Genomic DNA, 55561 nt, shown 5'->3' on the forward strand with positions numbered 1-55561 from the left:
GCTGCATGGGGCGTGATCCGGCCGTGCCGGATCGGCCGCAAGATCGGCCCGCTCGTCGCCGACGACCGCGCGGCGGCGGAAGCGATCGTGCAGGCCTTGCTGGAAAGCGCAAACGGCGGCGAGATCTTCCTCGACGTCCCCGCCGTCAATCGCGAGGCGATTGCGCTTGTGGAATCACTCGGGCTGAAGCCGGTGTTCGAGACGGCGCGGATGTACACGGGGCCGATCGCGCCGCTGCGGACCGACCGCGTCTTCGGCGTGACCAGTTTTGAGCTGGGCTAGCTGAGCCGAACTCGCTGCTCAGTAGCAGCGCATGATGTTGACGGTGTGCTCGCCGCCGCCGCGGCCGGGCACAGTGACCTGCTCCGTCGGACAGCTCGGCACGTAGGGCCGGTCTGACGGCACCACGTTGGGCGGGAAGCGATGCGTCCAGTCCCAGGGAACGTCGTACGTATAGGTGTAGCGCACGTCGCTGGAGACGGGTTGGGCGGTCTCGGCGAAAGGCTGGCCGTAGCCAGCATTGTCATAGTAGAACCCGCCGCCGCCCGGCCAGTAGACCCAGGGCGTGTTGCGGCCACGGAACCTGGCGCCCGGCGCAATCGGCGGACGCGCCGCCGGACCGGAAGGCGTGGCGGCATGCGCGACGGTGCCACCGGGCCTGGCAAAACCGACGCTGGGGGCAAGGAGCAGCGCGGCTGCGCTGAGCGAGGCGAGCAACGCCCCAAATGATCTCGACATCATGATACGCACCAACTCGTTTGGCTTCGCGAATAGCGGCTCCCCACCGCACGCTAGGCCGGGCTGTCGCCCACCCGCAAACGTATAATTAATTATTGGTTAAGGCACGGGATGAACAGGGAACAAGCTGCGGCAAGACGCCCGGGATTCCGGCTGATGTCGCTCGTGTTCCCGGGAAACGGACTTCATAACCAGTTGATCGGAGTTGATCGCTTCGGCCGACAACACCCGGAACGCTCCCGCACTGCGGTCGTTGGCTCCCGACACCAGCAAGGAGCATCTCCAATGCAGAACAAATCGAAACTCCTCTGCCTGATCACGGCTTCCCTCGTCGCGGGCACGACGGCCGCCTCGGCCCAGGGCTATGATTGGAACGGATCCCGCGCGGGTTGGGATCGCACCGCCCCCGCTTACCAACCGGTTCAGCCACGCGCGTACTATCCTGATGTGGCCGGACCTTACAGTGCGCTCAACGGCACCAACCATCCCGCGCCGAGCTCGACGCAGGGCGATGTCGGCCCGGAGGGCAACAACAACGGCACCCTGACCGGCGTCTATCGCAGCTGGTAACGCCCGCTCACGATGAGCCCATCGTCCATCACGGACGATGGGCCTTCGTGCGTCAGCGGCCCTGCTGCTTGCGTAGCCAGTCCAGCATGTCCTGTGGATTTCCGGTGCTCTGCGTCACAATGGCGGTGTTGCCGCCGCTGCGACGATAGACCATCGTGCGCCCAGGCTCCTTCTCGATCTTGACCTCAGCCTGCGCCGGATCGCCGCTCTGGGTGATGACGGATGTGCCATTCTCGTCCTGAACCATTGTGGTATGGCCGTCACCTGACTCGCCAGCTCCGGCCGGCCCGGCTGTCATCGCCGTCATGATGCTCATTCCTGCTGCAAGTACGATGAACCTCATGTTGCACCTCACCTTCTGATCACCGGCTGAACTGAAATATCGACAGCCAGTTGAAGCGCCCGAATTGTCGCACCGTTCCCGTGTTCATATCGCCGATCTGGAGCAGGAGGGCATTGGTGGAATTGCCGACCTGAGTGATATCGGCGATGTTGCTCACGCCCGACTGACCGATCGCCAAATTGGTGGTGCCACCCACCTGGATCACATCGACATAATTTCGCGTGCCGTTCTGGATGATCGTCGCATCGACCGTTCCCGTGCCACCGATCTGGATGACACGCGCAATATTGATGCTGCTGTTCTCCTCGATCGTGACCGGCTGGACGTCGTTGCCGAATTGCACGATCGTTTCGATGCTCACGTTGCGGTTCGTCACGCCGCGCTGGACGGATCCGGCGGATGCCTCGGACGCGACGCTGACGGCGGCGAGCAATGCCGCCAATGCCAGGAGCAGTCTACCGCATATCATTGCCTTGCCCCCATTGCATTTCTGACGACGCTGAGGTCGCGCCAAACTCAATGGCTATTCTGGACAACAGTCGCCGAGTTGAACGCACCGAACTGGGACAGGAAACTGCTGGTCGACTGGCCGGCCTGGCCGACAAACGCGACATTGTTCACGCCCGCCTGCCCGACCGATGCCGACGTCGTCCCGCCGAATTGCAGGATTCCGGTCGCGTTGTTCGTGCCGTTTTGAGTGACAGTCGCGCTGGTGCTGCCGCCTATCATGAACACGCCGGCCATGTTGAGTTGACTGTTCTGGTTCAGCACGACCGGCGGGCCGCCGAGCGACACGATGGTCTTGATGTCGGCGGTCTGGGCACCGGCCGATCCGGCGCCTATGCAACACAAGGTGAGAAACGCGCCGCAGGCGGCGCCGGAAAAATGTCTCATGACATGCCTCGCGACTGAAAATGGATTTGCGATCAAGGAGTCTGCTGCAAAATCGCCGAGCCGTTCAGGATTCCGAGCTGTCCGACGGCCGCCGCGTTGTTCGCGCCGATCTGGCCGATCAGGCTCGAATTGGAGCCACCGGCCTGGCCGAGTAACGCGGTGTTGGACGCCGTCGCGGTGGTGCCGCCCTGCCCGATCACTGAGGTGTTGACGGTCAGGAGCGAGCCCGTCTGCAGGGTGGTCGCAGTATTGGTGGCGCCGAACTGCATCGTGGTGGCGCTGTTGTTGGTGCCGCCACTCTGCGAGATGAAGGAGTTGTTGGTGGTGCCGAATTGCAGCACGGTGGCCGAGTTGCCGGCCTGGGCATCGACAGCGGTCAGCAAGCCGAACGCGACGATCGTGGCAACGAGATATTTTTGATGCATGACATTTCCTCCGCGAAAGTCGGCGGACAAGCTCTCACCGAGTCGTCCCGCCCGAGGCGGTGCTTTCAAGGATGGCGCGGACGCGCCGCAGATGACGCGTCCGGCCAAACGGGGCTGGCTTAGTGCGCCGTCTGCGAGACGGTGCTGCTGTTGACGCCGAACACGCTGAGTTGTCCGACGGCGGCGGCGTTGTTCTGAAGCGCGGCAGGCCCGAACGAGTTCTGGGTAATCGCGCTGCCGTTGTTGCCGAACGCCACCTGGCCGGTCGTCGCCGAGTTCTGCACGCCGACCTGGTTGACCGTGCTGCCGTTGTTGAGGGAGGCCGCGCTGGTGCCCTGCATCGTGGTCGCGCTGTTGATGATGCCGAGCTGGCTGGTTGACGAGCTGTCGTTGGTGAGGCCCTGCTGCGAGACGCTGGAACCATTCACGACGCCCACTTGCACCGTGGTCGCAGTGTTGGCGGCCTGCGCGGCGGAGGAGAGGGCGAGCACGGCAACGGAAGCAAAAAACAATTTGCGCATGGAATATCCTTTCTGGCTAAGATCTCTGACTGGGTTCGGATGCCGTCTTGGAGGAGGCCGACATCGCAGGACCGACTTTGAACCGATCGTGCTGCGTGCGACAGACTGCAGTTCATGCTAATCGGTACGGACTAGACGTTGCGCGGCGCCTTGGTGCCTGCGGCACTAGCTGTACGGTTGTCCCGTGCCGGTTCGTGTCGTCTCTTCTTCGCGTCCCATGCTGTCGACCAACCGCACCACCTCGATCGGCGAGCGAAGCTCCAGCTTTCGCATCATCCTGGTGCGATGGACCTTGGCCGTCACTTCGCTCACCCCGAGCCTCGCCGCGATCTGCTTGGCGACGAGACCTTCGGCCATCAACAGCATGATCTCCCGCTCCCTCGCCGTCAGCGTCTCGACGCGCTGGCGCGCTTCGCGCACGCTATCTTCGCGTTCGAGCCGCCTGCGGTCGCGCTCGATGCCGTGCCTGATCGCGTCGAGGATCTCCTGTTCGCGAAAGGGTTTTGGAAGAAACTCGACTGCGCCGCGCTTCATGGCCTCGACCGAGACGCGGACGTCGGAATGGCCGCTGATGAAGACGATCGGGATAAGCACGCCCGTCTCGGCGAGCCGGCGCTGAAGCTCGAGGCCGGTCGGCGCCGTGCCGGGAAAGCGGACGTCGAGCACAAGGCATGAAGGCCCGCCGGAAATAGTCTCCCCGAGAAACTCGTCGGTCGACGCAAACAATTTCACCTGATGCCCGGTCTCCTCACAGAGACTTCCTATCGCGGTTCGAATCTGGATCTCGTCGTCAATGACATAAACTGTGGCTTGGCCTGAACTCATGGAAACGCGCTCCCGGATTGGGGCTCGATGAACAAGCAACGAGCCATCCATTCTTCTTGCAAGCGAGATCAAGGTGCTTGGATGAATTCGCGGGGATCGAGCGAGTCGCTCCGATCCGCCGCTTCGACGTCTTAGGCCCAACACCCGTTCAATACGAGTGAAGGTGTTCACACATCGGGTTTCGTGATTGCGGGGATGCGCCCTCGCGACCTGCGGCATCATGGCGAGGCGCGAAATCGGCAATGCTGCGATTGGGAATGCGACGACCGGAAACGCGACGATCTGGCGTGGGAACTTCGGCATCGCCGAGTGCGTCATGGCGTCGCCACCCACGTGCCGACTTGAACGCCGGGCGCTGGCCGCTTCGGCCAGAGCAGACGAGACGTTCAGTCAGCTTGTCGAGTTCGATACCGCGCGCGTCATATCGATACGCTCCGTATGCATTTCGGGCAAGTCGTGAAAAATAGCACCCGCGGACTTTACTTCTGGATCATCAAGCGCACCCGACCGTCGCCCCGGCAGCGGCGACACACTGACGATCGCCTGCGTTTTTCAAGATTTACAACCATAGCGGGTTTACAACCATAGCGCGATCTTTGCCTTTGCCGCCAACGATGCCATTTCAAGAGGCGGGTTTTTGATATGCGATTTGTGCCAGTTATTGCTTTGCTCGGAACTGCATGTGGCCTCGCCGCGGTCTACGCCGCGGGGCCGGCCGTCATCACCGACGCGGCCGGGGCCGCGGCGCAGAAGGCGGCCCTCGCCTACGCATCGAGCCAACGGCTGCTCAGACCCGTGGGGCTGGAAGCACGGAGCTTCGGATCGGACGCCCCCGTATTCCGCTTTGCCTCAATCCAGCGCGGCAGCATCGAGCAGACCATCACCGTCACCGGAGCCCTGCAGCCGGTCAAGACGATCGAGGTGGGTTCCCAGCTGTCCGGGCAGCTCGCCCGGGTCTATGTCGATTTCAACGACACGGTCAGCAAGGATCAGCCGCTCGCCCTGATCGATCCGCGCAGCTTTGCGGCCAAGGTCGACGAAGCCCGGGCCTCTCTGGCCGTTGCCAATTCTCTGGTCGACGTCGCACGGGCCAAGCTCGATCGCACCAGGATCGATCTGCAAAACGCAAGGGGTAGCCGGGACGTGCTCGCTGCCAAGCTCGAGAGCGCCCAGGCGGTCAAGAGCTCGGCGCAAAAGACCTTGCAGCGGAAGCAAGCGCTCCAGTCGCAAAACGTGGTGGCCACGACGACGGTCGACGACGCGCAGACGGAGTTCACCGCACGTCTGGCCCAGGAACGCGAGGCCGAGGTTCTGATGTCCCTCAACTCCTATGCGGTGGATGGGGCGCAGGCCGACGTCCGCCGGATCGAGGCTGAATTGCAGCAGGCACGCATGGCCGTGCCGGAAAAGGCGGCCGTTCTCGCTGCGGCCCAGGCCGATCTCGACCGCACCGTGATCCGCTCGCCCATCGATGGCGTCGTCGTCGGCAGGTTCGTCAACGAGGGCCAGACCCTCGCGGTCGGACTGGAATCGCGCACCACGTTTGTGGTCGCGCATCGACTGGAGGACATGGAAATCCACGCGCAGGTCGACGAAGCCGATATCGGGCGCATCGCCCCCGACCAGCGCGCGCATTTCACGGTGGATGCCTACCCGGACCGTCGCTTCGAGGCGGTGGTGCGGCAGGTGCGCAAGGCACCGCAGAACCAGCAGCACGTCGTGACCTACACCGTCGTCCTGGCCACCTCCAATCTCGACGGCGCGTTGCTGCCCGGCATGACGGCGCTGGTGAAAATCGTGATCGAGCGGCAGGACGACGTGCTGAAAGTGCCGCTTGCCGCGTTGCGCTTCCAGCCCTCCGGCACGCGGCCGGACGCCGCGGCGCGCAGCGCCGTGTGGGCACGCACCGCAAGCGGCTCGCTCCGGCGTATTCCCGTGACTGTCGGCGCGTCCGGCACCGAACAGGTCGCACTCAGGAGCGGAGACCTCGTCGAGGGCAGCCAGGTCGCCGTGGGTCAGGCCATCCGGCCGGCGGGCATGGACTTTCTCGGCATCAGGTTCGGATCATGACGGCCCTCCCGCCCCTCATCAGCCTGCAGTCGGTCTCCAGGACCTATCGCGCCGACGGAGTAGCGGTGACTGCGGTGCGCAATGTCAGCTTCGACATCGAACGAGGCGAGATCGTCGCCGTGATGGGACCCTCGGGCTCCGGAAAATCGACGCTGATGAACATGATCGGGCTGCTCGACCTGCCGAGCGAGGGCGCGCTCTATCTCGAGGGAGCCGACGTCGCCGATCTCTCGGAAAACCACCGGTCGTCCCTGCGCGCCCGCAGCATCGGCTTCGTGTTCCAGTCCTACAATCTGCTCGCTCGCCACAATGCGATTGAGAACGTCGCGCTGCCGCTGGTCTATTGCGGCATCAGCCGCAAGGAGCGTCTGGCCCGCGCCGAGCAGAGCCTGGAGGCCGTCGGCATGGTGCACCGGGCCCACCACTTCCCGCGACAGCTTTCGGGCGGTGAGCAGCAGCGCGTCGCGATCGCGCGCGCCCTGATCGCCTCCCCGCTGATCGTGCTCGCCGACGAGCCGACTGGCGCGCTCGATAGCCGTACCGGCGCCGAGATACTGGCCCTGTTCGCCGCGCTGAACCGGACCGGCCAGACCATCGTGATGATCACGCATGACCCCGGCATCGCGACCCAGTGCCGGCGCACGATCCGCCTGCACGACGGCGAGCTCGTCGCGGACGAAACGCTGGTCCCGATCCTGCCGAAACGGAACGCTGCGCCATGACCATGCTCCAGGGCTTTCAGATCGCTTTGCACGCCTTGCGCCTGAATCCGTTGCGCAGCATCCTCACCATGCTCGGCATCGTGATCGGCGTCGCCTCGATCGTGACGGTGTTTGCGATCGGATCCGGCGCGCAGCTTCGCCTGCAGGAGCAGATCCGGTCAATCGGCGCCAACGTGCTGATGATCAACCCCGGCGCGGTCTACCAGGGCGGCGTGCGTCTCAAGGATGGCAGCAAGCTGACCATGACCGAGAGCGACGTGCAGGCGATCCTCGAGCAGATCCCCGAGATCCAGGCCGCGGCCGGCTCGATTGCAGGAACGGCCCAGGTCATTCACGAGAGCAAGAACTGGAACACGACCATCAACGGGACGACGACCGGGCACTTCATGGTGCGCGACTGGCAGCTTGCGAGCGGGCGCTATTTTTCCGGTAGCGAGGAGGCAGGCGCCGGCAAGGTCGTGATCCTCGGCAGCACGGTCGCGCATGAGCTGTTCGCGCCCGGCGAGGACCCGATCGGCGCACAGATCAGGATCATGAAGGTGCCGCTCGAAGTGGTCGGCGTTCTCGATCGCAAGGGACCGGCGCAGGACGACGTCGCCTTCGTGCCGCTCACCACGGCCAAGCTGCGCTTCCTCGGCAGCGCAAGCAACATCAACCGGGATTCGGTCGCCTATATTATCGCCAAGGTGGCCGCCGACGGACAGATGGCGGGGGCGCGAACGGAGATCGAAAACCTGCTGCGGCAGCGCCACCGTATTCCCGCTGGGCAGGAGGACGACTTCAAGGTCCAGGATCCGGCCGCCGCCATGGAAGCGCAGCAGGGAGCGATCCGCACCGTCGCGCTCCTGCTCGTCGCTATCGCCTCGGTCTCGCTGCTCGTTGGCGGCATCAGCATCATGAATGTCATGATCGTTTCGGTCACCGAGCGCACACGCGAGATCGGAATCCGCCGCGCGCTTGGCGGGCGGATGCGGGACATCCGTCTTCAGTTTCTCTGCGAGGCCCTCGTGCTCTGCCTGCTCGGCGGCGCGATCGGCGTCGGTGCCGGCGTCACGCTCTCGATGACGGTCGCTCGCATGGCAGGATGGATCACCTCGATCGACGGTCAGGCGATCGGCCTTGCCCTCGCCTTCTCGATCGCGACCGGCCTGATCTTCGGCTTTTATCCCGCCCACAAGGCATCCAAGCTCAGCCCGATCGAGGCACTCAAGACGGAGTGAGAATATGCTGGAGTGTTCGCATCGACCAATGGCCACGGAGGAGCAGTTATGAGTCCGGATCCGAAATATTCGATCACACCAACGCCACGCGAGCGGGACCTGATGACGCTGATCGCCCGCGGAATGCAGAACAAGAACATCGCGTACGAGCTCAAGATCTCGGAGAACACGGTGCGGGCGCATATCGGCAACATCATGCGCAAATACCGCCTTCAGAACCGGACCCAGATCGCGATCATCTTTGCCCTGCAGGCGGCGCCGCCATCGCTTCGCCGCAACCTGGCCAATGGCGGCCGCAATTCCACGACGGCCGCGCCGGTCAAGGCGGTCGCTCAGAATACGCCGGTGCCGACGGCACCGGATTGACCGCTCGGCCACAATCCCTTGCGTCATTTCGGGCGAAACACCCAAGTCCGGGGTCAACGCAACGGCGACAAAATATTTCTCTTTATTAGAATTCGGATTTTTGTTAAGAATTTCTCAACCCGGCCCAAGGAAGAGGGGCGTATCGCGATCGTCACGAACGCGGGCCGGACGGCGGTGGACGTTAGTCACATCGGCGCGAAGGCTTCGCAGGGCGGCTAACCGTGAGCGAAGGCGTCGCGCACACGACCGGTGCGATCGGCGTACGGCAAAATCGTGTGGTCCTGACGCCCGGGGTCTGTGCGTCAAGCTTGCGGTGATGTGGGTTGCCCAACCGGGCACACGCATCAGCCATCCGCAAGGCGACGGGGCAATAGTGCATCGCTCCCCGGGGAGAGCACGACATAAGCCGTAAAACCACTGCGCAGGGAAGGCCGGATGTTTTGGCTTCACCTGTATGCTGCTGTGCAATTTTGTTCGACAATCTCGCACAGTGGACCGCGGGTGCCAGCCGGCACCCGGTCTTCCCTGCGCCCTCTTTCATTTTGAGGGTGAGGCGACCAAGCAAAGCTCGGGCGAAATGCGCCGCGAGAGGGCGAAGGTGTGTCTGCCACTCGGAATGCGAATCGAAGCGCGACGCTGCCAGCCACTCACTCCGTCATTGCGAGCGCAGCGAAGCAATCCAGTCTGCCGCCGGGGAAAGATTCTGGATTGCTTCGCTGCGCTCGCAATAACGATGCTGAAGCAGCGCGTGCCGACACCGCGATCTCGTGCCGCCGGACGCCGCGCAGAGCGGGGCCCCTGTCCTTCTTTACATGGCGCTCCGCTCTTGTAACAAAACCGTCATGCAGCGAAACTAAATGAAGCCGGGGGCCGCGGTTGGCGGCCAAGCCGCCTCGCAGGGAGAGATTTTGATGCGCCGTTCGCTGGTGTTGCTGTCAGCCGGACTGACAGTGTTGTCCGCAGGATTTTCGACCGGACCTGCCTCCGCAGAGAACAACACGCCCCGTAACCTGATCCTGTTCATTCCGGACGGTCTGCGGGCGCTGAAGGTCACGCCTGAGACCGCCCCCGCAATGGCCGAAATCCGCGACAAGGGCGTCAACTTCAAGAATTCGCATTCGCTGTTCCCGACCTTCACCATGGCCAACGGCTCGGCGATGTCGACCGGCCATTATCTCGGCGATACCGGCGTGTTCTCCAATACGATCTGGACCAACTACACTTCGGTACCCGCCGGCGACACCGTGGTCCCCTTCATCGAGAACGACGCCGTGCTTGGCGACATCGACGAGCATTTCAAGGGCGACTACCTCAACGAGGACACGATCCTGAAATTGGCCCGCGACAAGGGCTACAGCACCGCCGCGCTCGGCAAGCATGGTCCGACCTATCAGTTCGACCACACCGACAAGCCCGAAAAGGCCGGCCTGCATTCGGTCGTGTTCGACGATGCGACCGGCGGCAAGAACGGCGTGGCGCTGTCGGACGAGGTCAAGGCCGCTCTCACCAAGGCCGGCCTGCCCCTCGCCACGCCGCCGCGCGGCGACAACTCCAAGGCGGGCGATGCCAAGACGCCCGGCACCACGGCGGCCAACGTCGCGCAGCAGGCCTATTTCGCCGACGTCGCGGCCAAGGTCGTGCTGCCGATGTTCAAGGCGCGCAACAAGCCGTTCGTGCTGGTGTTCTGGTCGCGCGACCCCGATGGCAGTCAGCACAACACCGGCGACAGCCTCAACCAGATCATGCCCGGCATCAACGGGCCGACCTCGATGGCCGGCATCAAGAATGCCGACAACAACCTCGCCCAGCTCCGCAAGGCGCTGGACGAGCTCGGCCTTGCCGCCACCACCAACATCATGGTCCAGGCCGACCACGGCTTCTCGACCATCTCCAAGGAAAGCAAGACCAGCTCCTCGGCCAAGGTCAGTTATGACGACACGCCGAAGGACTTTTTGCCGATGGGTTTTCTGGCGCTCGATCTGGCGAAGGCGCTCGACCTGCCGCTGTTCGATCCCAACGACAAGAACGCCAAGGTCGAGGGCAACAAGCATCCCAAGGCCGGCAACGGCGTGCTCGGCAAGGATCCGGAAAAGCCCGATCTCGTCGTCGCCACCAATGGCGGCTCTGACCTGATCTATTTGCCGACCAAAGACAAGAAGCTGGCGGCCAAGACCGTCAAGCTGCTGCTTGAGCAGGATTACGTCTCCGGCCTGTTCGTCGATGACTCGCTCGGCCGCTTCCCCGGCACGCTGCCGCTGTCGAGCATCAATCTGCGCGGCAAGGCGGCGACGCCGACGCCGGCGATCGTGGTCAACTTCCGCTCCTATGCCAGCGATTGCGGCGAGGCGCCGACCAACTGCTCGGTGCAGGTCGCCGACACCGTGCTGCGCCAGGGCCAGGGCATGCATGGCAGCTTCAGCCGCGGCGACACCATGAACTTCATGGCCGCGATCGGTCCGGACTTCAAAGCCGGGTATGTCAGCGAGATCCCGGTCAGCAATGCCGACGTCGGCATGACGGCCGCTCAGCTCCTCGGTCTGCGCGCTTCGCAGAACGGCGGCCTCGTCGGCCGCGTGATGTCGGAGGCGTTGCCCAACGGCATCGTGCCGAAGGCGTACAAGGGGGTCGAGAAGTCGAAGAAGTCCGAGAACGGCCTGCAGACCGTGCTGAATTTCCAGCGCGTCGGCAGCCAGCGCTATTTCGACGCCGCCGGTTTCCCGGGCCGCACCCTCGGGCTGGAGCCGGACGCCGGCAAACAAAAAACGGCGGGGAAATAACCCCGCCGTTCAAATGCGTCCTTCGTGAAAGGCCAGAATTTTACATGCCCAAAATCTTACATGCCGATGTCGAACACGTTCGGCAATTGGCCCGCCAGGGGCAGCGCGGTGGCGCCCAGGAAGGTCGCCACCATCGCCATCAGGCGACGGTTGTTGTGGCGCTTGCCGCGCATCTGGCCGGCGATCCACTCGAGCATTTCGCTGTTGACCTTGGAGGCATAGGACGGCGCCCAGCCTTCGATATCGGACTCGGCCGACAGCGCGACGCTGCGCGGCGGCACCTTCAGGCCGGAGGCGCTCGCCGCATAATGGGCCACCGCCTTGGCGAGCAGGTCGTCGAACCGGCCGCCATCGGTCCGTTCGGTCGCTGCTTCGTTGATCTCGAACAGCACTTCGGCCTCGGCGCGGCTGACGGGCTGGTCGTTGACGGCCGTGGCGGTCAGAATGCGGGCGCACCAGGCGGTGTCATCGGCATCGAGCGAGCGGGAGAAGTGCACCCTTCCCTTGGTGGTCGGGCCTTCGCCCGTGATCACGCCGTCGCGCACGATGGTCAGTGCATGGGCCGCGGTATCGCGGCAAGACGGTTCGAGGGACGGCGACTCAACAGACTTATGCGCAGCGGCAGACATAGTTCACTTCCAGATTTCTTCTGATCGGCCAGCAATTTCATGCCGGCGTAAAGGGGTGGTTAATGATTCGGTACCGGGATCGCGACTCTTTGAGATAGTTGCCAATTGGTCGCTGTCAGGACCATTTTGGTTCTGGCAAGCGCCGGGCGAGCGTGATGGAAGTCATAAAAGGCTTTCTCGGGGCAATCACGCCCGTATAGCCCCGGTGGAGATGTTTCGCCGCGGGCGCGGCTGTAACAAAAAGGTGCTAGGAAATCAGGCCTTCAAAGAAGGAATTCACATTTTACTTGAAGCGGTTCAGTTAGCGTTCACTTGGGATCGCGGAGACCCTATAATGGCCGCGACGGTCAAAGATGAATTCGCAAGTAAATTCAATAACATGAGGTAGAACCATGACACTTCCGATTGGCACCACCGCCCCCGACTTCGAAGCCGAGACCACCGAAGGGAAGATCAAGTTCCACGACTGGATCGGCAATAGCTGGGCGCTGCTGTTCTCGCACCCGAAGGACTTCACACCGGTTTGCACGACCGAGCTCGGCGCGCTGGCCAAGCTGAAGCCGGAATTCGACAAGCGCGGCGTCAAGCTGATGGGCCTCTCGGTTGATCCGGTCGACCGCCATTCCAAATGGTCGGAGGACATCAAGGAGACGCAAGGCGCGGCCCCGAACTATCCGATGATCGGCGACACCGATTACAACGTCTCCAAGCTCTACGGCATGCTGCCGGCCGCGATTTCGGGCGATCCCCTCACCCGCACGGCCGCCGACAACCAGACGGTCCGCAACGTCTTCATCATCGGGCCGGACAAGAAGATCAAGCTGGTGCTGGTCTATCCGATGACGACGGGTCGGAACTTCCAGGAGATCCTCCGCGTGATCGACTCGCTCCAGCTCACCGCCAAGCACCGCGTCGCGACCCCGGCCGACTGGTCGCAGGGTGACGACGTCATCATCGCGGGCTCGGTCTCCAACGACGAGGCCAAGACGATCTACCCGCAAGGCTGGAAGGAGCCGAAGCCCTACATCCGGATCGTGCCGCAGCCGAAATAACGGAACTGTCATTCCGGGCGATGCGTCAGCGCCGCCCGGGACGACGATGTTAGCTCTTACGCCGCGCGCACGCGTTCGAGGAAGCCCTCGACCTCGGCCTTCAGGTGCAGGCTCTCGCCCGACAACGCCTGGGCGGAGGCAAACATCCGGCTGGACGTCTCACCGGTCTCGTTCGCACCCTCGGCGGCCTGACGGACGTTGACGGCGACATCGGCCGTGCCCGATACCGCCGCGCGAACGCTGGCGACGATGTTTTGGGTCGCGCTCTTCTGCTGCTCGACCGCCGCCGAGATCGAGCCCGCGATGCCGCTGATGCGCTCGATGGTCTGGCTGATCGCCTTGATGGCGACAACCGATTCCTCGGTCGCAAGCTGCATGCTGGCGATCTGGTTCGAGATCTCGTCGGTCGCCTTGGCAGTCTGGCCGGCGAGCGTCTTGACCTCCTGGGCCACCACCGCAAAACCGCGGCCGGCATCGCCCGCGCGCGCGGCCTCGATGGTCGCGTTCAGTGCCAGCAGGTTGGTCTGCTCGGCGATCGAGGTGATCAGCTTGACGACATCGCCGATGCGCGCGCCCGCCTCGGAGAGCTGCGCGATGCGCTGATCGGTCGCCTCGGCCTGCCGCACGGCCTCAGCGGAAATGACGTTCGATTCCTGCACCCGCCGGGTGATTTCGGAGATCGATTGAGACAGCTCGTCCGAGGCCGACGCCGCCGAACGCACGTGCTCGGAGGCGCTTTCGGAAGCTCCGGCCGACCGCGCCGACAGATCGGCGGTGGAGCGCGCAGTGTCGGTGAGCTGCCGCGCCGTCCGCTCGAATTCGCCTGACGATGTCAGCACCTTGTCGAGAATGCCGCCGACACCGCCCCGGAACTCCTCGACGAAATTGCGCAGCTCGGATTTGCGCTGCTCGGCGGCCGCAGCCGAAGCGGCCGCCTGCTCGCTGCGCATCCGCGCCCGCTCCTGCGAATTGCTCCTGAACACCGCGACCGTGCGGGCGATCTCGCCGATCTCGTCGGCGCGATTCTCGCAATCGATCTCGACGTCGCTCTGGCCTTCGGCGAGCGCGGTCAGCGAGCGCGTCACTGAGGTGAGCGGCTTGGTGACGCGGCGGACGACCAGCAAGGTCAGAACCAGCACCAGCAGCGCCGCGAGCCCGGCGGCGATCGCCATGCTTTCGATGGTGTGGGCCAGCATGCTCTCGAATTGGGCCATCGGGATGCCGACATAGAGGATGCCGGCGACCTTGCCGCTGGCGTCGGCGATCGGGAAATAGGCGGTCATGAAGGACTTGCCGAACAGGGTGGCCGGGCCCTTGTAGGCCTCCCCACGACGCAGCAGCGCCTGCGCCGGATGATCGGCGGCAAGCTGGGTCCCGACGGCGCGGTCGCCATTTTCCTTCTTCACGTTGGTCGACCGCCGCACGAACTGCCCGCTCGCATCGTCGAACACGAACAGGGTCGCGTTGCCGCCGACATAGGACACCGCGCGATCGACGATGGCGTGATCCCTGAAGTCCGGCATCTTGGGAATCTCGGCGCGCGCCACCGCGCCATCCCGCATCGTGATCTTCGCATCGGGAACGATTTCGGCAAAGGCCAGGGCCAGCGTCCGCAGGCTAACCTCGATGTCGCGGAGCGCACGATCGTTGAAAGCGGAGCTGAGCGACCAATAGCCGGCGCCAACCACGAGCGCCGTATTCATGGCGATCAGCAACACCGCGCACAGGAGCGCCTTGGTGCCAAGTTTGAATTGCGGCAGAAACTTCGCCGTTGCTCGTCCGTACATGAATGAAATCACCTCCGTAATTCCTGCATACTCGTGCAATCGGCTTACGGTCGCATTAATGACGGTTCCATCGCAGCACGCGACATGCTTTCCAAATCGTTAATGAGGCCACCCTGACCACGCCCAGAACTACGCTAAGCACTACGCCAAGCGCTCCGCCTATCATCGTCTGGCTTCGCGACGACCTCCGCCTGTCCGACCACCCCGCCCTCCACGCTGCCGCCAAGGCGGCTGCGAAGACCGGCGCGCCGGTGATCTGCCTCTATGTGCTGGACGATTCGGCCGGGCGAGCGCCGGGCGCCGCGGCGCGCTGGTGGCTGGCGCAGTCGCTGCGGGCGCTCGGCGCCGACATTGCCACGCGCGGCGGATCGCTGATCCTGCGCAAGGGGCCGGCAGCCAGGGTGATCGCGGAGGTGGCGCGTGAGAGCGGAGCCCGCACGGTCCACTGGAACGGGATCGCACAGGCGCCGCATCAGGCGATTGAGCGGCAGCTCGAATCCGCGCTGGCAAAGATCGGCGTGGACTCGCAATGTTTCCCCGGCGACCTGCTCGTTCCGCCCGCGGTAATCCGCAACAAGGAAGGCCGCGGCTTGCGCGTGTTCACGCCATTCTGGCGGCGCGTGCTGGCGCTCGGCGATCCGCCAAAGCCCCTGCCGGCGCCGAAGGACCTGCGTCCTGCGCCGACGGTCGCCAGTGACACGCTGGAGACCTGGAAGCTCGAGCCTGGCAAGCCAGATTGGGCCGGCGGCCTGCGCGAGACATGGACCCCGGGCGAAGCTTCCGCCCGCGCTCGCCTGCGCGACTTCCTCAAGCACACCGCACAAGGCTATGTCGGCGATCGCGACCGCCCGGACCGCGAGGGCACCTCACATCTGTCACCGCATTTGAGATTCGGCGAGCTCAGCCCGCGCCAGGTCTGGCACGCCGCGCGGTTCGCCGCGGCGGAAAATCCCGCGATCGGACCCGGCGTCGACAAGTTCCTGAGCGAGCTCGGCTGGCGTGAGTTCTGCCGGCACCTGCTGCACGACCATCCCAACCTTGCCTCCGAAAACCTGCAAGCGAATTTCGACGGCTTCCCATGGAAGCCCGACGCCAAGGCGCTCGCCGCCTGGCAGCGCGGCCGCACCGGCTATCCCATCGTCGACGCCGGCCTGCGCGAACTCTGGCACACTGGCGTGATGCACAACCGGGTCCGAATGGTGGTCGCCTCGTTCCTGGTCAAGCACCTCCTGATCGACTGGCGCGCCGGCGAAAGCTGGTTCTGGGACACGCTGGTCGATGCGGATGCCGGCATCAATCCCGCCAACTGGCAGTGGGTCGCGGGCTGCGGCGCCGACGCGGCGCCCTATTTCCGCGTGTTCAATCCGGTGCTCCAGGGCGAGAAGTTCGACCCGGATGGAGCCTATGTGCGACGCTGGGTGCCCGAGTTGAAGGATGTGCCACCCGAGCTGATCCATCAGCCCTGGCAGGCGACACCGATCGAGCTTGCGAGCGCCGGCGTCACGCTCGGCAAGAGCTATCCGCATCCGATCGTCGATCATGCCAAGGGACGAGAGCGCGCGCTCGCCGCCTACGCAAAGATCCGCAAAGGTTGAGCGTTGCTTTGACACAATTATGAAACGCGCTATCGTCACCGCTCCATGCAAACCGTGGGGGACGATATGGACGACGACAAGCCGATCACCGAACAGGCGATGGACACGATCACCACCGCCGTGGAAGCGACCAAGGACGCCGCTGTCACTGCGGTGAAGCAGGTCAGGAAAGCCGCCAAGAAGGCTGCGAAGAAGGTAGCGCCGAAGAAGGCGTCCAAGAAGAAAGCCAAGAAGGCTCCGAAGAAAACTTCGAAGGCCACCAAGAAGACTTCGAAGAAAGCTGCAAAGAAGTCGTCGAAGAAGGCGGCCAAGAAAACAGCAAAGAAGGCCACCAAGAAAGCTGCCAAGTCGAAAAAGAAGTCCACGAAGGCCAAGCGCTGATCGCAACGCTCAAGTCTCCGGGGGCGGACGCGCCCGGAGACGGCTCCAGCGATATCCTACCCTCACCGCTTGGCTGCGCGCCGGCCCGGGTGATGTTTGCCTTGCGGATCGCGAAATTCGCTGCGATGGCCGCGCCGGTCCTCGGCGTTGAAGCGCCGGCGCTTCTCGGGCGAGCCGAACTGCTTGATCAATCTCCTGCCGTTCACCTTTTTGATGACGTAGCCGCCCTCGGTCATCGAGAACGGCTCCTTGAGCAATCCCATGTGGTCGAACTTCGTGCCGCGGGGATGCTTGAAGGGTTCGAACCAGGACGGATAAACGAAGTTCGACATCGGGAGATCGTTGACGACGAAGGCGTCCTCTTCCACTGCGTCGCAGACCTCGTAGGCGTATTGGGTGTGCCGGGTCTTGTCGGCCCACAGATTGGCCATAGGGTCGAGCACCATCTCGAACAGCTCATGCGAGGCTGCCAGACTGACCGGATCGTCCTTGGACAGCGCCTTGAGGAAGATCTTCGAGATCGGCTGTCCCCGATGCGTCAATTCATGCCGCCCGAGGAAATTCTTGTGGGTCGCATCGTCGAAATAGACCAACTGCCAGTCAGTGGGCTTCGGCTTGCGGGTAACGTCGAGATCGACGGGGTAGCCCCAGACCGGCAGGAAGTGCTCGTCATAGCATTTCTGCAGCGCGGCCGTGAGCCGCGCCATCACCTGCTCGCTCATCATCTCCTCTGCATAATTAATGCAGGCAATCCGGACTGGCTTCAGGGACCTGCCAAGCAATGCGCGTCTCGCCTTCTTCATGGAAAATCACCTGTGAAAGGGGCACTGAAATGCGCCGACCCTAGCACGAACGCGCCGCGCACGTCAGGGATGTATTCGAGCGGCTTGGCCCGCCGGCCCTAGAAGCGTCGGTTGACCACGAACACCGCGGCCGCGCACATCACCATGCCCGCGATCGCCAGCGCATCGAGCTTTTCTCCGAACAGCAGATAAGCCATCAGCGCCGTCACGGCGGGCACCAGATAGAACAGGCTTGCAACAGACGTGGCGGCGGCGTGGCGGATCAGCCAGTACAGCAGCCCGATCGACCCGATCGAGAGCGCCACGGCGAGCCAGGCCAGCGCGAGCATGAACTCGCGCGTCCAGTGCACCACGCGGTCCTCGAACAGGAACGCGCCGATCGCGAAGAAGATCGTGACGGACACGTACTGCACGAGATTGCCGGCGCGCCAGTCGATGTGGTTGCAGTAGCGGCGCTGATAGAGCGTGCCGAGCGTGATGCTGATCAGCGAGACCACCGAGGCGAGCCAGCCGAGCCCGGCTTCGCCGGTCATGGGACGGCCGTGCAGGATCAGCACCACGCCGCCGAGGCCAAGCACGAGCCCCGCCCATTGCACCGGCGTCACCTTCTCCCCGAGCCAGCGGTTGGCGATGGTCGAGGTCAGGATCGGCTGAAGGCCCGGAATGAGCGCGGAGAGCCCGGCCGGAATCGAGTGCGCGATCGCGATCGCGGTGCCGCCGAGATAGAAGCCATGGACGAGAATGCCCGCGACTGCGCTGTGCGCGATGCCGATACGATCCGGCCATTTCGGTCGCGCGATCGCGACGATGATCGCCATCAGACCGACCACGAACGCCATGCGGATCGCGAGGTAGGTCAAGGGATCGGCATTGTTGACGACGTATTTGGTGCCGATGAAGCCCGTGCTCCAGAGCAGGACGAACAGGATCGGCGCGGCGCGGGCGGCCAGGGCTTCTTGATTGTGGTTCATTGCCGCCCTCATTGCCTCACAGGGGGCCGATGCGGCAATGCGAATTTCGGCCAATTTCGTCCGGGCGATGCTGCGCTGCGACGGACCGGACGGCTCAGCGGCTCACCATTCGTCCGGACAGGGATCGATGATCTTCCAGAGCTCGACGCCGTTCTTGATCTTTTTCATGTCGGTGGTGAGCCCGCCATTGCGGCGAATCCAGTCCTTCACCGTGTCGGGGTAGTAGGCCATCAGGTCGGACGTCCCCTCCGCGCTGGTGACCTTGATGCCGAAAGTGAAGGCCTTGTCGTAGTAAGCCTGGTGGAAGCCGAGGCTGGCGCGCGGCGTCACGCAGATCTTGTTCATCGGCACGATGCCGAGCACCAGGGTGCAGGCCGAGTTGCAGATGCCGTCGATGATGACGCGTTCGCCCTTCTCGCGGACGCGCTTGTACTTGGCCTTGTACTCCTCGACATAGCCGCCGTGGTCGCGGGTAATATGCAGCTCGGCCCGCGCCGGCGTGGCGGCGACGACCGAGAGCAACAGCAGGCTCAGAAGCGTGATGCGCATGGCGAGGTGACGGCGAAAGCCTTCAGGAATGGACCGGTCTATGAACCCCGAGAAGCCGGCAACAGGAGTCTTGAGCTAATTCTCTTTGGTCATACTTGTGTGGGGAATTCGTTAAGCATCTCGAAAAGGCCAAAAATGGGCAAGTCCGGACCACAGAACCGGCAATTCTGTCACACCCACCCCGGAATCTGCGGGATTGGCGTCGATTTCCGGGCTGCAGACGGGTGTTCCGGCCGCCCGAACTGGCTATAAACGGCTGACCTATTCGTGCGGGTTCCGGAGATTCGAGATGAGCAAGTTGAAGCTTGTAGCCGCGGTTGCTGTCCTGTCGGCCGCAATCCTTGCCCCTGGCCTCGCAGAGGCGCGGGGATACCACCGGTACCATCGCCACTACACGAACCCGCTGCCCTACCCGATCAGCTATCTGCACAATTACGGGCCCGGCATCACGCCCGGGACGTTCGCCTTTTACGACGGCCCGTCGACCAACCATTGCTACCAGAGCGCAGCCGCCTATGTCGGCCAGGACCGCCGTCGGCACCCCTGCTTCTGAGGGGTGCAGGCGGGTCCTCTGCGGGGGCCGCTATTTGGCGGCGCGGACAGCAGTAATTGCTTCTCGATCTCGTAGACCGGCAGTTTGACGAGGTCCTTGCCGACCTCGCCCTGGAGTGCCTTGCGCACCACATCCGAATAATCGGCGCGAATCATCCCAAGCGCACGCGGCGAGGCCACCATGGTCAAGGCCGAGGTTCTCGCCTGAGCTGACGGCGGCATCGAGCCGTCCGGCCAGGCCGCGCAGGAAGGCGCGCTCGGCCTCGTCGTGCCAATCAGTCTGCTCCACCGAGCTGCGCGTGCTACCGGCCGCGCCGTGGAGCCTGCCCGGCGCGTCGGTCCCTTGCGCACCGGTCGAGGGATTGGGCTGTTCGTGCACCTCCCTGGTGTGGAGGTTCGGAAACATCTCGTCGCCGAGGTTTTCCAGAATAAGCGCCTTGCGCCCGTCGCACACGACCAGCCAGTCACCCTTGTCGATTCTCATTTGGTCCATTGCACAGCTCCAAAGCCACCTCGCTAGCCAGCTCATCGAAATGCTCGAAAGCTGGCCACGACGCCAAGCTTAGGGACGAAGCTGCACCGACGAATTGCGCGGGATCAAGGATGGCGGCGATGTCCTGCGGAGCGCAACGCAAGCGCAGCATTGGTCAAGAGCGCGAACCTGGGATAGTCTGGCGGAGCTAAAGGTCAGGCCTGCGGCGGGCTGGGCTGAAGACCTGTTCATCAGCATTACATTTCGGTCCCGCCACAATTTGATCAGAACAAACTTCGATATCCCTGTATTGCGTAAGCGGAGAAAGACATCATGAAGCTGAGAATTGGCCTCGTCGCCGCGTCCCTGTTCGGTGCGTTGGTCGCATCATCGGCGGCGTCTGCCATGCCCATCGCGCCTGCTCCTGCGACGCCGCAGGTCTCCGACGTCGAACAGGTCCGCATGGTCTGTGACGCCTGGGGACGCTGCTTCTGGCGCCCGAACTACTATGGATACTACGCCCCGCGGCCCTATTACGGTCCCCGATATGCACCGCGCTTTTACGGTGGCCCTCGCTATTACGAACCACGCTATCGCCGCTGGTGATTCTAAAGGGGCCCTTCGGGGCCCCTTCGCTTTTGCGAGATCAAGGATGTTGGTCTGGAGTCATTCCAAAACTGATCTAGATCAAAGACGCAATCCGCCACGCCGTCATTCTCCGACGATGGTCGATTTGATCGTTTTTCGATGTCCCCAGACGGGCATGAATGTGCAGACACATCTGGAGAAGCAACTGAGACAGGAGGCACAGAGCTTTGCCTCCTTCGCCTGTCCCGCCTGCACGCGGCTGCATTTCATCGACCTCGCCTCCGGCCAGCCGATGACTCGAGATCGTTGACGACGACACCGATCCGCCAAGCTTCATGCCATGATGTCCGCAATACTACGGCCCGGAATCCGGTTTACTGAAGCGCGATGTTTCGCCATTGATGGCGATGTTCCGACGTTCATTTGATTGTCATATTGCAGCAGCCGGTCGCACGCATGTTGTTCGACGCCCTCGCCCCATCCTCGGCGCTTCAATTGATCGGCTTTGCCGACGTCGATGCGTTTCGGCCCATCGAGTCGATGGAAGATGCGAGAAGCATTCCGCTCGACGTTCGGAATTTCGCGGCGGCTCGTGCTGTCGTCTCCCTGCCCGGCTGCCGCATCGTCATGATGCGCTCGTTCGCGCGCATCCTCGACGCCGCCTATCGGATGCCCGGGGGGATGGTGATCCTGCCCATGACGGACGACCTTCAGGTCAATTCCAAGGGCATGGATCTGGACACGCGCTTCTTCATCGCGCTCCGCGGCAGCGATGAATGCCATTTCGTCGAGCGCCGGACCAATCATCATGCGATGATCATCTTCTCACCCGGCATGAGCGACCGGGGCTGGTTCGATCAGGCGGACGACTTGCGGGCCTATGTCGCGAACCGCCCCGCTTTGCTCCACATTCGGCAGCTCCTGCTCGACATTCTGCGAACCGCGTCGGTGCAGCCGGCCCTGTTCGAAACGACCGAGGTCGCCGCCCATCTCCAGGAAGGCCTGCTGCTCGCGCTCGACGATCTGTTTCGCATTGATTCGCTCTCGGACCGGAGTGCCTCCGTCCAGGGCGAGCGGTCGGTCAAACTCGTGCAGCGGATCGACGATTACGTCGCAGCACATCCGACTGCTCCGATCTATACCGCCGATCTCGCCGGCGAGTTTGGCGTCTCGATCCGGACGCTCGGCGGCGCCGTCAGCAAGGTGCGTGGCATGAGCCTGCATCAATACATTCGCCTGAAAAAATTGTGGGCGACGCGGTCTCGCCTTCTCAAAGGCGGGGGTGCCAACGTCGCCACATGCGCGCGCGCCCAAGGCTTTCACCATTTGGGGGAGTTTGCCGCAGCTTACCGCGCGACCTTCCACGAAGCGCCGTCCGACACGCTGGCACGGGGCCGGCAAGCCGGTCCGACGGCACGCTGACCAGATAGGCTCCGGCCTTCCGACGCGGCGCGCGCCTCAAGGGAACCAGTTCCTTCGAACCGCATTATCCAAGCAGTGCGCCGGCGGCGCACTGAAGCACCCCGCGCCCCACACGCGGGTTTTTTCTCGCCGTCAACCAAGTGGTTCAGGAAAAAAATGTCTATCAGCCGCAACGTATTGTTTCTGATCATCGGTGCTCTGGTCGTCACGGCGGCCGTGCTCGGCTACAATCTCTACCAGACGAAGAAGCAGCCCGATGGCCTGCAAATCAATGTCGGTCCCAACGGGCTGAAGATCCAAGGCAAATAGAGGCGGCTCACGGCCTCGCGCCAGATCCGAGAAAACTCTGGCCCTGCAAGTGGCGCGCTCGGAGAGATTCGAACTCCCGACCCTCGGAATCGAAATCCGCCCAGAGCCCCAGCAAAATCAAGGACCGTTCTGAATTTTCCCGGTCCGTTCACCCATTGATAACACACGTGAAATTCGACCGTTCAGAACGACGGCCATGTGCACCCACTATGCACAGGGGAGAGCGGCCATGACAGTCGTTGATGTTGTCGGCTGGCTGCTTCTGGCGGTCGTGTTCGTCGCGACCGTAAGCGCAAGCAGCCGACCGCCTAGCTGATACGGGAAGATCCACCAGCGTTAACGCTGGCGGCTCTCTGTCTGCCCAACGTGTGCCTCACCTTCGACCTTGCAGCTGATCAAGCTCCTTCTGCGCCGCTGCGCGGCGATCGTCGATCCACCGGGCGAGGTCGGAAAGGTGGACGCCCTTCGCCGCCTTCGCGCTTGTCTCGATCCTGACAAGAGGCAAATCGATCTGGCCCTTGGTAGCCTTCCGCGTGAACTCGTCGGGTGTCAGATGACAGAAGTAGTCGCGGCAGACCAATTCCAAAGGAATGATCGCCGCGCCACTGTATTGAGCCATGAGTAGGAACGCTGTGTTCATTAGGCCGCGATCTCCATGGGCTCCAAGAGGCGATCCAAGCTCCCGCCATCGAGCCAGGAGGCGGCTCGCTGCACCATCCGAGCCCCGGCCCGGTCGGAGGGTTCAAGCAGTTGCATCAGCCGCGCAAGCCGCTCGACCGGCGCTATGGCCCACAGGACTGTTTCGATTTCTTCAGCGGGCTGGACCGTCCCTGGAATAGCGGCGATCTCAGCGCGCGCGAACGACGCCGCCTCCTGAAGCTTACGAAATTTAGAGATCAGATATTCGTCAGCGCGAACGGTCCGGTTTGCGAGGGTCATGGCATCCATCCTCTGTTTGACTTGCGTATGATCTGTATCATACATATGATGACACGATACGCAAGATGGTGATAAAGGTAATCGCCGAATTCTTTTGGATGGTTCGCATGCCCCCTAAATTGGAAACCGAAACGAAGCGCCTCAACATGGTTGCCCCCGTCAGTTGGGTGCAGAAAATCGATGAGTGGAGACGTCACCAGCCCGATCTCCCGAATATCTCGGAAGCGATCAGGCGGCTGGTCGACTTAGGACTGGAGACCTCAAAAAAGCTGGGCAAGTCAGGCCGCTGATGCTTCTGGCCGATTCGGCCGGCCCCTGACTGCGGGCAAGATCGCAACGCGCGTTGCGATCTTCGCACCGAGCAAACCTTAAAGGTCAGTTTACGAAAGCCGGGTCAGGGTCCACCCAACCGTCCCCGTGAAGGCGGGGGTTGTATTGATTTGGAAGCTGCCGACCTCCTTACCAGAGACCCAGAATGGCTGATTGGCCGGAAGGTCCAGCGCAACAACGTAGTTCGCGCTCGGCAGATTGACCGGAAAAGTGACGGTGCGCTGGGTGTTGCCGGAGAACAACGCGACGGTGCCGGAGAGGTCCTGCGTGCCGCCGATAACGCGCAAACTCCCAATTCTGGCGCTGACCACGTTAAAATTCACCCGGCAGCAACGTCCATCTGACGGGTAGCGCGCCGGTTGTCCCGGCTCTCACAATGTTAAAGCCTCCCGCAGTTTTCGAGTTGGTATCTACATAAAGCGACGCATCAGAGCCGGACACCACAACGTTATAGTTCGCCGAGTACTCATTAGCCGGGAACGTGACCGAGGCGGTTGTGGTTCCGTTCGCGATGGTCGCGCTACCTGCCCTATTCACTTGGTCATAGAAGTTCACAACCACGCCCGCAGTATTCAGCATGACGGCTGACTGGCCGAGGTACGTGTTATTCAACAACTTTGGCGGTTCCGGGTTTGTAACGAGTGATCCGATCTTGGTGAACCGCCATGGAATATCGACGTGTTCAAAACGATTTCCGTAACCAATGAGGCCGAACGGGTGCTGTCCTTCAGGCACCTCGTAGTGAAGGCCGTATGCGTTGCCTTCCAAGGCGTTGTTCAAGAACTCTACGGAATTTGCCGCGTAGGGTATGCTGTTTCCGCCCGTGTGTGTCCCAGCATTGTCTGCGATTAGGGCACAAGTACCTGATCCTGTACTGATCTTGGTATTCTTGATGATAAGGAAGTTGTTCGAGCCAGTGCTAACGATGCCATACGTCATGGTGTTCGGGCCGTTCTGCCTAATCCAGCAGTCGTCAATAGTAACCCAGTACGCACCCTGCGTGTAATCGTTCTCGTCGCTCTGTTTGATGTTGAAGCCGCGGTTCTGCGTCCACCCGCCACCAGCAACAGACACTCTACGTAATGTAGTGCTAGATGAGCCTTTAAGACTGATCGCGCATAACGCTCGATTGTCCGGTCTCGTCATATCGAACTCTAGGCCCTCTAAGGTCAGGCCAACATGGTTCGCGGCTTTTCCAAATTCAAATACCGGCCCGCTCCCGATATCACCGGGGCGGATGGTGGCTCCGTAGCCGGATATGCGCGTGTTCCTATATTGCCACGGACTGAACCCGTTGATCGTCGCTGCCGTGTAATATCGCCCGGCGGGGATTATCATGTCACCAGTACAGGGGATGCCAGTCACATCCTGAACCGTTGCAAAGTTATTCATCATTTCAAAGCAAGCTAGAAACGCATCGCTGTCATCCGTACCGGATGTGCCTGTGTCGTCAGCCTTAGCGCCGAACATGAACGGATGGATCAGATGATCGCTGATGATCCAACACTGTCCGTCCGCATCGACTTTGTGCCAGGGCTTGATAACGCCGGGCGTAGCAATGCGCCGCCATGTAGACGCCAGCGGATCGACAGTCTGAAATCCAACAGGCCGGATTGCCAATACCTCGGCAGGAAAGGGAGTGCTGCCAATTGCAGAGATAGTGATGCTATCCGGGATAGCGGCCACCGCAGCATCGCGGGCCGCCAGCGCGTCGTTGCGATAACCCAGCGTGGTCGTTTTGTCCGCAGCTACAGTAATTCTGTCCGCAGCCACGGCGGCCCTGTCAATGGCGGTCGCTTGGCGGTCCGCAGCAGTGGCAGCAAAGTCAGACCGATCCAGCCGCTCACTCAACTGCTGATCGCGCATGGCGGCGAGATCGAGCGCCGCCTCGATTGTTTTCGCAAAAAACGGACCTTGATTTTCGAGATCGATTTCCTGAGTAAATGGCGCATTGCGCAGGATCGTGATCGTCTGTGCAGCCGTTGGCGCAACGGTCAACGCGACTTGCCCGCCGCCCGCCGCGCCAACATCCGACACGATATAGTCGGCGTCGATCGTCAGAACAGTTTCCACCCCCGCCGTCTCGCGAACGACCTTGATATGGTCCTCATCGAGGATGCGGAACCCATAGTCAAAAACGGTAGTCACGCCGTTCCCGATGTAAGGCCCCGATCGGTTTACTTCGCTTGCAACAGTCATGATGGTCCCTCCCTTTCGATGATGCGGGACCATGTACGGCCAACGGTTATTTCCTAAATTTGCTGCGCTAGCGGCTTAGGCTGACCGCCGCCGCATCCGCCGCACGGTCGTATAACTTCGCCGCAATGCCGGAGTACCATGCGCCGTACATCGAACCCGCGCCATCGCCGCTGCCTCCAGCCGCAGCCGTTGCCACGTAGGCCATCAGCGTCGCGTCTGCGAACGAGAGTTCACCGGCAAGGGCGTCAGCGAGCCCCCGCTGCAACGCTTGCTCCTCGATGGGACCAACGAGGCCGGCCGCCGCGATCTCCCGCGCTTTCTTTCTCAGCTCTTGAGCGAACGACATCACTTGCCCTTTCCGAATTTTCCAAACGCATATTCGAGCGGCGATACCTGCTCGCCATTGCTCTGCCGCGCCAGGGCGTCGATCACCCGGTTGGTCATCACGGATGGGAAGCCGGTCGCAGCCCCCAGCGAATTGGAGAGCGCCTTCGCATCGCTGCGGCTGAACTCGCTATCGACAGCGCCAACAGCCTTGCCGATCGTCCAGAGTGGCTTTGCCAAGTCGCCGGTGATCGAGCCGTAAGCGCCGCCAGCCCCGTAGCCTTGCGCCACCGATGCCATGTCTCTCACGAACGGCAACGTGCCGATCACCGAGAGCGCGGTTTTCTTGGCGAGCCAGAGCGCAAAATTCTCGTCATCGTCGCCAGTATCGCCACTGCCGAACACAGCGCCGGCAGTGGCGCTAGCAGCGGCACCGACCAAAGCCTCAACGCTGAACAGCAACACCATGTCAGTTGCCAGAGACGCCGCTTCTAGCGCCGACGCCTGGGACGCACCGTTCTCGCCAATCACCCGCTGCGCCTTTTTTCCGCGCTCGTATGCGACGTTGGCTTTCGCAAACATGTAGCTGCCGAGGGTGGAAAAGAGCTTCACGAACTCATTCTGCCGGGTCATTGTGCCGAGCGATCCGCGCTCGATGGCAGATCGATCAGTGAACAAGCCCGAGCCTTGCGCTCGTTTCACCAGATCATCAGCATGGGCCACAGCGCGGGCTTCATCGTTGCCGAACTTCCGCAAGCCCTGCTCATAGCCGGCGATCCACGTCGGGACGTCCGCCATGTGCCATTGCACCTTCTGCATCAGCCAGAAAGCGGCCGGCCCCCAATAGTCCTTCTTGAACTCCTTCCATCGAGACGGGGTCGCGCCCGAGGCGCTGCTGTCCAGGAACGCGTTCATATCCTTGTTGAACGTGGTCTGCCGCGTCGCCATGAACGGAGACTTAGTGACAGCGGCTCCCGCCGCTCCAGCGGGATCACGCATGGCTTTGGCAATGCCAACGGCCATATCCTTCTTACCGACCACCACGAACGATTGCGCAACTCCGCTCATCTGTTGAAGCGCGTTCGTCAGGTTTAGGCCAAGCTTTGCCGCAGTGAAGTTGGACCGGAGCGCCATCATTGCCGACCCGACAGCCGTGGTTGCACCAAGCTCGCCCTCAGCCGCATCCTTGAGCCACGCTTGCAGCGCATCGAAGTCGGCCGAGCGGCCGGCGTTGTCGAGCGAACCGCGCACACGGCCGTCCTGGATCAGCCGCCACGCGTTGGCGACGGGCTCGCTCATCTCCAGGTCATAGATCACCTGATTGACGTGCTTATGGAGCACCGCCATATCGAGCGACACCGGCCCGACGCCGACAGCCGCGCGCTCCTTGGTGTGACCGTTCTTCGTCTGAGCCTTACCGAATTTACCGGCAATGAGCGCGCTGGCAATGTCCAGCGTCTCACGGTCAGCTGTGATCGACGAGAGACGCGCGTCATACTTGATGGGGTAATAACCGCCGCTCAACTGCTTGCCGCCGATCGTGACCGGCGACGCCTCAACCCAGGCCGGTTCAACACCGGTCGCGCGCCGCTCGCGGGCGGCAATGTCCGCCTTGAACGTGCCGATATAGTCCCACACCGATTGAATGAAATCGGCATCCTTGGCCGTCAATCGGTCCGCCAGGACGTGGTTGATCTGGTCATCAGTGTACTTGTGCGGGTTGGCATCCCCGGACTGCTTTGTCAGTCGCGACCTGTTGCCCTCGTTGCCGGTATTGAGACCGAGCGCGATCAACTCCCATTTCGAGAGCGACTGGCCCAGCTCGGGCAGGAACATTCGGGTTGCCATCGCCCGCCGCTCCTCTTTCGTGTAAACCGAATAGAGCCCTTCCAGCGCCTTCGCGGCATCCTGCTTGCGAACTATCAATCGGTTCTGCGCCGCGTCGATCGGAGCTTTCATCGCCTGATAGGCGTCGCCCTGGTCCTTGAAGCCATCGATCTCGCGCAGCAACGTCGTCGCGTTCAACACGCTGTTGAGATAGTTGCTGGCGAGGTTGCGCAGATGCTCGGCCCCGGTGCGGACGCGGCCAGGAGGGCGCTTTGGCAAATGCTTGTCGATGCCATCGGTGATCGCATCAACGGTCGCGTTGAAATTGCGCTGATTGGTGGCGTCGATCAGGTCATTCCATCGCTTGGCGATGTGCTCCAGGTTCTTCAGGCTATCGACCACGCCGCGCAGTTCTTCCATGGCGATGGTCTTGTACGGCCTGGACAGGGCGTCCCGCATCACGCTGTCCGGGATGGCAAGCTCGTTCTCGCGCCCGGCCGCAATCATGCCGGCCACGAAGGCTGTCAGCGATCCGCGCCGACGCTCGGCCGCGCCGCTGACCTTGCGGAAATCGTACCGCTCAAGCAATTCGTCGATCGCACCGAGGTAATCGAACCCGGCGTTCTCGCGCCGGCCAGCTCCAGCGATGGCATCCCGGCTGGCTCTACCATTGAGGCGACCAACGTAGTTCTCGGCGCGCTCGACCTCATCGGCGGCTTTGCTGGCCTCCGAGTACAGGGCGTGGTTGAGCAGTTGCCGCCGCTTGGCATCGATCAGCTTGGCGACCATCTCGTTATAGCCGAGGCTGGTAGCCGTCCGCGCGCCGCCCTTGACCGTCTTGGCCTGCCCGTCCTTCCCGACAACCTCGCGATCCGGGACGGTATAGGAGGCAATCGAGGTCTCAAACTTGGCGTTATTCGCCTGGACCGCCTCAGCGACGGCGTCAACCGAGCCCTCGCCACGCACGGCGGCCCGAGCGGCCGTGCCGATCTTGCGCCGGGCCGCATCGAGCCAAATCTTCTCCCGCGTCAGCGTCGCGCCCAGGCGGGCCGCCTCGCTTGCCGCCTTGCGCTCGGCGGCTAGGTAGCGACCTGCGCTGATGGCATCCCGCACGCGCATCCGCGAAATGGTCGCCCGCGCGGTCGCCCGCGCCTCCTTCATCGTCATGGCGTTGCCGGAGCCGGCGACGTCAACGATCGACTTCAACTCGGTAGCGATCCATTGGCCGCGCTTGTCCCCGTCGTGGACCGCCTCCAGGGCCTGTTGCTCGATCTCGCCGTCGTTGAGCGCGTCGCCATGCCGGTCCCGCATCACGCGGTCGGTCTCCGCATCGATAGCCTCGTCCCGCTTTGGAGCCTTCTCCAGCGCCTTGACCATTTCGTCACCTGACGAGAAGCCGAACACGACCGCAGCATCGTCCGGGTGCACGCCGCCCTCAGCCGTGTAGATCGTCTGCTTTCCACGAGGCAGCGTCTTGAGAATACCATCGCCATAAGTCGCAACCAGATCAGCGCGCGACAGACGCACGTCAGAGATCGTCTCGGGCGGGAGATCGCCGAGCCACCGCCGATTGCCCATCCATTCCAGCACGCGATAGACGGGATAGGCATTCACATCCCGCTCGACCTCAGCGCGGACAGCCTTTCGCTCGACCTTGAACCACTTTTCTTGCTGCCGTTTAATCGGAGCCATTGTCTGGCGTAGCAGCCGCGCCTTGGCCTCCTCTTGCGCCTGATCCCGCAGCTTGAGGAATGCCGCATACTGCTCGTCCGTGAGGCCCATGCTTTCGGCCGAAGCGAACACCGGGCCGGCGTCGCCGGTCTCGGCATCAGCGCGCGCGATCTCATCATCCGTTGCAATCATCCGATCGAACACGCCGCGCAACTCGGCGGACGGCTTCACGTTGAGCGACGTTAGACGCCGGTAGACCGAGATCAGCCACGCGCGGAACTTCTCGAACGCCGAGCGCAGATCGGCGGACGGCGCTTTGCCGTCCATCAGATAGCCCTCGAACGCGCGCGCCCACTGCTCTTGGGCTCCGACGTCGATAGCGGCATCCTTCGCCGCATTCCCCGTGGATCCCTTCTCATAGGCCGCGCGGACGTCATCAGCAGTTACCGCAACACCGCCCTTGCTGGCGTCCTGGGCCACGGCAGCGGCATTCTCAAGCCACCACGCCCGCACGGTCGCGTAGCCCGCAGCAGCGTGCGCGTCAGTGCGCGCCATGTCCTGCATCACGGTCAGGAAATAGTGACCGCTCTCGTGAACGAAGGTTGACAGGTTGGCACTCTCGAACAGGCGAATGATCGTCTCGCCGTTGCCAACACCGGCAGAGGGAAGCTGGATCGACCCGCGCTGCCCGGTCCTATCGCCGGGCTGGCTGTAAGTTGTTCCGGACTGGGATGCCTCGATCGCCTGCCGGATAGCCTCATCGCTGTCATCGAGCGACACGCCGATTTCCGCTAGATGGCGCTCGAACTGGTCCAGCTCTGCCTTTCGAGCCACGGCAGGCGCGGCCGGCTCGCTTGCCGAATACTGCGGCTCGCCGCGCAGCTCGCGGTCGATCGCTTCCCACAACGGCCGCACGATATCCGGCACCTCGTGACCTTCCGCGATGGCCGTCCGATATTCGTTCGCAACCGGATCGTCAGCGAGAAAGCCCGCCTCGATCGCCGCGCGGGCGACTTCATCGGGACCATGCTTCTTGCCGCCCTTGCCGCCCAACAGATCGCTCTGTTCAGATGCCATGTCGGCGCGCGCTAGCTTCAGCGCTTTTTTGCCGTTGCGGGCGACCGTTTCAGCGTTGCGCGCCTTCAACTCGCCGCCAACGTCATTGATGCCGCCGTGCTTGTCGATGAACTCCAGGAGCGTTTGCCGCGTATCCTTAACCGACTTGCGCGACCGCGCTTCCGCAATCGTCCGGTTCAGCTCATCCACATTCTTGTACTGGATGCCTTCCGGGATCGAGCCTTGCACCTGGGGCAGCGGATATCGCTGCAACAGGTCTTTTGTGGTCATGCCCGAGCGTTCCGCCATCACCCGATAGAACGCGGGATAGAGCGTCGCCTCCGTCGTCGCTACGTCGGTCGATCGGCCGGCAGCGCGAAGTCGGGAAACCATCGTGTCTTGGATTTCCTGCTCATATGAGCGGAATTCTTCCTCATACTGGCGGACGTTCTCCGCAACCTGCCAAGCTTCCTCCATCGCGTCTTGTGCCCGCGAGTTGAACTCCTTCGCCTCAGCGGCCGTAAAGTCGTTCGGGTCGAGGCGCATGTGGTCGAGCAGGAACGCGTCGTGCTCGGAGCCGGCCATACGGGCGGCATAGGTCGCGGTCGGGATTGGGAGATCAGCGCCAGCAGCTAACGCGGCGTCGAGGTCTTCGCTGGTGACACCCTCCAGGCCATCGACAAGGGCGTGCGGGTCGATGCCGTTCGACTGGAAGTATTCAACGAACTTGTCGGCGGGCACGTAGACGTTGGCAATTGGCGTGCCTTCGGTTGCCGAGGCGACGAACTGCTGAAATTTGTCGGGCGAGCGATTGCGGAGCGCGGATGACTGGGCCTGCTTGGAGATTTCCTCCAGAGCAGCACGACGGCCATCGACGCCCTCTGCGTTCGCGGCAGCATTGCGCGATCTGGCGAGGTGCGACACGCCAGCGCCGGCTCCGGACAGGCCTAAAGTCGCGAGAGCAGTTTGCGCAACCGTGTCGCGGATGGCCGCAGGCTGCTCGGCTAGGAAGTCCTTGAACGGCTTGTCGGGATTGATCGTCACCCACTCGTTGAGGTTCTGAAAGAGCGTTGTCACCGTCTCGGTGGGAAGCTCGGTCGCAAGCTGGCCCATCAGGATGCGGCCAAATCCAGCGCCCTTGCTGACGTCGCCCAGCAACCGGCCGACTGGCAGGCGCTCAAGCATCACCTCAGCAGCGGCGTCCAGCGCACCATAGGAAAGCGCCCGAGGCGCAGAAAGGCCACTCTCAAGGCCCTTCTGAGTGGACTGGCCGCCCTGCACAACCGCCCCAGGCGCGAGATATGCGCTCATGACAGCAGGCACAGCAGCGCCATCGGTGAGCACGGACGCGACAATGCCGGGCGTCATGAGGCCGATGGATTGCGACGCGCCTTGCACCTGCTGTTCCAACCAGGACGGGGCAGGACCGGCAATGGTCTTGGTGTTACGTTCGGCATCTCGCGCTCGGGCAAGCAGGTATTCACTGACAGGGTTCTTGCCCGGCAAAGCAGCGACGCCAGCGCCAACGCCATAGACGCCCTGCCCGAAGGCGGGGACAGCCGACGCGATGCCGCGCGGAATGACGAGGCTGCGCTCCCACCAAGACAGCCCTTCCAAATCGTCCTTGGCGATCGTGGCGTTGTCGGGATTGCGCAGCCATTCCGTGAGGCGCGGCGCGCTCGACAGGATCGTCCGGTTCTTCTCCCGCTCGACCGCCTGCTGAAACACCGGTCGATATTCCGACACCATCGGCGCGGGCGGAACCGGGTTGCCCGTCACCTTGCCGAACTCGCTGGCAAGGTTCAGATCGCCGGCAAATTCGTCAGGCGAAGTGGTCGCGCTGTCGAGCACGACCTGAGCGGAGGCCGCCTGCTGCTCAGCTTGCTGCTGCTGCCGCTGGGCCTGCCATGCTTGATAATCGCCGAGCGTGCTAAACATCTGAACTGACCTTCCCAAGAAATTCAATGTGATAACCGCGAGCGTAGCCGGTGTTACGTATGGCAATGCCGGCAGGCTCCAGGCGCTGGCGCAAACGGCAGAGAGTGACCTTGAAATCCGCATAGTTTTGTTGGGACTTCCTCGTAGTCTCAGCTCGATCCATTGCCGCGATGATCGTCTCGGTCGGAACTGGATGGCCCCTACCTTTCCAAACCGCGTTGAGAATTTGAGCTTGCAGCTTTGTAAGTCCGAGGTGATCGACCACCATATCCACGGTGGGCTCAGACACGGCCTGACTGCAACACGGACAAGGGATCGCTTTGGCCTTCATGCTCATTTACCCGAACGACGCTTGGCCTCACGGATCACGGCGCGGATGAACTCCGGCCGATTGCCGAGGCCGGTGGCTTCAAGCTGGTAAGGCAGCGCCGGCATTTTTTCGGACATCTTCTGTATCAGCCCGCGCGCTAGATCGAGGTCAGCGGCAGGAACGTCGGCAAGGTCAGCCATCCCCTTCACCATGCCTTCGGCGTTCTGTTCGGCCGTCATTGGCGCGAGTGTTGAGGAAGCCTCGTGAACGTGCCCGACGATCTCCTGCAAATCGGAGGACGGCATGCCGTGCGCCAAGGCTTCACTCAGCAGGACGTTGCCCGTCTCGGTCAGTGCGGCAGCGCGATCGCCATCGCCGCCAAGTCGCACGGCCTCAGCCAGCGCATCGAGGCGCTCGATGCTGTCGCGTTCTGCCGGGGCGGCCTCGACCTCAGGCTTGGCGACGTCGGACTTGGCAACCTCGACAGTAGCGGGAGGCGACATCGGCGCTGCGGCCTTGACCTCGGTCGGGAACAGCAGCGCGGCAGCGTCCGCCTGGGGCGGCGCTCCGGCCGCTGCCGATGGTGCGGCGACGGCGGGCGCTTTGGGCGCATCACTCGGAAAAAGCACATGGGCAGCATCGGATGACATGGGCATTCCTCAGATATCGTCGTTGCTCAAGAGGTCTGCCCACGCCTTGGCCGCAACATCAGCGACCGCGCGCGTCTGACCGAACTTATCCGTCCCGTTGCAAAACGCGGTCAACGACGAAATTGCGAAATTGCCGAGGTTCTTCCTGCCAACGATGGCATCACTGGGCGGTGCTGATGCCTCATTTAAAGCCATCCAAATTTCGCGCTCGGTTGCGGAGATGCCGGCGAACACCGTCTTGAACTCTGCAACGAGTTCGTCGGCACGCGCCGCGAGCTTCACGATGGCGGCCGCGCGGTCCTGTGCCACCTCCAGATGGCGGGCACGGTACGCTGTCGCGTCCGCTTCGCTCGCTTGCCTCTGCTGCTCGACGACGCTGGCCCTTGCGCGTTCCAGGATAACCAAATCGGCGCGGATTTGACCGATCGACGAATTAGCCGACGCAAGCGAGGCGACCGCGTCTTGATCACCCGAAACGGCGGGAAGCGCGAGATCACGCGCATCCTGCTCAAGCTCCGATAGCCGGTCGCGCGCAGCTGCAATCTGCCTGTCAAGCTGCACGACTGTGATTAATGATGCGGTCATATCAGCTCACTCCACTCCACGCCGCCGCCGCGAGCGCTGCGACGGTTTGCGTCATTGAGGCGTCGCCCATCTTGGTCCGCGCGTATTCGGCCAACCGACGCCGGCCGACACGCACGTCATGTCCTGCGAACGGCTGCTGTTGCGCGATGTCGAGTTCGGCCGCGTCGATCAAAGCCTTGGCAGCGTTGAACTGCCCGATGAGTGTGTCGAGAACGGCGGCCTGCGCTTGGATGGTTGCGATGTTGGCAGCGATTGTTGCCATAATAGAACCTTTCGTTTCTTTTCAGGTTAGAGGGTCGTAATCGGAGTTGGCGGTGCCCCCGAACGACGGCCAGGGAGCCGGCTCGGGCGCGGTGATCGGCTTGTAAGTCGGCTTGGGCGGTGGAGGTGGTGAAGGCGGAGGTGGAGCGGCGGGCGCTGGCGGCTCTGCCGGCGCGGGCGCAGCGCTCACCTCGCGCGCGACCTTTGCCGGAAGAACCGTCAGAGGTGCGCTATTCTGCTTCTCTCGAAGCTTCGCGCGCGCAATGCGATCGGCCAGCTGCTCGACGCCGTTGACCGCAACCACATCCTGAAAGGCGTTCACCCGGATGTGCTTGCCGATCAACTCCAGCCGGCGCAGGCGATCGCTGAGTTTAATTTTCTTGACGTAGCCGACCTGTCGGCGCTCCTCACCCGAGCCCTCGAACAACGCGTCAACTTCCACACCGGCAACGAGGCCTTGCCTCCAGATTTCTGGCCACTCCTCGATCGGCTTGAGGTCGCCCTTCGCGTCGTACAGGTCGGCAAGATCGGCCTCGGCCTCATCAACGAGGCGGCGCAGCATCCAATCGGCGTCGATTTCCGTTCGCTCGGAGCGTTGGAGTTTGGCAGCGTCGATCGCGGCTATGACGCCGGCATGGCCCAACAACTGCGACCCTTGCTCCTGCGCACTGCGCTGGCTGTAGCCGGCGCGGATCGCGGCCTTAGTCGCATTCAAGTCCAGCAAATATTCCTGGACGAACCGGGCTTGTTTCGGCGTGAGGGCTGACGTGATGGCATCGGAGTTCATGATTTCCGATGCCTAAGCGACGAAAGGTTGTCGCTACCACTCGGCATAAGTTTTCATAAGGAGGCGAGTGCATCCGCCAACATTGTCAGGAAAGCTTGATGCCACTCCTCATCATCAGACAGCTCCCACGCCTTCAAACTGGCGGCGTAGCGGCTCAGAGCAATGACACCAGCCGTCGTGACGGGCTTCGAGCGGATGAGGACGCTTGCATGCTCCGCGAGAGCCATCCTCCGTTCCGCGCTTATTTCGTCGGCCGCATCAAACTCTGGGCCTTCATCGAGCTTCGCGGATACTGAGACTGCTGCATCAAGCTGCGCGGACAGTTCTCGGTGGCGTTCGATCACGGAGAAGATCGGATCAAGCTGAGACATTGGATTTCTTTCCTGGCTTGTGGATGGGGTTTCGGGGGTTTCGAGGGTTTGTTTCAACCACCTTCTGGGAAGTGTCATGTATGCACGTGTATATAACCGGCTCTACTGACAGTTTCCGCGTTAGGGTTGGGAGAAACCCTTGATACCCGTGAAACCCAAGGGGCGAGGAATTCCAATTTTGTTTGCGGCCGGCAACAAAAAACCCGGCCAAGGCCGGGTCTCTCCAGATCAATGAAAATGCGACCGATCACCAATTCTGATCGGCCTGTCCCCCTACTTGCCAGACCAGACCATTGCCGTCTGTTCCAACTCGCTCAATCGAGCGCCCTCCAACGATCGTGCCGCGAAAGCGCGCGAGATAACGGCCGAAACTCTTCGTGGAAAAGACGCCATTGCGCACGATGAACGCGGCGAACACCTCTCGCAACTCCGGACTCTCGGCGACCTTGTGCGCAATTTCGCGAACCGTAAACCTGCCGGTCGGCAGCGCTTCCATGATCTCCGATAGCTCCGCTTTCTCCGGATCGTCTGCCCGCATTGCATCGACATCGCCCCGGCAGTCGCCCATGCCGAGCCAGATCAGCGCCGATCGCACGGTATCTGACCAATCCTCGAACGAACCCATGGGCGAGGCTTGGCTTGGAGCACCGGCAGAGAGGTACGCGCGAACAACGGTCAGCGCGGCGGCGACCAGCTCGGAGCGCTTCCGCAGCGCGACGCCCGTCGCATCCCGGTCAAACCGGCGCTCGTCGGGCCGTTCGCATTTGGCATCAAGCCGAATACGGACTGAGCGGCGGTTCAAGTCACCATGGATCGAGAGATTGTTGCCCGTTGCGCAGATGAGAGCGGTTGAAGGGATGCGCACATTCTTGGATGCGCCCAGCACCCGAACCTGAACTTCCTCCTGGGTGAGAAGCTGGCAAAGCTGATCGCTACGCAGAATGTGCGTCACGTTGTCGATGCTGATGATCTGATCGCCCGCGAGCGCCGCAGCGCCGATCCGCTTCTCGAGTTCGGCCTCGTCCTGCGTCGGGGTGACCACTGCTGCCTTGCGGCCGGTCGCCAAGATGGCTGCGATGTCTACCAGGAGGCTCTTTCCGGTCCCGGCCGCAGGCGCGGTCACGGTGAACATCGGAACCGTTCTTAGGCTGGGACGCATGACACTCGTTATGAGCAGCGCCAGGGCCGCAGCGAGGTCGGAGTTATCGACGAAGGGAAACCCGTCGATCGGCTCTACCAGCACATCGAGGGCTTTGGCCGCCTCGCGTTTAGACGGATTTTCAGGAACCTGCCTCCAGATGCGATCCCCGACTAGCAGGAGGCCAGTGGCCTTATCATAGCCGGGCGTGCTCAGAACGGTCCCGTCATGCCGCAACGTCGGCGCGCTGATTATGGCCCGCAGGCGCGGCACGGTCCAGCCATGGCCCTTACTCGCGAGGATCATGCGAGCGACTTCGGTGGGACAATCACACGGCACATACTTGTCGGCGCGCCCGTCCCATTTCACAAACATGGAGTGGCGCGTAAGCGTCTCGACTAGAGCAACGTCAGAGAGGGTGGCGATGATCACCGTCCCATCGGGGCGATCGACGTTTTCGCCCTGTTTTGCGACGCTGAGTGTGCGCGCCGGCATGCTGTACGTGACAGCCCGCACAAGATCATCGCCACGAGCGTAGATGCCGAGCGCAGGGTTCGAAAGGACGGCCATCGCCCCGTCAACGGTTTCGTGAATGTCCCCTTTGACGACATAGATGGGCTTGCTGGCGAGACGGTCCCCCTGGACATCGGCGGCCGGCCGGGCGGATGCGACCGCACCGGCAAGCGCGACGGGGTCTACGGCAGTCGGCTGGGGCGGCGTCCACGGCCGCACCGTCTCACGCATGAACTGATCGAGGCGGCCCTTGTCCCAGCCGTCGCGGATCGCATCGGCCGCGTCCCAGCCTTTCGGCGGATCGTCGCGCATGACATCCATCACGCGCACCGTACAGCCGAGGCCGACCAGGATCGCGGCAATCTCGCTCGCGGTTGTGAGACCCGGCGCATCAGCGTCGGGCCAGATCACGACGTTGCGCCGGCCGAGCGGCGTCCAGTCGGTATGCTTCACGCCTTGCGTTCCGCCCGCCCAGGACAGGACCGTTCGCCCCGTGGCCGATGCCAACGCGTCGCGGCACTTTTCATCCGCGACGACGATTACCTGCTTTGCATCGCCGAGCGTCTCCAACCCGTATAGCGGGAGGGCTTCAAGAGCATTCATCTTCAATCATCGCCTACAGAGGAGCCGCCTGAAGTTCCTACGGCGCTCCGCGAGCTGTCGGTGGAGCGCGTCGTAACGGCTGTAGACTTCCTCCTGCAAGCCGAGACGTTGCACCACGCGGATCAAGCGCTGTTGCGTTTCCTCAGTGTCGCAGGGATGATCGAAGCCGTCGTAGAGAAAGCGTGACTTCCTGAGGGAGAAGATAGGCGGATGCCGAGAGTCGCCCATTGGCAGGACAATAACGGCTCCGTCTGGCTGCTTCCGGCACAGCGGATAGAGCCGGCCGTCAAAAATTAGCAGCGCCCCGCCCGGTTCAGTGACCCAGCCCTTTGGGAAAAATACCCACTTGTGTACTCGATGTAGACGTCTCGCCTTGTCCGCGATGCGCGGATCGATTGCGTCGAATGGATCAAGATCAGTATCGGTGACGAGCCAATCTGTCGGAGGAACGTGAGCGTTCATCGTATGCCCTTACATCTTGTAAGAGCGGTCGCCGTGTTCTAAGATCGCAATGCCAATCACGATGAACGCGGTGCCGCCCCGGTTTCGGAAACGAAGCTGGGGCTTTTTTCATTTGCCCCAGCGCTGATCAGGCGGCTTCGCTGGTTGATCTCATTGGCACAGACAGAACCGACGCTACGTACGCGTCGAGATCAGCATCAGTGTAGATAGTGCGGCGAGGCCCATCCCGGCGAAAAACCGGGCCGCCCCCACTACTCGCCATTGTCGCAAGAGTTTTGGGCGTGCGCCTTACGCCATGTCGCTCGAACAGATACTTGGATGCTTCTTTTCGTGAGAAGTATCGGACGTTTTGCAGATTGCTCATCGGGATCGGGCTCCGAAAATTTGGATCGAGGCGATCATCCCTTGAGATGGTTGTTACTCAAAATTGCTCTCTAGTGCTCAACGGTGTTCAGGGAAACAACCATCTCAGGTCATGACTGGGATCGATGCTTTCGATCGACCGGAGAACAGCCGTGAGCCGCACCCGACCAGCCGCTATCCCTCCAGGATCATGGCCGCGCCGCATGCGCGCCGACCTTGCCGCTGGGTACGTCGGAGAGAAGACGGTTGACGAGTTCCTAAAGCGAGTGGGAAAAGAATATCCCCAGCCCAGAGTAGCGGACGGACGTAGGCGGCTATGGTTGATCGAAGACCTGGACATGGCGATAGCGCCGCAGGGCGGTCACAGCGACCTCGCAGAGGAACTGTGATGCTGGAGCTCCCGCGTCACGTGATCCCGAAGAAACTCGCGAGCGGCACCCTCGCCTATTATTACAACGTGCCGACGAAGTATCGCGCCCTCAAGTGCCCCGTCTCGAACGAGCCGTTGGGGACCGACTTCGCGAAAATGATCTTGCGGGCGAAGACGCTCAACGAGCAATTTGACGAGTGGGACCAAGCTCGCAAAGGAATGCTTGTGTCGCCCGGTCCGATCATGCCGAAATACGGCACCGTCGATTGGCTCTTCCGCGAATACAAGATCAGCAAGGCATACCTGGAGAAGGTGGCCGCCCGTTCACAGAGTGACTACGAATGGGCCATGGATCAGATTTGCGACATCCGGACAAAGACCGGAGATCGTATCGGTAGCCGGCCGGTCCGGACCATCAGCCCCCGCGCCGCCGACAAGCTCTACGATAAGTTTCTGGAGGGCACCGGCAAGAAGCTTGCTGCGGGAAAGCAGCGCCTGCGGACCGGGGAGAAGTTGATCGGGCTATGCCGTAAGGCGTGGCGGGTGGTCCACCGCCTCTTCCCTGAAGAATTCGACAAGGACGTTCCAAATCCGTGGACGGGCGTCACCCTCAAGGTCCGCGCCAAGGCCGTGAAACCGGCCGTTACCCGCGAAGAGGTCTACGCCTTTGCTTGGGGCGCGATCGAAAAAGGGTATCCGGAAGCTGCGGCGACCGCAGTCATCTGCTTTGAGTGGCTACAGCGTCCGGAAAACGTGGTCGGTGGCCACATGACCTGGGCCGACTATCGGGCCCAATCCGCGCCGTCCGTGATCCGGGTTGTCCACCACAAAACCGGGACGACGGCGCCTCACCCGCTGGAGGAGCAGACGGACGAGGGCCTGATCCGCTTCTATGCCGACGCCGAGGAGGTGCTGGCAAAACTGCCCCGGTTGGGCGTGGCCATGATCCTCCGCGAGCTCGGGGACGGCAACGCCAAGCTCTGGCGCTACAGCTCCCTTAACCATGTCGTGGCCCGGCTCCGGAAGAGCGTCGAAGGCGTGCCGGCGCACTTCACCTTGGACGCCTGCCGGCACGGTGGCCTGACCGAACTCGAAGAGGCGGAGCTGACGGACGGCCAAGGCCGAGCCCTATCCACCCACAAGACGCAGAAGGCGTACGAGGGGTATGCGAAGCGCACCGCCAAGCGGATGCTCTCGGCCACTCGGAAGCGCCACGCCCACGTCCTGGCGAACGAAGCGGCGACAAACGTTCAGAATGAGCAGCAGACCAGCGTTCAGAATGAAAAACAGGGGTATACAAGAAGTGCTTAAATTTCATTGGCTTAATTGGCGCGCTCGGAGAGATTCGAACTCCCGACCCTCGGAATCGAAATCCGATGCTCTATCCAGCTGAGCTACGAGCGCCCTGGCCCAGATCTTGGACCGTAACCGAGACGCCCCAGATAGCTGCTGGCGAGCCAGCAGGCCGGGCGACGTTCGGATGGGTTCGAATTAGCAGAGAGGCCGGCCAATAAAAAGCCCTTCCGGCCTCGATTCGAGACGGGTCAGACCCGCCCTCACCAGGTGCTGTTGAAGAAGCCGAAATGCGGCTGCTGCGCCATCACCATCATCGGCCGCCCTTGCTGCGGCACCGGATGCGTTCTGGCGACCTTGCGCTTGGGCTGCTGCGCCGGGGTCTGAGGAGGCTGGGCCTGCGCCTGAACTTGCGGCTGAATTTGCGTCTTGGCCTCGGTCTTCTTGACCGCAGCGGTATCGGCCTTCGCGGCCGGCGTGAATTGGGCGAACGTCTCGCGGACCCGCGCCTTGGCTGATATCTCGGTCAAAGCGGGTGACATGCTCTCCACGGGCGGCTGGGGAGCCGCGACGGCGGCGATCTTCGCCGCAGGGGCGGCAAGCGTCGGCTGACTGGTGTCGAGTACGACACGCTCCGGCAGGTGGCGATCGGACCGGATCCGAATCAACGGCTGTTCGTTGCTTCCGGTTGCGATAGCCTGCGTCACAGGCGAAGTCGGCAGAACGTAGTTCGCCGCGAACAGCAGTGCGAGCAAGGCTCCACCGACGAAGAAGAAATACCGAAAGATGGGCATTGGCCACGCTCCGCCCGCCGCATCCCCGCGTGGGCTCTCCGCCTTAACAGGCGATCATTTAATTAGTTCCTGGCCCAGCCGCTCGGTTCAAATGGCGACGCCAAGTTTTTCGGCCAACCCCCAGGACAGTAACTTTTCCGCTACCCGGCACTGCCGGCCTTAGGTCCGGCGTGCTGCCACAAGCGAACACTTCGCCTGATCGGCATTCACGTTGACGAAGCCGACAGGAATGCGCGCAAAAGTCTTGCGGCTCTTCATGCTGACCGGATCCGCCAGAACGCGGGTGCGGTCGGTGAGATGACTGCCATCACGCCGCGCAAAAGCGCAGACGATCTCGACATCCTTTACGGCATAGTCGTTGTCGTTGCGCAGCGTGAGCGTCACCAGCGCCTTCGATCCAAGGCCGCCGCGGCGCCAGGTCTGAGATGAAATCCTGATCCGGCCGAGTTCTGCCATTGTCGGAATCTGAGCTTCGGAGGCCGGCGACACGGCGACCGCATCGCGCGAAGGCGCCGTCTCGACGGCTGCCACGTCAGACCTCACCGGTTCGGCACTGTTGCCTCTGGAGACGGGGAGCAGCATCCAGATGCCGCAACCGACGATGATGGCCGCCAACAGCCACAGCAGGCCTCGCCCAAATGAAACGCTCGCGATCGTCACCGCCCGCGCCAGTCGTTCGCCGGTCCCGGCGAATCGCCCTAACCCGATGCGGTCAAACCCAGCGCTCATGGTTGCCTCACCGATCGCAGCGGAAGCACGTTTCGACAACGGATTCGGCCACTGCTTACTTAATCCGGAAGGCGAACTAAGGTTCCCGCGCAGCTGCCGAGTCGGCAAGAGCGGTGGCGGTCACGGGCCGAGCCCGCTAACATGCGCTGCAACATCAAGACCCGTCGGGAGACCATGAAATGCCAGTCGTCACTTGGGATCACGTCCATCTGCGCAGCCCTGATCCGGAGGCCACGGCGGCCTGGCTGCGGGACATCCTTGGTGGCGAGATCGTGCAAGCGCCCGGACGGATCGACGTGAATCTCGGAGGCGCAAGGATCTTCATTGCTCCACTCGAGGGCGACAACGTGGTCAACCCGCCGCCGCCGCACCCGCATCAGGGCCTCGACCATTTCGGTCTCACGGTGAAGGACATCGACGCCGTCGCCGCCGAGATCAAGGCCAAGGGCGTCACATTCACACGCGAACCGACCACGATCCGCCCCGGCGTGCGCATCTGCTTCATCCGCGGACCCGAAGGCATCTCCATCGAGCTGCTCGAGCGCGACAAGAAATACACCTGATAAGGCGCGCGCCGCATCGGCTCACCGGTCGTCGTGCCGCCCGGTGCGCCTAAGTCATGCTACCGGGCATGAATCAGCGGACGGCGACGCCCATGTAGCCGTAGATCGGCCAGACCATGGTGCGTCCCAGTCGGTGTCCGAGAGCGCCGAGCCGTCGGCATCGGAGCAACAAGGCCCCTTGCCGCTTCGCAGTCCGTCGAACCAGGCCTTCAATTCGGCATTGGCGTTGACGAACTGGCCGCGGTCGCGCGCGTGGCCGAAGGGGGCCGCGAGTGCGATCAGGGCCAGGACGCATGCTAGGCTCGCCACGGTTCGCCAGCATGCCGCGCCGCCGATCCGCCGTTGTCGTGTTTCGCAAATCGTGGGACGCACACTGTACAGACGCGGCTTCTCGCCGCTGGAATCGATCCAGTTGCTCACGTTTGTCTTGCTCCAGCACCCCGCGGCCAGTGCAACAATGGTTATGCATTTCGCGGGCCAACTTGATTCGCAACGACTGGCCTCGCTTCATGATCAGACCGTCATGGCAGTGTCATAGACAAGCCGGGACAATTACGGCTCACGGGCAAGCTCGCAAGGTCGGCGGCCAAACTGCCGCGTTGCGTGGCCGCATGCCCTTTGGCATAAATGCCTACCGGCTACGCCATTGGGCGATGGCGGCCGGCCTCGGGACGTTATGAAGAACGGCCTCTATTCGATTCACGTGAACCTGCTCGATGGTCGGGTCGGCAAGGGCAGCGGCGTGATTCTTTTTCGCGACGGCAAGATTCTTGGCGGCGATGCGTACCTCTATTACACCGGCAGCTACACGGTGAAGGACAACACCTTCAAGGGTGAGGTGCTGGTCCAGCGTCACACCTCGCCGCGGGGCGACGACAATCCGCTGTTCGGCGGGCCTGCCGCGGTCGGCATCGGTGTCAGCGGCACGTTCACGGAGACGCGCGGGGACATGACGGGCACCGCGCTGGTCGGCAAGGCCAGCCAGATTTTCGGCGCGACGCTGCACAAGCTTGCGGAGGTCGACTAGGACTTCGGTTCTGATTGAATCAACCAAAGCTCTCAATTGTTGATTCGACGCGTTTTCATCACGCGAACGGCATCCACTTCGCTCGAAAACCGCTAGCTATTCGGCGGCCTGCTCGAGCGGCGCCACGCGCGGCAGGATGATCTGGATACGTGTGCCGCTGCCCGGTTCGGAATCCAGATCGAGCCGTCCGCCGAGCCTGTTCGTGACGATGCTGTAGACGATGTGCAGCCCGAGGCCGGTGCCGCCCTGATCGCGCCGCGTCGTGAAGAACGGATCGAAGGCACGGCGGCGGACGTCGAGCGACATGCCGCAGCCATTGTCGGAGAAGATGATCTCGACATTGTCCTTGCCGGACTCGCGCACCTGGATGTCGATGGTCCCCGGCCGGCCGTCCGGGAAGGCGTGCGCCACCGCGTTGAGAAACAGATTGGTCAGCACCTGGCCGTAGGGTCCGGGATAGCTGTTCATGGTCAGATCAGGCTGGCACTCGACGTTGAGCGTCAGATTGTGCTTGCGAAGGCCGGGCCGCAGACTCATCACCACCTGCTCGGTGAGGTCACCGAGATCGAAGCTGCGCTGGTCCGAATAGTTGCGGTCGGCGGCGACCTGCTTGAACGACTGGATCAGCTCGGCGGCGCGATTGAGATTGGCGACGAGCTGCGAGGACGCGTCGCGGCTGGTATGGAGAAAGTCGTTGAGCGTGGAGCGGCGCAGCTCGCCGCGTTCGACTTCGGCGGTGAACATCGCGGTCTTGCGCTCCAACGCGGAGGCGACAGTGAGGCTGATGCCGACGGGATTGTTGACCTCGTGCGCGACGCCGGCGACGAGGCGCCCGAGCGCGGCCAGCTTCTCCGCCTCGATCAGCGAGGCCTGGGTCTCGCGCAGATTGCGCAGCGCGGTCTCGGCGGATTCCTTGGCTTTCCGCATCTCCTGCTCGCCGCGCTTGCGCTCGCCGATGTCGAGCGCCACGGTGACGATCCGCTCGATCTCGCCTTCGGCATCGAGCAACGGCAGCTTGTTGACGAGCCATTGCCGCATGTGGCCGGAAGAATCAATGTACTCCTCTTCGTAGAAGCCGAGGCCCTTTCGCAGCGTCAGCACGCGCTTGTCGCTCTCGTCGGACTTGGCCGCACCGTAGCGCGACATCAGGTCGGCCGTGGTGCGGCCGAGCGCATCGCCGGGCTCGATTCCGAAGATGCCGGCCATGTAACGGTTCATCAGCACGTAGCGCAGGTCGCGGTCCTTGACGTTGATGACCGCTGGCACGGTGTCGATGACCTGCTGGAGCAGGCGCCGTCCTTCGGCAATGGCGTCTTCCGCGCGCTTCTGGTCGGTAATGTCGCGCAGCGTGCCCTCATAGCGGACGATGTTGCCCGCCTCGTCGCGGACGCCGGTGGCACTGTCGGACAGCCACAGGATGTCGCCGCCGCGCTGGCGCACCTGGTATTCGAACTCGCGCACCATGCCATCGCGTGCCATCAGCCGCTGATATTCGACGCGAGCCTCGGGATTGACGTAGATGGTGTGGGCGATGTCGTTGATGCTGTCGATGAGGTCTTTGGGGCTGTCATAGCCCATCATCCGCGCCAGCGCCGGATTGGCGTTGAGGAGGTCGCCGGCCGGCGTCGTGACATAGATGCCGTCGACCGAGCCCTCGAACAGTTTCCGGTAGCTCTCTTCGGCAAGGCGTTGCTCGGTCAGTGCGCGCACCGCCGCCTCGCGTGCCGTGTCGGCTTCCTCCAGCGCACGGCGGAACACTTCGGCCGCCCGCGCGATGTCGCCGATCTCGTTGTCGAGGTCGGCGGACGGGATCGAGGTGTTCTTCTCGCCGGCTGCGAGCGCGCGGATCGACCGCGCGATCTGGGCGAGCGGACGGACCGTCCGCCGCACCACGAAGCCGGCCGCGAGAATGCCGATCAGCACACCGATGGTACCGAGCACGATGCTCTGCCAGCGCGCCTCCGTCAGCGTGCGGGCAAAGTCGCGCGACAGCACGTGACCGCGCCGGGCGCTGACCTCGCGCAGCAATTCGGTGACGCGGCCGATCAGCCGACCCTCGGTTCCCAGCACCTCGCGGTCGATGTCGGCGATCTGCCGTTCACGGACCGCGACCGCGATGATCGCCTCGGCGTACTCGTTGACCGCCGATCTGAGCTTGGGATCAGTGACGCCCATCGCCCGCATGCTCTGCGCCGCCTGCTCGGCCGCGGACGGGTTGCGCGCAAGCAACCCAAGCGCGATCCGGCTCTGCGCTTCCGACAGGCGGGACGCCAGCTCTCGGTCCGCAGTGCCGGAGACAGCTGCGTCGAACTGGTCGCGGAGCGGCGGCAGCCCGGCAAGCAGCTGGGCGCGGCGGTCGATCAAGGTCGAGATCCGCTCCAGGCCGCTGCGATAGGTCGCAAGCCGCTCGCTGACGCCGTCGATCATATCCTGCTGCTCGGGCACGAGCTCGATGCGGGTCTTCTTCAGGATGTCACTGAGCGTCGAAGCCGCCTCGCCCACCTGCTTGAACTGGATGCCGGCGCCAGGGTCGGTGACGAAGTCGCGCGCGGCGAGCCGCAGCTCGTTCATGCGGCGGTCGATGTCCTCGGCGAGGTCGCCGACGCTCTGCAGCCGCTGCAACTCGGCGAAGGTCGTGTCGATGTGCCGGATCGCGATCACGCTAGCGGTCGAGGTGACGATGATCACCGCCAGCACCAGAAGGAAGCTGCCGAACGTGAGCTGGCCGATGGAGAGCGAGAATGTTCGCTTTTTCTCAGGGGTCGGCGTCAATTCGGCGGACATTGGTGATGTGTGGACCGGGCCATTGGAGCTCCAATATACGACGTATTGCAGTCCCGGGGGAACATGCGTCTGGCCGCCGAATATCCTTAATGTTGAAGCCCTACCGGCCTCCTTGGCCCCGGTTTTATGACGTTTTGACGCCGGCCGGCCGCCGGGCCGGGATGGTCATGGCGGCGACGCCGAGGACGACGCAGGCAAGGCCGATCCAGGCGGTCCGGCTCAGGCTCTCGCCGAGGAAGGCGACGCTGATGGCAACCCCGATCGGCACGCGGAGATAGGCCTGCGCGGTGGTGCCGACCGAGCCCAGGGTCTGGATCAGGCGGAAATAGATCACGAAGGCCGCGGCCGTCGAGAAGGTCGCCAGCGCGAGCAGCGCCAGCACGGAACTCAGCGAGGGCGACAGCGTCCAGGGCTGCTCGACGATGAGCGAGGCCGGGAGCAGCGCCGCCGCCCCCGCCAGCAACGAGCCGGCCGCGGGCGCCATGGGATCGAGGCCCTTGAAGCCGCGACCGAAGATCGCGGCGCAGGCGTAGCAGATGGTGGCGGCAACGATCGCGGCCTCCGCGACGAGGCCGCTTCCAACATTATGGAAGGCATCGACGCCGACGATCAGCAGGATGCCGGCCATACCAGCGACCACCCCGACCAGCTTTCGCGGTGTCGTCGCCTCGTGACGCGTCACGACCGCCGTGAGCAGGAAGGTGAAGATCGGGCCGGCCGAGTTGAGGATGGTCGCAAGCGCGGCATCGACGTGGCGCTCGCCCCAGGCGATCAATGTCCAGGGGATCACGCTATTGAGCACGGCCTGGAAGGCGAAGCGTTGCCAGGTCGCGGCATCCGTCGGCAGCCTGATGCCCCGCGCCCACATGATCGCGAGCAGCAGCAGGCCCGCAATCGTGGTGCGCGCCGCGATCAGCGTGATCGGAGGAATGGTGGCGACGCCGAGCTTGATGAAGGTGTAGGAGCCGCCCCAGAGCGTTGCGAGCGCCAGCAGCAGCGCCAGCTCGACGGCGATGTTGTTGTCCTGCCGATTGCCCTGTCGGTTGTCCATGTCGCGCGCTCGATCCCGTTGTCAGGGACGGAACCTAGCGCGTCTGCCCTCGCCGATACTTCGCTTTGTATCGAAGTGTCCTAGCCGATGGCCCCGACCTCGAACACCTCACCGTCATAGCCGGCCTCGCGGGGAATGCGGAGCTGACGGCCGGTTTCGGTCTTGGTCATGACAGGCATCACCGTCACGACGGACATGCCGCGGGCGTGCTCGAGCGCTGCGCTCACGCTGCCCTGCTTGGCGAGCCGGATCAAATTGCGCGTTGTCGGGAACGGCAGCTTGAAGCGGCCGCTCTCGCCGCCCTCCACCGCCTCGCGCGGCGAGACCCAGATCGAGTCGGTCGACTCCCGGCCATCATGCGCGCCGAGCTGGTCGGGCGGTGCTGCCGCAAGGAAGAACCAGGTGTCGAAACGTTTTGGCATCCCCTCGGGCGTGATCCAGTGTGCGTAAGGCACCAGCGTATCGAGCGCGAGCTGGAGGCCGTTGTCGGCCAGAATGCTCAGGAAGCTGATCTTGTGCTCGTTGAGCGCGACGCGATGCGCATCGGCGATTTCGCCGGCGCGCTTGGCATCAACAGGCGTGCCCGAGTCCTTCGAGCGCGCCAGCAGGATGCCGCTTTCCTCAAAGGTCTCGCGGATCGCGGCGATCCGAAAGCCGCGGTCCGCTTCACTCAGCCCCTCGCCGCCCGAATACAGGTCGGAGCGCTTGACGATCTCCTGATCGCCGGCATCGACGCTGCCACCAGGAAACACCAGCGCGCCCGAATTGAACTCGATCTGATGATGGCGAACCATCATGAAGACTTCGATTTCGTCGCGGCTCTTGCCGTCGACCGTCACGCCGTCGCGCAGCAGGAGGATCGTCGACGCAGGGCGTGATGCTGATGCCTCGGCCATTCGACTAACCTGCGGCGCTGGATTGCGGGCCGAGATTGGCGCGCTTGTCGACGCGGGCGACGCGCGACAGCAGGTAATCGACCTCCGCCTTCGCCATCGGGGTGATGGTGGCGCCGGGCTTGCGTTGGGCGCTGGAGGCAATGATGCCGCGCTTCTGCAGCACGTATTTGCGCACGGCAAGGCCCGCGCCGGGCTGCTGCTCGTAGCGGATCAGCGGCAGATGCGCGTCGAACAGATCATGGGCGGCGTCGCGCTTGCCTTCCTTCGAAAGCCGCACGACGTCGATCAGGAGTTCGGGGAAGGCATAGCCGGTCATGGCGCCGTCGGCGCCGCGCTCCATCTCGAAGTCCAGAAAGAGCCCGCCATTGCCGCAGAGGATCGAAAGCGGCCGCAGCGAGCCGTCCTTCTGGAAATTGCGCAGCGTCGAGATCTTTTCCAGCCCCGGCCAGTCCTCGTGCTTGAGCATCACGCAGTTCGGATTGTCGGTGACGATCTTGCGGATCACGGCCGGGGTGAACACCACCGACAAGGTCAGCGGATAGTCCTGGAGCACCCAGGGCACGTCGGGGCCGATGGCCTCGGCCGCCTGCTTGTAATAGCCGACGATCTGGTCGTCGGTCCGCAACGACGGCGGCGGCGCGATCATGACGCCGGCCGCGCCCGCATCCATCGAGGCCTTCGCCAGCGAGCGCATGGTGGCAAAGCCCGGCGCGGAGACGCCGACGATCACCTGCATCTTCTTGGCGCGCTTGACGAAGCGTACCGCCACCTGTTCGGCCTCGGCGGCATCGAGCTTCGGGGCCTCACCGAGGATGCCCAGCACAGTGACGCCGTCGCAGCCGACCTCCTCGTAGGAATCGGTCAGGCGGTCGATCGAGCGCTCGTCGATCCGGCCGTCATCGTGGAACGGCGTCGGCGCGATTGCGAAGGTGCCCTTGGCGTCGGCGGTAAGTTTCATCGTTGTCCTTGTTTCTCTCTGTCGATGGCTAAAACCGCCGCGCCCCCATCTTGATCTGCTCTTCGGAGAAGAATATCTCCTTGGCATGATCGGCGATGTCCTGGGCCTTCCAGCCCGTGTGCGGCGGCTTCCAGCCGTCCATTTCCATCATCCGCATTTCGCGCACGCCGCGGGGCCCGGACACGCCCAGCACCTTGCCGGTCTGGTCACCGGACAAGTCGCTGACCATGTATAGCACGGCCGGCGCGATGCCGTCCGGACCCAGCGCCGCACCGGGGTTCTCCTTATAGCGGGGCAGGTCTGCGGTCATGCGGGTCAGCGCGCCCGGCGCAAGCGTCCAAATCCGGATGTTGTATTTGCGGCCCTCGATCGCCAGCACGTTGGACAGGCCCCAGATGCCGCCCTTGGCCGCGCCGTAATTGCTCTGACCGAAATTGCCGATCAGGCCCGAGGTCGAGGAGGTGTTGACGATGACGCCGCCGCCATTTTCCCGCATCCAGCGAAATACCGGCATGGTGCAACAAAAGGTGCCCTTCAGATGCACCTTGATGACCTTGTCCCAGTCGGACTCAGACGCCTTGGCGAAGGTCTGGTCGCGCAGAATGCCGGCATTGTTGACGAGGATGTCGGCGCGGCCGAAATGCTTGATGGCGTCGTCGAACACCGACTGGCCGCCTTCCATGGTGGAGATGTCGGCGCCGTTGGCGACCGCCTTGCCGCCTTCGGCCTTGATCGCATCCACCACGAGCTGCGCCATCGATGTGTCGGCGCCGGAGCCGTCACGGGGCCCACCGAGGTCGTTGACGACGACGGAGGCCCCTTCCCGCGCGAACAGCTTTGCGTAGGCCTCACCGAGCCCCCCGCCCGCGCCGGTGATCAGCGCAACCTTGCCGTCGAGTAGTCCCATGGTGGCTCTCCCTGTTTTGTTCTTTTGCTCCGTCATGGCCGGGCCTGTCCCGGCCATCCACGAACTTGATCGCCAACCGCGCGAAGAACGTGGATGCCCGGGACAAGCCCGGGCATGACGAAATAACTCAGAGCGCGTCGAGCGGCATCATCACCCCAGCACCGTCTTGCCGTTCTTGATCACAGTGACGCCGCGCGACTTTACCTTGGCTTCGAACGAGATCACGCTGCCGTCCTTCCAGAGGTCCATGGTCACGGTCTCGCCGGGATAGACCGGCGAGGAGAACCGCGCGACGTGCTGGCGGAAGGCGGAAGCGTCGTAATCGGCATAGGTCTGGAGCACGCCGCGGCAGGTGATGCCGTACGTGCACATGCCGTGCAGGATCGGACGTGGGAAGCCGGCCTTCTTCGCGAACTCAGGGTCGGAGTGCAGCGGGTTGCGATCGCCGCAGAGACGATAGACCAGCGCCTGGTCGGGACGCGTCACGATGTCGATGGTCGTGTCGGGTGCGCGGGACGGGCTCTTGTGCGGATCCGGCTGGGTCAGGTTCGGCCCGCCAAAGCCGCCGTCGCCGCGGGCGAAGCGGGAGGCGACCAGAGTTGCCAGCTTCTCGCCCTTCTCGTTCTTGAGCACGGTCTGATGGCTGATGACCACGCCCTTGTCCTTGCCCTTGTCGTAGACTTCGACCACGGAGGAATCGGCGGTGATGTGCGCGGCGACCGGCAGTGGCTGGTGGAAGGTGATGTCGCGCTCGCCGTCCACCACCATCACGCGGTTGAGGTTCATCTCGCCAGGCCCCGCGCCCCACGCGGCGACGGATGCAAAAGTCGGCACCACCTTGAGCGGTCGCGGCGTCAGCGTGCCCTCGTTGACGAAGGCGAGCTCGTTCTCGTCCATCGGATCGGCGCCAAGCCCAATGCCGTAGGCATAGAGCATCACTTCGCGGTCGGTGTAGGCATATTTCTGGCCGAGGTTGTTGAGGCCTTTGAGTTCGTCGTATCTGGCGGACATTTTTGTTGTTTCCTCCCGGCAGTTTCAGCGAATGGCGGCGCCCATTGATGCGCCCTCTCCCCTTGCGGGAGAGGGCTCCAAGGTGCTCGCAACAAACTCGTTTGGGTGAGGGGTTCGCTCCGCATCGAACAATCTCTCGGTGGAGAGAGACCCCTCATCCGGCGCTTCGCGCCACCTTCTCCCGCAAGGGGAGAAGGGAAGAAAGCGACTACGCCGGCGTAAAGAACGGCAATGGCGCGCCGTCGGTCGGCTTGAACACCACCTTCACCTTCTGGCCGATCTTCAACGTCGTCAAATCGCAATCGACGAAATTGGTCTGGAGCGATGGGCCTTCCTTCAGCGTGACGTAGCCGATCGCGTAAGGGCCGGTCGGCGACTTCCGCATCAAGCTGTAGGTGTAGATCGTACCCTCGCCCGAAGACTCCTCCCACACCGTCTTGTCGGAGTAGCAGAACGGGCAGATCGCACGCGGGAAATAGTGCGCCTCGCCGCACGCGGTGCAGCGCTTGATCATGAACCTGCCCTCTTTGGTCGCATCCCAGAACGCGGCTGTCTCAGGGTTCGTCACCGGGGCCGGATATTTCTTGCCTTCGCTCATCACACGCGCTCCAGAATGGCCGTCGAGGCGGCGTGGCGAACACCCAAAAGCCCGCCGGTGCCGTGGGCGATGGCGAGATCGCAATTCTTGACCTGCACCTTCGGATGCGCCTCGCCGCGCAGTTGCCGCACGGCCTCGAGGATCTTGGTCATGCCGCCGCGATTGACGGGATGGTTGCTGCAGAGGCCACCGCCATCGGTGTTGAACGGCAGCTTGCCGACGCCCGAGATCAGATTGCCGTCGGCGACGAACTTGCCGCCCTCACCTTTCTTGCAGAAGCCGAGGTCTTCGAGCTGCATCAGGACGGTGATGGTGAAGCTGTCGTAGATCGAGGCGTATTTGATGTCCTTCGGCGTGATGCCGGCTTCCTCGAAGGCACGCGGGCCGGACCAGATGCCGGCGGAGTATGTGAGGTCGAGATCCTTGCCGCCGCGCGGGCCCTTCATCGCCTCGCCATGTCCGATCAGCTTGACCAAAGGCTTCTTCAGGCTCTTGGCGATTTCAGGCGTGGTCACGATCAGCGCGCCGCCGCCGTCGGAGACCACGCAGCAATCCATGCGATGCAAGGGATCAGAGATCATCGGCGAGTTCAGGACGTCCTCGACGGTCACGACGTCCTTGAGCATCGCATGCGGATTGTATTGCGCATGGTGCGAGGCCGCGACCTTGATCCAGGCGAGCTGCTCGCTGGTGGTGCCATAGTCGTGCATGTGGCGCATGGCACACATGCCATAGGCATTGTGCGTGGTCGCGCCGTAAGCCGTCTCGAAATCGGCCTCGGCGCCGGCCGCGCGCGGCGGCATCGCCCCGGTGCGCGGCTTGCCGGCCAGCGTGATCAGCGCGATCGAGCACTTGCCCGCGGCAATCGCTTCAGCGGCGTGGCCGAGATGGATGATGTAGGAGCAGCCGCCGGTCTCGGTTGAATCGACATGGCGCAGTTTCTTGGTATTGAGGCCGAGATAATCGACCATCGGCCAGGCGCCGCCCGGGGCGTCGCCCGCGCAGAAATAGCCGTCGACGTCGTCCTTGCTGAGCCCGGCATCCTCGATCGCGCCCTTGGCGACCTCGGCATGGAGCTGCGCGGTGGATTTGTCCGGCGCGTGCCGGGTCGGGTGTTCGTAGATCCCGGCAATGTAGGCCTTGCCCTTGATGGTCAAATAAGGTCTCCGCTGGCGTTTCTCACTTCCGGTTTTTTCTGAACCGCTGCCGCCCTGTTGGCAAGCGCGGAAATATTCCGTCGGGCGAGAGGGCAGCGGGCTGGCGCAAATGGCCGCCGCATCATCCGAGGTGCGGTGGAAGGCCCTGCTGCCGCAGTCGTCGTTGCGAGCGCAGCGAAGCAATCCAGGAATCTTTCCGCGGACGCACTCTGGAATTGCTTCGCTGCGCTCGCAATGATGGGAACGACGGGCAGAACCCTAAAGCTGTTTTGCCCGACGGCACAAGTGATTTCGTTTTATCGAAAAATGTTTTTTCGCGAAAACAACCCCATGCACAGTAGAACGGTGGTTGATTTCAAACACGAATTTGCAGGGTGGATTAGCGAGTCCACCCCACGAAAATTCTACTCCGCCGCGATCTGCCTCGGCGCCGGCGGCGGGTTCGCGAGGTCGGCGGCGAGCTGGGCGTAGCGGGCCTTGGCGTCTGCTACGGCCTTCTCCTTCACCGGGCCGTAGCCGCGGATGCGGTCGGGCAGCGAGAGCAGCTCCACCGCGGTATCGATCGTCAGCGGCGACAGCAGGCCGAGCACGGTGGCGACGTCCTTCTCGTAGCCGGCGATCAGATCGCGCTCGAGCTTGCGGTCGGCACTGCGACCGAAGATGTCGAGCGGCGTGCCGCGCAGGAACTTGAATTTTGCCAGCACGCGGAACACCGGAAGCATCCACGGGCCGAAGGCGCGCTTCTTCGGGCGGCCGAGCGCATCGACGCCCCTGCTCAGAATGGGCGGGGCCAGGTTGAAGTTGAACTTGAAGTCGCCTTCGAACTGGTCGCGGAGCTGCTTTTCGAAGGCGCCATCGGTGTAGAGGCGCGCGACCTCGTATTCGTCCTTGTAGGCCAGCAGCTTGGCGTAGTTGACCGCAACGGCGCGGGTCAGCGCCTCGTCATAGCCGCCCTGCCTGGCGACGTCGCTGACCTGATCGACCAGCTTGCGGTAGCGTTTCGCGAGGCGGCCGTTCTGGTACGCCGTGAGATGCCTGGTGCGATGCTCGATGACCTCGTCGAGCGTCATTGCGTCCAGGGACTTGGGCGCAACGACCTCATCCGTTCCCTTCAGCATGCCGGCAAGCCGTGCGGGATCGGCGACCGCGAGGCGGCCGAGGCGGAAGGCTTCCTTGTTCATCTTGATCGAGACGCCGTTGACCTCGATCGCCTGCTCGATCGACTCCGCTGACAACGGCAAGAGGCCCTTCTGATAGGCGTAGCCCATCATCATCATGTTGGTGGCGATGCTGTCGCCGAGCAGCTGTTCGGCCGGCTTGGTGAAGTCGAAGAATACCGAGTCCTTGTGCAGCGCGGTTTCCAGCAACCCGTTCAGCTTGCGGGTCTGGAAGTTGAAATCGCGGTTGAGGACGAAGTCGGCGGTGGGAATGACGTGGCTGTTGATGATGCCGCGGGTGCGGCTGCTGTCGCAGAGCGAGATGGTGTCCTTGGCAACCGCGACCACCTCATCGGCTGCGAGCACCACATCGGCCGTACCGGTGACGATGCGCGAGCAGGTCACCTCGGCCGGATGATCGGACAGGCGGACGTGGCTCAGCACCGCCCCGCCCTTCTGCGCCAGGCCCGACATGTCGAGGATCATCGAGGCCTTGCCCTCGATATGGGCGGCCATGCCGAGCAGCGCGCCGATCGTCAGCACGCCGGTCCCGCCGACGCCGCCGACAGCGATGTTGTAGGGCTTGTCCAGGTTGGGGCGCGATGCCGGCTCAGGCAGATCGCCGATATCGCCGACGCCCGCCGGCGCGCGCTTGCGCATCTTGCCGCCGTCGACGGTGACGAAGGACGGACAAAAGCCTTTGACGCAGGAATAATCCTTGTTGCAGGTCGACTGGTTGATGGCGCGCTTGCGGCCGAACTCGGTCTCGAGCGGCTCGACCGAAATGCAGTTCGATTGCACCGAGCAATCGCCGCAGCCTTCACACACCGCGGGATTGATCAGCACACGGCGCGCCGGATCCTCCATCGTGCCGCGCTTGCGGCGGCGCCGCTTCTCGGCGGCGCAAGTCTGCACGAACACGATCGCGGACGCGCCCTTGACCTTCCGCAGGGTCTTCTGGACCGCGTCGAGTTCGTCACGATGCGCGGTCTTGACGCCGGGCGCGATCTCGTTCGCCGGATAGGCGTCGGGATCTTCTGAGACCAGATAGATCTCGCGGATGCCTTCGCTGTGTAGCTGGAAGGTGATCTGCTGCGGCGACAATTCCCCGTCGACATGCTGGCCGCCGGTCATCGCGGTCGCGTCGTTGTAGAGGATCTTATAGGTGATGTTGGCGCCGGAGGCGATCGCCTGGCGGATCGCGAGGCTGCCGGAGTGGAAATACGTGCCGTCGCCGAGATTGGCGAAGACGTGCTCTTCCTTTGTGAAGGGGGCAACGCCGACCCACGGCACACCCTCGCCGCCCATGTGGGTGAAGGTCTCGGTGGAGCGATCCATCCACAGTGCCATGAAGTGGC

At 63.0% G+C, this 55561-nt stretch carries 55 protein-coding genes, 1 tRNA gene and 2 pseudogenes (2 of these 58 running past the window's edge); 18 read left to right on the top strand and 40 right to left on the bottom strand.

The features are described from left to right. Nucleotides 1–282, top strand: partial view of a GNAT family N-acetyltransferase gene (locus AC0L23_RS18350; RefSeq protein WP_085351329.1) — the 3' end only. The gene continues 561 nt to the left of window position 1, outside the view; 282 of the gene's 843 nt are visible here — the last part of the coding sequence; the start codon falls outside the window, past its left edge; its stop codon occupies nucleotides 280–282. A gap of 18 nt (nucleotides 283–300) precedes the next feature. Here AC0L23_RS18350 and AC0L23_RS18355 read toward each other — a convergent pair whose 3' ends face one another. Further along, nucleotides 301–741 (bottom strand): hypothetical protein, encoded by a 441-nt coding sequence (locus AC0L23_RS18355; protein WP_026232911.1) that lies wholly within the window; start codon nucleotides 739–741, stop codon nucleotides 301–303. Between the two features lie 282 nt (nucleotides 742–1023). Here AC0L23_RS18355 and AC0L23_RS18360 point away from each other — a divergent pair, with 282 nt between their 5' ends. After that, nucleotides 1024–1308, top strand: coding sequence for a hypothetical protein (locus AC0L23_RS18360; RefSeq protein ID WP_018455258.1), 285 nt, complete (start codon nucleotides 1024–1026; stop codon nucleotides 1306–1308). Nucleotides 1309–1360: 52 nt separating this feature from the next. Here the strand turns inward: AC0L23_RS18360 and AC0L23_RS18365 are convergent, their stop codons facing one another. The 6 genes from AC0L23_RS18365 to AC0L23_RS18390 form a co-directional block, all read right to left on the bottom strand. Next, complete coding sequence (locus tag AC0L23_RS18365) at nucleotides 1361–1651, bottom strand: hypothetical protein (protein WP_026232912.1); 291 nt, start codon at nucleotides 1649–1651, stop codon at nucleotides 1361–1363. Between the two features lie 19 nt (nucleotides 1652–1670). Then, nucleotides 1671–2084: a curlin gene (locus AC0L23_RS18370; RefSeq protein WP_274535547.1), complete on the bottom strand. Its 414-nt coding sequence runs from the start codon at nucleotides 2082–2084 to the stop codon at nucleotides 1671–1673. Between the two features lie 83 nt (nucleotides 2085–2167). Then, on the bottom strand, nucleotides 2168–2545 hold the full coding sequence (locus tag AC0L23_RS18375) for a curlin (protein ID WP_018455263.1): 378 nt from the start codon (nucleotides 2543–2545) through the stop codon (nucleotides 2168–2170). 32 nt (nucleotides 2546–2577) lie between these two features. Continuing rightward, nucleotides 2578–2970 (bottom strand): curlin, encoded by a 393-nt coding sequence (locus AC0L23_RS18380; protein ID WP_085351327.1) that lies wholly within the window; start codon nucleotides 2968–2970, stop codon nucleotides 2578–2580. A gap of 119 nt (nucleotides 2971–3089) precedes the next feature. After that, nucleotides 3090–3491 (bottom strand): hypothetical protein, encoded by a 402-nt coding sequence (locus AC0L23_RS18385; RefSeq protein ID WP_018455265.1) that lies wholly within the window; start codon nucleotides 3489–3491, stop codon nucleotides 3090–3092. 165 nt (nucleotides 3492–3656) lie between these two features. Next, complete coding sequence (locus AC0L23_RS18390) at nucleotides 3657–4316, bottom strand: response regulator transcription factor (RefSeq protein WP_018455266.1); 660 nt, start codon at nucleotides 4314–4316, stop codon at nucleotides 3657–3659. A gap of 642 nt (nucleotides 4317–4958) precedes the next feature. Between AC0L23_RS18390 and AC0L23_RS18395 the strand changes: the two genes are divergently transcribed. The 5 genes from AC0L23_RS18395 (at nucleotide 4959) to AC0L23_RS18415 (ending at nucleotide 11471) form a co-directional block, all read left to right on the top strand. After that, entirely contained in the window at nucleotides 4959–6386 is a 1428-nt protein-coding gene (locus AC0L23_RS18395) for an efflux RND transporter periplasmic adaptor subunit (protein ID WP_473357183.1), read from the top strand. Continuing rightward, nucleotides 6383–7108, top strand: coding sequence for an ABC transporter ATP-binding protein (locus AC0L23_RS18400; protein ID WP_085351324.1), 726 nt, complete (start codon nucleotides 6383–6385; stop codon nucleotides 7106–7108). Before AC0L23_RS18395 ends, AC0L23_RS18400 begins: the two co-directional genes overlap by 4 nt. Continuing rightward, the gene (locus AC0L23_RS18405; RefSeq protein ID WP_085384476.1) at nucleotides 7105–8328 is read left to right on the top strand and encodes an ABC transporter permease; all 1224 of its coding nucleotides are present in this window, start codon (nucleotides 7105–7107) and stop codon (nucleotides 8326–8328) included. The genes AC0L23_RS18400 and AC0L23_RS18405 overlap by 4 nt, the downstream gene beginning before the upstream one ends. A gap of 48 nt (nucleotides 8329–8376) precedes the next feature. Continuing rightward, the gene (locus AC0L23_RS18410; RefSeq protein WP_473296514.1) at nucleotides 8377–8694 is read left to right on the top strand and encodes a response regulator transcription factor; all 318 of its coding nucleotides are present in this window, start codon (nucleotides 8377–8379) and stop codon (nucleotides 8692–8694) included. Nucleotides 8695–9605: 911 nt separating this feature from the next. Next, a complete protein-coding gene (locus tag AC0L23_RS18415; protein WP_473298474.1) occupies nucleotides 9606–11471 on the top strand; it encodes an alkaline phosphatase family protein in 1866 nt (621 codons plus the stop codon). 56 nt (nucleotides 11472–11527) lie between these two features. Here the strand turns inward: AC0L23_RS18415 and AC0L23_RS18420 are convergent, their stop codons facing one another. Further along, entirely contained in the window at nucleotides 11528–12100 is a 573-nt protein-coding gene (locus AC0L23_RS18420; RefSeq protein ID WP_247362444.1) for a hypothetical protein, read from the bottom strand. A gap of 392 nt (nucleotides 12101–12492) precedes the next feature. Here AC0L23_RS18420 and AC0L23_RS18425 point away from each other — a divergent pair, with 392 nt between their 5' ends. Next, complete coding sequence (locus tag AC0L23_RS18425; RefSeq protein ID WP_018455274.1) at nucleotides 12493–13152, top strand: peroxiredoxin; 660 nt, start codon at nucleotides 12493–12495, stop codon at nucleotides 13150–13152. Nucleotides 13153–13208: 56 nt separating this feature from the next. Here AC0L23_RS18425 and AC0L23_RS18430 read toward each other — a convergent pair whose 3' ends face one another. After that, entirely contained in the window at nucleotides 13209–14939 is a 1731-nt protein-coding gene (locus tag AC0L23_RS18430; protein ID WP_247371798.1) for a methyl-accepting chemotaxis protein, read from the bottom strand. A gap of 191 nt (nucleotides 14940–15130) precedes the next feature. Between AC0L23_RS18430 and AC0L23_RS18435 the strand changes: the two genes are divergently transcribed. After that, the gene (locus AC0L23_RS18435; RefSeq protein WP_473357202.1) at nucleotides 15131–16534 is read left to right on the top strand and encodes a cryptochrome/photolyase family protein; all 1404 of its coding nucleotides are present in this window, start codon (nucleotides 15131–15133) and stop codon (nucleotides 16532–16534) included. Nucleotides 16535–16600: 66 nt separating this feature from the next. Beyond that, nucleotides 16601–16915 (top strand): histone, encoded by a 315-nt coding sequence (locus tag AC0L23_RS18440; RefSeq protein ID WP_473298477.1) that lies wholly within the window; start codon nucleotides 16601–16603, stop codon nucleotides 16913–16915. A 62-nt stretch (nucleotides 16916–16977) separates the two neighbouring features. Here AC0L23_RS18440 and AC0L23_RS18445 read toward each other — a convergent pair whose 3' ends face one another. The 3 genes from AC0L23_RS18445 to AC0L23_RS18455 form a co-directional block, all read right to left on the bottom strand. Then, a complete protein-coding gene (locus AC0L23_RS18445; RefSeq protein ID WP_085360890.1) occupies nucleotides 16978–17718 on the bottom strand; it encodes a hypothetical protein in 741 nt (246 codons plus the stop codon). Between the two features lie 98 nt (nucleotides 17719–17816). Then, the gene (locus tag AC0L23_RS18450; protein WP_018455279.1) at nucleotides 17817–18689 is read right to left on the bottom strand and encodes a DMT family transporter; all 873 of its coding nucleotides are present in this window, start codon (nucleotides 18687–18689) and stop codon (nucleotides 17817–17819) included. A gap of 102 nt (nucleotides 18690–18791) precedes the next feature. Beyond that, nucleotides 18792–19238 (bottom strand): hypothetical protein, encoded by a 447-nt coding sequence (locus AC0L23_RS18455; RefSeq protein ID WP_007603109.1) that lies wholly within the window; start codon nucleotides 19236–19238, stop codon nucleotides 18792–18794. Between the two features lie 289 nt (nucleotides 19239–19527). Between AC0L23_RS18455 and AC0L23_RS18460 the strand changes: the two genes are divergently transcribed. Further along, nucleotides 19528–19791: a hypothetical protein gene (locus tag AC0L23_RS18460; protein WP_018455280.1), complete on the top strand. Its 264-nt coding sequence runs from the start codon at nucleotides 19528–19530 to the stop codon at nucleotides 19789–19791. A 50-nt stretch (nucleotides 19792–19841) separates the two neighbouring features. On the opposite strand, the pseudogene AC0L23_RS18465 reads toward AC0L23_RS18460, so the two are convergent. After that, nucleotides 19842–20283 (bottom strand): annotated as a pseudogene (locus AC0L23_RS18465) (host attachment protein); the annotation flags it as partial. 312 nt (nucleotides 20284–20595) lie between these two features. Here AC0L23_RS18465 and AC0L23_RS18470 point away from each other — a divergent pair. From AC0L23_RS18470 to AC0L23_RS18480, 3 genes are all read left to right on the top strand, one after another. After that, nucleotides 20596–20868, top strand: coding sequence for a hypothetical protein (locus AC0L23_RS18470; RefSeq protein WP_473357184.1), 273 nt, complete (start codon nucleotides 20596–20598; stop codon nucleotides 20866–20868). A 438-nt stretch (nucleotides 20869–21306) separates the two neighbouring features. Next, on the top strand, nucleotides 21307–22272 hold the full coding sequence (locus tag AC0L23_RS18475) for an AraC family transcriptional regulator (RefSeq protein ID WP_473298480.1): 966 nt from the start codon (nucleotides 21307–21309) through the stop codon (nucleotides 22270–22272). A gap of 156 nt (nucleotides 22273–22428) precedes the next feature. Continuing rightward, complete coding sequence (locus AC0L23_RS18480) at nucleotides 22429–22581, top strand: hypothetical protein (protein ID WP_018455284.1); 153 nt, start codon at nucleotides 22429–22431, stop codon at nucleotides 22579–22581. 373 nt (nucleotides 22582–22954) lie between these two features. Here the strand turns inward: AC0L23_RS18480 and AC0L23_RS18485 are convergent, their stop codons facing one another. Together AC0L23_RS18485 and AC0L23_RS18490 are read right to left on the bottom strand one after the other, a co-directional pair. Further along, on the bottom strand, nucleotides 22955–23221 hold the full coding sequence (locus AC0L23_RS18485) for a pyocin activator PrtN family protein (protein ID WP_473357185.1): 267 nt from the start codon (nucleotides 23219–23221) through the stop codon (nucleotides 22955–22957). Next, complete coding sequence (locus AC0L23_RS18490; RefSeq protein ID WP_473357186.1) at nucleotides 23221–23520, bottom strand: hypothetical protein; 300 nt, start codon at nucleotides 23518–23520, stop codon at nucleotides 23221–23223. Before AC0L23_RS18490 ends, AC0L23_RS18485 begins: the two co-directional genes overlap by 1 nt. A gap of 65 nt (nucleotides 23521–23585) precedes the next feature. Here AC0L23_RS18490 and AC0L23_RS18495 point away from each other — a divergent pair, with 65 nt between their 5' ends. Then, on the top strand, nucleotides 23586–23810 hold the full coding sequence (locus AC0L23_RS18495) for a hypothetical protein (RefSeq protein WP_473357187.1): 225 nt from the start codon (nucleotides 23586–23588) through the stop codon (nucleotides 23808–23810). A gap of 90 nt (nucleotides 23811–23900) precedes the next feature. Here AC0L23_RS18495 and AC0L23_RS18500 read toward each other — a convergent pair whose 3' ends face one another. From AC0L23_RS18500 to AC0L23_RS18555, 12 genes are all read right to left on the bottom strand, one after another. Continuing rightward, nucleotides 23901–24173 (bottom strand): hypothetical protein, encoded by a 273-nt coding sequence (locus AC0L23_RS18500; protein WP_473357188.1) that lies wholly within the window; start codon nucleotides 24171–24173, stop codon nucleotides 23901–23903. Next, entirely contained in the window at nucleotides 24163–26049 is a 1887-nt protein-coding gene (locus AC0L23_RS18505; RefSeq protein WP_473357189.1) for a right-handed parallel beta-helix repeat-containing protein, read from the bottom strand. The genes AC0L23_RS18500 and AC0L23_RS18505 overlap by 11 nt, the downstream gene beginning before the upstream one ends. 67 nt (nucleotides 26050–26116) lie before the next feature. Beyond that, the gene (locus AC0L23_RS18510; protein ID WP_473357190.1) at nucleotides 26117–26395 is read right to left on the bottom strand and encodes a hypothetical protein; all 279 of its coding nucleotides are present in this window, start codon (nucleotides 26393–26395) and stop codon (nucleotides 26117–26119) included. Then, nucleotides 26395–32865: a hypothetical protein gene (locus AC0L23_RS18515; RefSeq protein WP_473357191.1), complete on the bottom strand. Its 6471-nt coding sequence runs from the start codon at nucleotides 32863–32865 to the stop codon at nucleotides 26395–26397. Before AC0L23_RS18515 ends, AC0L23_RS18510 begins: the two co-directional genes overlap by 1 nt. Next, complete coding sequence (locus AC0L23_RS18520) at nucleotides 32858–33139, bottom strand: hypothetical protein (protein ID WP_473357192.1); 282 nt, start codon at nucleotides 33137–33139, stop codon at nucleotides 32858–32860. Before AC0L23_RS18520 ends, AC0L23_RS18515 begins: the two co-directional genes overlap by 8 nt. A 59-nt stretch (nucleotides 33140–33198) precedes the next feature. After that, entirely contained in the window at nucleotides 33199–33825 is a 627-nt protein-coding gene (locus tag AC0L23_RS18525; RefSeq protein ID WP_473357193.1) for a hypothetical protein, read from the bottom strand. 9 nt (nucleotides 33826–33834) lie between these two features. Next, the gene (locus AC0L23_RS18530; protein ID WP_473357194.1) at nucleotides 33835–34410 is read right to left on the bottom strand and encodes a hypothetical protein; all 576 of its coding nucleotides are present in this window, start codon (nucleotides 34408–34410) and stop codon (nucleotides 33835–33837) included. A 1-nt stretch (nucleotide 34411) separates the two neighbouring features. After that, on the bottom strand, nucleotides 34412–34672 hold the full coding sequence (locus tag AC0L23_RS18535) for a hypothetical protein (RefSeq protein WP_473357195.1): 261 nt from the start codon (nucleotides 34670–34672) through the stop codon (nucleotides 34412–34414). Nucleotides 34673–34693: 21 nt separating this feature from the next. Beyond that, nucleotides 34694–35458, bottom strand: a complete 765-nt coding sequence (locus AC0L23_RS18540) for a terminase small subunit (protein WP_473357196.1) — start codon at nucleotides 35456–35458, stop codon at nucleotides 34694–34696. A gap of 53 nt (nucleotides 35459–35511) precedes the next feature. Beyond that, nucleotides 35512–35829, bottom strand: a complete 318-nt coding sequence (locus tag AC0L23_RS18545) for a hypothetical protein (RefSeq protein WP_473357197.1) — start codon at nucleotides 35827–35829, stop codon at nucleotides 35512–35514. A gap of 247 nt (nucleotides 35830–36076) precedes the next feature. After that, nucleotides 36077–38083 (bottom strand): hypothetical protein, encoded by a 2007-nt coding sequence (locus tag AC0L23_RS18550; RefSeq protein ID WP_473357198.1) that lies wholly within the window; start codon nucleotides 38081–38083, stop codon nucleotides 36077–36079. Nucleotides 38084–38089: 6 nt separating this feature from the next. Then, the gene (locus AC0L23_RS18555) at nucleotides 38090–38545 is read right to left on the bottom strand and encodes a hypothetical protein (RefSeq protein WP_473357199.1); all 456 of its coding nucleotides are present in this window, start codon (nucleotides 38543–38545) and stop codon (nucleotides 38090–38092) included. 751 nt (nucleotides 38546–39296) lie between these two features. Here AC0L23_RS18555 and AC0L23_RS18560 point away from each other — a divergent pair. Then, a complete protein-coding gene (locus tag AC0L23_RS18560) occupies nucleotides 39297–40589 on the top strand; it encodes a hypothetical protein (RefSeq protein ID WP_473357200.1) in 1293 nt (430 codons plus the stop codon). Between the two features lie 16 nt (nucleotides 40590–40605). On the opposite strand, the gene AC0L23_RS18565 is transcribed toward AC0L23_RS18560, so the two are convergent. From AC0L23_RS18565 to AC0L23_RS18575, 3 genes are all read right to left on the bottom strand, one after another. Then, nucleotides 40606–40682: transfer RNA gene (locus AC0L23_RS18565), tRNA-Arg, on the bottom strand. Nucleotides 40683–40834: 152 nt separating this feature from the next. Next, nucleotides 40835–41365 (bottom strand): hypothetical protein, encoded by a 531-nt coding sequence (locus AC0L23_RS18570; protein WP_473298482.1) that lies wholly within the window; start codon nucleotides 41363–41365, stop codon nucleotides 40835–40837. A 159-nt stretch (nucleotides 41366–41524) separates the two neighbouring features. Continuing rightward, entirely contained in the window at nucleotides 41525–42094 is a 570-nt protein-coding gene (locus AC0L23_RS18575) for a hypothetical protein (RefSeq protein ID WP_018455286.1), read from the bottom strand. A gap of 179 nt (nucleotides 42095–42273) precedes the next feature. On the opposite strand from AC0L23_RS18575, the gene AC0L23_RS18580 reads away from it, so the two are divergent. Continuing rightward, nucleotides 42274–42657 carry a VOC family protein gene (locus AC0L23_RS18580; RefSeq protein ID WP_085351313.1) on the top strand — a complete coding sequence of 128 codons (384 nt, stop codon included), beginning with the start codon at nucleotides 42274–42276 and terminating at the stop codon, nucleotides 42655–42657. A gap of 73 nt (nucleotides 42658–42730) precedes the next feature. On the opposite strand, the pseudogene AC0L23_RS18585 reads toward AC0L23_RS18580, so the two are convergent. Continuing rightward, nucleotides 42731–43077 (bottom strand): annotated as a pseudogene (locus tag AC0L23_RS18585) (hypothetical protein). Nucleotides 43078–43333: 256 nt separating this feature from the next. Between AC0L23_RS18585 and AC0L23_RS18590 the strand changes: the two are divergent. Beyond that, complete coding sequence (locus AC0L23_RS18590) at nucleotides 43334–43684, top strand: GrlR family regulatory protein (RefSeq protein WP_018455289.1); 351 nt, start codon at nucleotides 43334–43336, stop codon at nucleotides 43682–43684. A gap of 96 nt (nucleotides 43685–43780) precedes the next feature. Here AC0L23_RS18590 and AC0L23_RS18595 read toward each other — a convergent pair whose 3' ends face one another. From AC0L23_RS18595 to AC0L23_RS18635, 9 genes are all read right to left on the bottom strand, one after another. Continuing rightward, complete coding sequence (locus AC0L23_RS18595) at nucleotides 43781–46468, bottom strand: PAS domain S-box protein (protein ID WP_018455290.1); 2688 nt, start codon at nucleotides 46466–46468, stop codon at nucleotides 43781–43783. A gap of 124 nt (nucleotides 46469–46592) precedes the next feature. Then, nucleotides 46593–47519, bottom strand: a complete 927-nt coding sequence (locus AC0L23_RS18600) for a DMT family transporter (RefSeq protein ID WP_446480678.1) — start codon at nucleotides 47517–47519, stop codon at nucleotides 46593–46595. 80 nt (nucleotides 47520–47599) lie between these two features. Continuing rightward, nucleotides 47600–48415, bottom strand: a complete 816-nt coding sequence (locus tag AC0L23_RS18605) for an NUDIX hydrolase (protein ID WP_204511498.1) — start codon at nucleotides 48413–48415, stop codon at nucleotides 47600–47602. A 4-nt stretch (nucleotides 48416–48419) separates the two neighbouring features. Then, the gene (locus AC0L23_RS18610; protein ID WP_473298488.1) at nucleotides 48420–49373 is read right to left on the bottom strand and encodes a dihydrodipicolinate synthase family protein; all 954 of its coding nucleotides are present in this window, start codon (nucleotides 49371–49373) and stop codon (nucleotides 48420–48422) included. A gap of 28 nt (nucleotides 49374–49401) precedes the next feature. Further along, the gene (locus tag AC0L23_RS18615) at nucleotides 49402–50280 is read right to left on the bottom strand and encodes an SDR family oxidoreductase (protein WP_018455294.1); all 879 of its coding nucleotides are present in this window, start codon (nucleotides 50278–50280) and stop codon (nucleotides 49402–49404) included. Between the two features lie 150 nt (nucleotides 50281–50430). Then, the gene (locus tag AC0L23_RS18620; RefSeq protein WP_473298492.1) at nucleotides 50431–51291 is read right to left on the bottom strand and encodes a MaoC family dehydratase; all 861 of its coding nucleotides are present in this window, start codon (nucleotides 51289–51291) and stop codon (nucleotides 50431–50433) included. Between the two features lie 208 nt (nucleotides 51292–51499). Next, nucleotides 51500–51889: a Zn-ribbon domain-containing OB-fold protein gene (locus AC0L23_RS18625; RefSeq protein WP_473298494.1), complete on the bottom strand. Its 390-nt coding sequence runs from the start codon at nucleotides 51887–51889 to the stop codon at nucleotides 51500–51502. Further along, complete coding sequence (locus AC0L23_RS18630; protein WP_085360843.1) at nucleotides 51889–53046, bottom strand: thiolase domain-containing protein; 1158 nt, start codon at nucleotides 53044–53046, stop codon at nucleotides 51889–51891. The genes AC0L23_RS18625 and AC0L23_RS18630 overlap by 1 nt, the downstream gene beginning before the upstream one ends. A 404-nt stretch (nucleotides 53047–53450) precedes the next feature. Beyond that, a protein-coding gene (locus AC0L23_RS18635; RefSeq protein ID WP_473298496.1) for an indolepyruvate ferredoxin oxidoreductase family protein crosses the window boundary here: on the bottom strand, nucleotides 53451–55561 show its 3' portion. Its footprint extends 1381 nt past the window's final position; only the last 2111 of its 3492 coding nucleotides appear in the window; the start codon falls outside the window, past its right edge — the gene reads right to left on this strand; it ends in the stop codon at nucleotides 53451–53453.

The sequence above is a fragment of the Bradyrhizobium sp. MI1.4 genome (assembly GCF_055811315.1).

What these genes read in the sequence shown, in the direction of transcription:
- AC0L23_RS18355 (WP_026232911.1), bottom strand. Translation starts at nt 741, where the DNA reads ATGATGTCGAGATCATTTGGGGCGTTGCTCGCCTCGCTCAGCGCAGCC.
- AC0L23_RS18360 (WP_018455258.1), top strand. Translation starts at nt 1,024, where the DNA reads ATGCAGAACAAATCGAAACTCCTCTGCCTGATCACGGCTTCCCTCGTC.
- AC0L23_RS18365 (WP_026232912.1), bottom strand. Translation starts at nt 1,651, where the DNA reads ATGAGGTTCATCGTACTTGCAGCAGGAATGAGCATCATGACGGCGATG.
- AC0L23_RS18375 (WP_018455263.1), bottom strand. Translation starts at nt 2,545, where the DNA reads ATGAGACATTTTTCCGGCGCCGCCTGCGGCGCGTTTCTCACCTTGTGT.
- AC0L23_RS18380 (WP_085351327.1), bottom strand. Translation starts at nt 2,970, where the DNA reads ATGCATCAAAAATATCTCGTTGCCACGATCGTCGCGTTCGGCTTGCTG.
- AC0L23_RS18385 (WP_018455265.1), bottom strand. Translation starts at nt 3,491, where the DNA reads ATGCGCAAATTGTTTTTTGCTTCCGTTGCCGTGCTCGCCCTCTCCTCC.
- AC0L23_RS18390 (WP_018455266.1), bottom strand. Translation starts at nt 4,316, where the DNA reads ATGAGTTCAGGCCAAGCCACAGTTTATGTCATTGACGACGAGATCCAG.
- AC0L23_RS18395 (WP_473357183.1), top strand. Translation starts at nt 4,959, where the DNA reads ATGCGATTTGTGCCAGTTATTGCTTTGCTCGGAACTGCATGTGGCCTC.
- AC0L23_RS18400 (WP_085351324.1), top strand. Translation starts at nt 6,383, where the DNA reads ATGACGGCCCTCCCGCCCCTCATCAGCCTGCAGTCGGTCTCCAGGACC.
- AC0L23_RS18405 (WP_085384476.1), top strand. Translation starts at nt 7,105, where the DNA reads ATGACCATGCTCCAGGGCTTTCAGATCGCTTTGCACGCCTTGCGCCTG.
- AC0L23_RS18410 (WP_473296514.1), top strand. Translation starts at nt 8,377, where the DNA reads ATGAGTCCGGATCCGAAATATTCGATCACACCAACGCCACGCGAGCGG.
- AC0L23_RS18415 (WP_473298474.1), top strand. Translation starts at nt 9,606, where the DNA reads ATGCGCCGTTCGCTGGTGTTGCTGTCAGCCGGACTGACAGTGTTGTCC.
- AC0L23_RS18420 (WP_247362444.1), bottom strand. Translation starts at nt 12,100, where the DNA reads ATGTCTGCCGCTGCGCATAAGTCTGTTGAGTCGCCGTCCCTCGAACCG.
- AC0L23_RS18425 (WP_018455274.1), top strand. Translation starts at nt 12,493, where the DNA reads ATGACACTTCCGATTGGCACCACCGCCCCCGACTTCGAAGCCGAGACC.
- AC0L23_RS18430 (WP_247371798.1), bottom strand. Translation starts at nt 14,939, where the DNA reads ATGTACGGACGAGCAACGGCGAAGTTTCTGCCGCAATTCAAACTTGGC.
- AC0L23_RS18440 (WP_473298477.1), top strand. Translation starts at nt 16,601, where the DNA reads ATGGACGACGACAAGCCGATCACCGAACAGGCGATGGACACGATCACC.
- AC0L23_RS18445 (WP_085360890.1), bottom strand. Translation starts at nt 17,718, where the DNA reads ATGAAGAAGGCGAGACGCGCATTGCTTGGCAGGTCCCTGAAGCCAGTC.
- AC0L23_RS18450 (WP_018455279.1), bottom strand. Translation starts at nt 18,689, where the DNA reads ATGAACCACAATCAAGAAGCCCTGGCCGCCCGCGCCGCGCCGATCCTG.
- AC0L23_RS18455 (WP_007603109.1), bottom strand. Translation starts at nt 19,238, where the DNA reads ATGCGCATCACGCTTCTGAGCCTGCTGTTGCTCTCGGTCGTCGCCGCC.
- AC0L23_RS18460 (WP_018455280.1), top strand. Translation starts at nt 19,528, where the DNA reads ATGAGCAAGTTGAAGCTTGTAGCCGCGGTTGCTGTCCTGTCGGCCGCA.
- AC0L23_RS18470 (WP_473357184.1), top strand. Translation starts at nt 20,596, where the DNA reads ATGAAGCTGAGAATTGGCCTCGTCGCCGCGTCCCTGTTCGGTGCGTTG.
- AC0L23_RS18475 (WP_473298480.1), top strand. Translation starts at nt 21,307, where the DNA reads ATGTTGTTCGACGCCCTCGCCCCATCCTCGGCGCTTCAATTGATCGGC.
- AC0L23_RS18480 (WP_018455284.1), top strand. Translation starts at nt 22,429, where the DNA reads ATGTCTATCAGCCGCAACGTATTGTTTCTGATCATCGGTGCTCTGGTC.
- AC0L23_RS18485 (WP_473357185.1), bottom strand. Translation starts at nt 23,221, where the DNA reads ATGAACACAGCGTTCCTACTCATGGCTCAATACAGTGGCGCGGCGATC.
- AC0L23_RS18490 (WP_473357186.1), bottom strand. Translation starts at nt 23,520, where the DNA reads ATGACCCTCGCAAACCGGACCGTTCGCGCTGACGAATATCTGATCTCT.
- AC0L23_RS18495 (WP_473357187.1), top strand. Translation starts at nt 23,586, where the DNA reads ATGGTGATAAAGGTAATCGCCGAATTCTTTTGGATGGTTCGCATGCCC.
- AC0L23_RS18505 (WP_473357189.1), bottom strand. Translation starts at nt 26,049, where the DNA reads ATGACTGTTGCAAGCGAAGTAAACCGATCGGGGCCTTACATCGGGAAC.
- AC0L23_RS18510 (WP_473357190.1), bottom strand. Translation starts at nt 26,395, where the DNA reads ATGTCGTTCGCTCAAGAGCTGAGAAAGAAAGCGCGGGAGATCGCGGCG.
- AC0L23_RS18515 (WP_473357191.1), bottom strand. Translation starts at nt 32,865, where the DNA reads ATGTTTAGCACGCTCGGCGATTATCAAGCATGGCAGGCCCAGCGGCAG.
- AC0L23_RS18525 (WP_473357193.1), bottom strand. Translation starts at nt 33,825, where the DNA reads ATGTCATCCGATGCTGCCCATGTGCTTTTTCCGAGTGATGCGCCCAAA.
- AC0L23_RS18530 (WP_473357194.1), bottom strand. Translation starts at nt 34,410, where the DNA reads ATGACCGCATCATTAATCACAGTCGTGCAGCTTGACAGGCAGATTGCA.
- AC0L23_RS18535 (WP_473357195.1), bottom strand. Translation starts at nt 34,672, where the DNA reads ATGGCAACAATCGCTGCCAACATCGCAACCATCCAAGCGCAGGCCGCC.
- AC0L23_RS18540 (WP_473357196.1), bottom strand. Translation starts at nt 35,458, where the DNA reads ATGAACTCCGATGCCATCACGTCAGCCCTCACGCCGAAACAAGCCCGG.
- AC0L23_RS18545 (WP_473357197.1), bottom strand. Translation starts at nt 35,829, where the DNA reads ATGTCTCAGCTTGATCCGATCTTCTCCGTGATCGAACGCCACCGAGAA.
- AC0L23_RS18550 (WP_473357198.1), bottom strand. Translation starts at nt 38,083, where the DNA reads ATGAATGCTCTTGAAGCCCTCCCGCTATACGGGTTGGAGACGCTCGGC.
- AC0L23_RS18555 (WP_473357199.1), bottom strand. Translation starts at nt 38,545, where the DNA reads ATGAACGCTCACGTTCCTCCGACAGATTGGCTCGTCACCGATACTGAT.
- AC0L23_RS18560 (WP_473357200.1), top strand. Translation starts at nt 39,297, where the DNA reads ATGCTGGAGCTCCCGCGTCACGTGATCCCGAAGAAACTCGCGAGCGGC.
- AC0L23_RS18570 (WP_473298482.1), bottom strand. Translation starts at nt 41,365, where the DNA reads ATGCCCATCTTTCGGTATTTCTTCTTCGTCGGTGGAGCCTTGCTCGCA.
- AC0L23_RS18575 (WP_018455286.1), bottom strand. Translation starts at nt 42,094, where the DNA reads ATGAGCGCTGGGTTTGACCGCATCGGGTTAGGGCGATTCGCCGGGACC.
- AC0L23_RS18580 (WP_085351313.1), top strand. Translation starts at nt 42,274, where the DNA reads ATGCCAGTCGTCACTTGGGATCACGTCCATCTGCGCAGCCCTGATCCG.
- AC0L23_RS18590 (WP_018455289.1), top strand. Translation starts at nt 43,334, where the DNA reads ATGAAGAACGGCCTCTATTCGATTCACGTGAACCTGCTCGATGGTCGG.
- AC0L23_RS18595 (WP_018455290.1), bottom strand. Translation starts at nt 46,468, where the DNA reads ATGTCCGCCGAATTGACGCCGACCCCTGAGAAAAAGCGAACATTCTCG.
- AC0L23_RS18600 (WP_446480678.1), bottom strand. Translation starts at nt 47,519, where the DNA reads ATGGACAACCGACAGGGCAATCGGCAGGACAACAACATCGCCGTCGAG.
- AC0L23_RS18605 (WP_204511498.1), bottom strand. Translation starts at nt 48,415, where the DNA reads ATGGCCGAGGCATCAGCATCACGCCCTGCGTCGACGATCCTCCTGCTG.
- AC0L23_RS18610 (WP_473298488.1), bottom strand. Translation starts at nt 49,373, where the DNA reads ATGAAACTTACCGCCGACGCCAAGGGCACCTTCGCAATCGCGCCGACG.
- AC0L23_RS18615 (WP_018455294.1), bottom strand. Translation starts at nt 50,280, where the DNA reads ATGGGACTACTCGACGGCAAGGTTGCGCTGATCACCGGCGCGGGCGGG.
- AC0L23_RS18620 (WP_473298492.1), bottom strand. Translation starts at nt 51,291, where the DNA reads ATGTCCGCCAGATACGACGAACTCAAAGGCCTCAACAACCTCGGCCAG.
- AC0L23_RS18625 (WP_473298494.1), bottom strand. Translation starts at nt 51,889, where the DNA reads ATGAGCGAAGGCAAGAAATATCCGGCCCCGGTGACGAACCCTGAGACA.